The sequence below is a fragment of the Neobacillus niacini genome, from assembly GCF_036961885.1.
In the GTDB taxonomy this organism is placed as follows: domain Bacteria; phylum Bacillota; class Bacilli; order Bacillales; family Cytobacillaceae; genus Neobacillus; species Neobacillus niacini_H.
On record NZ_JBALNQ010000022.1, the window covers coordinates 1 to 56,975 of the forward strand.

At 39.8% G+C, this 56,975-nt stretch carries 72 protein-coding genes and 2 other annotated features (1 of these 74 running past the window's edge); all 72 genes read left to right on the plus strand.

Annotated features, from left to right (window positions below):
• The first annotated feature begins 331 nt into the window (after positions 1-331).
• A complete protein-coding gene (locus V7124_RS10280; protein ID WP_335415825.1) occupies positions 332-793 on the plus strand; it encodes a CtsR family transcriptional regulator in 462 nt (153 codons plus the stop codon).
• A 30-nt stretch (positions 794-823) separates the two neighbouring features.
• A complete protein-coding gene (locus V7124_RS10285) occupies positions 824-1,372 on the plus strand; it encodes a UvrB/UvrC motif-containing protein (protein ID WP_335415828.1) in 549 nt (182 codons plus the stop codon).
• 1 nt (position 1,373) lies between these two features.
• Positions 1,374-2,444 (plus strand): protein arginine kinase, encoded by a 1,071-nt coding sequence (locus V7124_RS10290; RefSeq protein ID WP_335415832.1) that lies wholly within the window; start codon positions 1,374-1,376, stop codon positions 2,442-2,444.
• Positions 2,445-2,460: 16 nt separating this feature from the next.
• Positions 2,461-4,902: an ATP-dependent protease ATP-binding subunit ClpC gene (gene clpC, locus V7124_RS10295; protein WP_335415835.1), complete on the plus strand. Its 2,442-nt coding sequence runs from the start codon at positions 2,461-2,463 to the stop codon at positions 4,900-4,902.
• A gap of 95 nt (positions 4,903-4,997) precedes the next feature.
• Positions 4,998-6,380 (plus strand): DNA repair protein RadA, encoded by a 1,383-nt coding sequence (radA, locus tag V7124_RS10300; protein ID WP_335415837.1) that lies wholly within the window; start codon positions 4,998-5,000, stop codon positions 6,378-6,380.
• A gap of 3 nt (positions 6,381-6,383) precedes the next feature.
• Entirely contained in the window at positions 6,384-7,457 is a 1,074-nt protein-coding gene (gene disA / locus V7124_RS10305) for a DNA integrity scanning diadenylate cyclase DisA (protein WP_335415841.1), read from the plus strand.
• A 176-nt stretch (positions 7,458-7,633) separates the two neighbouring features.
• Positions 7,634-8,719 (plus strand): PIN/TRAM domain-containing protein, encoded by a 1,086-nt coding sequence (locus tag V7124_RS10310; RefSeq protein WP_335415846.1) that lies wholly within the window; start codon positions 7,634-7,636, stop codon positions 8,717-8,719.
• 154 nt (positions 8,720-8,873) lie between these two features.
• Positions 8,874-9,563, plus strand: a complete 690-nt coding sequence (ispD, locus tag V7124_RS10315) for a 2-C-methyl-D-erythritol 4-phosphate cytidylyltransferase (RefSeq protein ID WP_335415850.1) — start codon at positions 8,874-8,876, stop codon at positions 9,561-9,563.
• 2 nt (positions 9,564-9,565) lie between these two features.
• Positions 9,566-10,042, plus strand: coding sequence for a 2-C-methyl-D-erythritol 2,4-cyclodiphosphate synthase (ispF, locus tag V7124_RS10320; RefSeq protein WP_335415853.1), 477 nt, complete (start codon positions 9,566-9,568; stop codon positions 10,040-10,042).
• Between the two features lie 80 nt (positions 10,043-10,122).
• Positions 10,123-11,580: a glutamate--tRNA ligase gene (gene gltX, locus V7124_RS10325; protein WP_335415857.1), complete on the plus strand. Its 1,458-nt coding sequence runs from the start codon at positions 10,123-10,125 to the stop codon at positions 11,578-11,580.
• A 47-nt stretch (positions 11,581-11,627) separates the two neighbouring features.
• Positions 11,628-11,870, plus strand: a binding site (T-box leader).
• A 93-nt stretch (positions 11,871-11,963) separates the two neighbouring features.
• Positions 11,964-12,632 (plus strand): serine O-acetyltransferase, encoded by a 669-nt coding sequence (gene cysE, locus V7124_RS10330; protein ID WP_335488767.1) that lies wholly within the window; start codon positions 11,964-11,966, stop codon positions 12,630-12,632.
• A complete protein-coding gene (gene cysS / locus V7124_RS10335; RefSeq protein ID WP_335488770.1) occupies positions 12,613-14,013 on the plus strand; it encodes a cysteine--tRNA ligase in 1,401 nt (466 codons plus the stop codon). The genes cysE and cysS overlap by 20 nt, the downstream gene beginning before the upstream one ends.
• A 3-nt stretch (positions 14,014-14,016) precedes the next feature.
• Complete coding sequence (locus V7124_RS10340; protein ID WP_335488773.1) at positions 14,017-14,442, plus strand: Mini-ribonuclease 3; 426 nt, start codon at positions 14,017-14,019, stop codon at positions 14,440-14,442.
• The gene (gene rlmB, locus V7124_RS10345) at positions 14,439-15,188 is read left to right on the plus strand and encodes a 23S rRNA (guanosine(2251)-2'-O)-methyltransferase RlmB (protein WP_335415868.1); all 750 of its coding nucleotides are present in this window, start codon (positions 14,439-14,441) and stop codon (positions 15,186-15,188) included. Before V7124_RS10340 ends, rlmB begins: the two co-directional genes overlap by 4 nt.
• A gap of 2 nt (positions 15,189-15,190) precedes the next feature.
• Positions 15,191-15,700, plus strand: a complete 510-nt coding sequence (locus V7124_RS10350; RefSeq protein WP_335415871.1) for an NYN domain-containing protein — start codon at positions 15,191-15,193, stop codon at positions 15,698-15,700.
• 70 nt (positions 15,701-15,770) lie between these two features.
• Complete coding sequence (gene sigH / locus V7124_RS10355; protein ID WP_335415874.1) at positions 15,771-16,421, plus strand: RNA polymerase sporulation sigma factor SigH; 651 nt, start codon at positions 15,771-15,773, stop codon at positions 16,419-16,421.
• Positions 16,422-16,532: 111 nt separating this feature from the next.
• Positions 16,533-16,679, plus strand: coding sequence for a 50S ribosomal protein L33 (gene rpmG / locus V7124_RS10360; protein WP_335415877.1), 147 nt, complete (start codon positions 16,533-16,535; stop codon positions 16,677-16,679).
• 45 nt (positions 16,680-16,724) lie between these two features.
• A complete protein-coding gene (gene secE, locus V7124_RS10365; protein WP_335415880.1) occupies positions 16,725-16,907 on the plus strand; it encodes a preprotein translocase subunit SecE in 183 nt (60 codons plus the stop codon).
• A 134-nt stretch (positions 16,908-17,041) separates the two neighbouring features.
• On the plus strand, positions 17,042-17,575 hold the full coding sequence (nusG, locus tag V7124_RS10370; RefSeq protein WP_335415884.1) for a transcription termination/antitermination protein NusG: 534 nt from the start codon (positions 17,042-17,044) through the stop codon (positions 17,573-17,575).
• Between the two features lie 192 nt (positions 17,576-17,767).
• On the plus strand, positions 17,768-18,193 hold the full coding sequence (gene rplK, locus V7124_RS10375; protein WP_007085303.1) for a 50S ribosomal protein L11: 426 nt from the start codon (positions 17,768-17,770) through the stop codon (positions 18,191-18,193).
• A 120-nt stretch (positions 18,194-18,313) separates the two neighbouring features.
• On the plus strand, positions 18,314-19,012 hold the full coding sequence (gene rplA, locus V7124_RS10380; RefSeq protein ID WP_335415889.1) for a 50S ribosomal protein L1: 699 nt from the start codon (positions 18,314-18,316) through the stop codon (positions 19,010-19,012).
• A 53-nt stretch (positions 19,013-19,065) separates the two neighbouring features.
• Positions 19,066-19,210, plus strand: a sequence feature (ribosomal protein L10 leader region).
• Between the two features lie 33 nt (positions 19,211-19,243).
• On the plus strand, positions 19,244-19,744 hold the full coding sequence (rplJ, locus tag V7124_RS10385) for a 50S ribosomal protein L10 (protein WP_335415892.1): 501 nt from the start codon (positions 19,244-19,246) through the stop codon (positions 19,742-19,744).
• A gap of 156 nt (positions 19,745-19,900) precedes the next feature.
• A complete protein-coding gene (gene rplL, locus V7124_RS10390) occupies positions 19,901-20,260 on the plus strand; it encodes a 50S ribosomal protein L7/L12 (RefSeq protein ID WP_335415895.1) in 360 nt (119 codons plus the stop codon).
• Between the two features lie 99 nt (positions 20,261-20,359).
• Complete coding sequence (locus V7124_RS10395) at positions 20,360-20,959, plus strand: class I SAM-dependent methyltransferase (protein ID WP_335488776.1); 600 nt, start codon at positions 20,360-20,362, stop codon at positions 20,957-20,959.
• Between the two features lie 261 nt (positions 20,960-21,220).
• Complete coding sequence (gene rpoB / locus V7124_RS10400) at positions 21,221-24,781, plus strand: DNA-directed RNA polymerase subunit beta (RefSeq protein ID WP_335415900.1); 3,561 nt, start codon at positions 21,221-21,223, stop codon at positions 24,779-24,781.
• 67 nt (positions 24,782-24,848) lie between these two features.
• Positions 24,849-28,448: a DNA-directed RNA polymerase subunit beta' gene (rpoC, locus tag V7124_RS10405; RefSeq protein ID WP_335415903.1), complete on the plus strand. Its 3,600-nt coding sequence runs from the start codon at positions 24,849-24,851 to the stop codon at positions 28,446-28,448.
• 137 nt (positions 28,449-28,585) lie between these two features.
• Positions 28,586-28,834, plus strand: a complete 249-nt coding sequence (locus tag V7124_RS10410; protein WP_335415906.1) for a 50S ribosomal protein L7ae-like protein — start codon at positions 28,586-28,588, stop codon at positions 28,832-28,834.
• Between the two features lie 103 nt (positions 28,835-28,937).
• On the plus strand, positions 28,938-29,360 hold the full coding sequence (rpsL, locus tag V7124_RS10415) for a 30S ribosomal protein S12 (RefSeq protein WP_335416036.1): 423 nt from the start codon (positions 28,938-28,940) through the stop codon (positions 29,358-29,360).
• Between the two features lie 41 nt (positions 29,361-29,401).
• A complete protein-coding gene (rpsG, locus tag V7124_RS10420) occupies positions 29,402-29,872 on the plus strand; it encodes a 30S ribosomal protein S7 (RefSeq protein WP_335415910.1) in 471 nt (156 codons plus the stop codon).
• A 47-nt stretch (positions 29,873-29,919) separates the two neighbouring features.
• On the plus strand, positions 29,920-32,001 hold the full coding sequence (gene fusA, locus V7124_RS10425) for an elongation factor G (RefSeq protein ID WP_335415913.1): 2,082 nt from the start codon (positions 29,920-29,922) through the stop codon (positions 31,999-32,001).
• 126 nt (positions 32,002-32,127) lie between these two features.
• Entirely contained in the window at positions 32,128-33,315 is a 1,188-nt protein-coding gene (gene tuf, locus V7124_RS10430) for an elongation factor Tu (protein WP_335415916.1), read from the plus strand.
• 381 nt (positions 33,316-33,696) lie between these two features.
• Positions 33,697-34,005 carry a 30S ribosomal protein S10 gene (gene rpsJ, locus V7124_RS10435; protein WP_289341755.1) on the plus strand — a complete coding sequence of 103 codons (309 nt, stop codon included), beginning with the start codon at positions 33,697-33,699 and terminating at the stop codon, positions 34,003-34,005.
• Between the two features lie 41 nt (positions 34,006-34,046).
• On the plus strand, positions 34,047-34,673 hold the full coding sequence (rplC, locus tag V7124_RS10440) for a 50S ribosomal protein L3 (RefSeq protein ID WP_335415922.1): 627 nt from the start codon (positions 34,047-34,049) through the stop codon (positions 34,671-34,673).
• Positions 34,674-34,702: 29 nt separating this feature from the next.
• Positions 34,703-35,326, plus strand: coding sequence for a 50S ribosomal protein L4 (gene rplD / locus V7124_RS10445; RefSeq protein WP_335415926.1), 624 nt, complete (start codon positions 34,703-34,705; stop codon positions 35,324-35,326).
• Positions 35,326-35,610, plus strand: a complete 285-nt coding sequence (gene rplW / locus V7124_RS10450) for a 50S ribosomal protein L23 (RefSeq protein ID WP_034676080.1) — start codon at positions 35,326-35,328, stop codon at positions 35,608-35,610. Before rplD ends, rplW begins: the two co-directional genes overlap by 1 nt.
• 28 nt (positions 35,611-35,638) lie before the next feature.
• On the plus strand, positions 35,639-36,469 hold the full coding sequence (gene rplB, locus V7124_RS10455; protein WP_335415930.1) for a 50S ribosomal protein L2: 831 nt from the start codon (positions 35,639-35,641) through the stop codon (positions 36,467-36,469).
• 60 nt (positions 36,470-36,529) lie between these two features.
• Positions 36,530-36,808, plus strand: coding sequence for a 30S ribosomal protein S19 (gene rpsS / locus V7124_RS10460; protein ID WP_090767623.1), 279 nt, complete (start codon positions 36,530-36,532; stop codon positions 36,806-36,808).
• Between the two features lie 17 nt (positions 36,809-36,825).
• Positions 36,826-37,167, plus strand: coding sequence for a 50S ribosomal protein L22 (rplV, locus tag V7124_RS10465; protein ID WP_090767626.1), 342 nt, complete (start codon positions 36,826-36,828; stop codon positions 37,165-37,167).
• Between the two features lie 3 nt (positions 37,168-37,170).
• Entirely contained in the window at positions 37,171-37,827 is a 657-nt protein-coding gene (gene rpsC / locus V7124_RS10470; RefSeq protein ID WP_335415939.1) for a 30S ribosomal protein S3, read from the plus strand.
• A 1-nt stretch (position 37,828) separates the two neighbouring features.
• The gene (rplP, locus tag V7124_RS10475; RefSeq protein WP_090767633.1) at positions 37,829-38,263 is read left to right on the plus strand and encodes a 50S ribosomal protein L16; all 435 of its coding nucleotides are present in this window, start codon (positions 37,829-37,831) and stop codon (positions 38,261-38,263) included.
• Positions 38,253-38,453, plus strand: coding sequence for a 50S ribosomal protein L29 (rpmC, locus tag V7124_RS10480; RefSeq protein WP_132096513.1), 201 nt, complete (start codon positions 38,253-38,255; stop codon positions 38,451-38,453). The genes rplP and rpmC overlap by 11 nt, the downstream gene beginning before the upstream one ends.
• A gap of 23 nt (positions 38,454-38,476) precedes the next feature.
• On the plus strand, positions 38,477-38,740 hold the full coding sequence (rpsQ, locus tag V7124_RS10485; RefSeq protein ID WP_335415950.1) for a 30S ribosomal protein S17: 264 nt from the start codon (positions 38,477-38,479) through the stop codon (positions 38,738-38,740).
• Between the two features lie 39 nt (positions 38,741-38,779).
• Positions 38,780-39,148, plus strand: a complete 369-nt coding sequence (rplN, locus tag V7124_RS10490; protein ID WP_335415953.1) for a 50S ribosomal protein L14 — start codon at positions 38,780-38,782, stop codon at positions 39,146-39,148.
• A gap of 35 nt (positions 39,149-39,183) precedes the next feature.
• Complete coding sequence (gene rplX, locus V7124_RS10495) at positions 39,184-39,492, plus strand: 50S ribosomal protein L24 (RefSeq protein WP_335415956.1); 309 nt, start codon at positions 39,184-39,186, stop codon at positions 39,490-39,492.
• 30 nt (positions 39,493-39,522) lie between these two features.
• On the plus strand, positions 39,523-40,062 hold the full coding sequence (gene rplE / locus V7124_RS10500; RefSeq protein WP_335415958.1) for a 50S ribosomal protein L5: 540 nt from the start codon (positions 39,523-39,525) through the stop codon (positions 40,060-40,062).
• Positions 40,063-40,086: 24 nt separating this feature from the next.
• On the plus strand, positions 40,087-40,272 hold the full coding sequence (locus V7124_RS10505) for a type Z 30S ribosomal protein S14 (RefSeq protein WP_009791316.1): 186 nt from the start codon (positions 40,087-40,089) through the stop codon (positions 40,270-40,272).
• 29 nt (positions 40,273-40,301) lie between these two features.
• On the plus strand, positions 40,302-40,700 hold the full coding sequence (gene rpsH, locus V7124_RS10510; RefSeq protein WP_034676109.1) for a 30S ribosomal protein S8: 399 nt from the start codon (positions 40,302-40,304) through the stop codon (positions 40,698-40,700).
• 31 nt (positions 40,701-40,731) lie between these two features.
• Entirely contained in the window at positions 40,732-41,268 is a 537-nt protein-coding gene (rplF, locus tag V7124_RS10515; RefSeq protein WP_335415965.1) for a 50S ribosomal protein L6, read from the plus strand.
• A gap of 32 nt (positions 41,269-41,300) precedes the next feature.
• Positions 41,301-41,663: a 50S ribosomal protein L18 gene (rplR, locus tag V7124_RS10520; protein ID WP_335415968.1), complete on the plus strand. Its 363-nt coding sequence runs from the start codon at positions 41,301-41,303 to the stop codon at positions 41,661-41,663.
• A gap of 26 nt (positions 41,664-41,689) precedes the next feature.
• A complete protein-coding gene (gene rpsE / locus V7124_RS10525) occupies positions 41,690-42,190 on the plus strand; it encodes a 30S ribosomal protein S5 (RefSeq protein WP_335416040.1) in 501 nt (166 codons plus the stop codon).
• Positions 42,191-42,203: 13 nt separating this feature from the next.
• A complete protein-coding gene (gene rpmD / locus V7124_RS10530) occupies positions 42,204-42,386 on the plus strand; it encodes a 50S ribosomal protein L30 (RefSeq protein ID WP_034676120.1) in 183 nt (60 codons plus the stop codon).
• A 32-nt stretch (positions 42,387-42,418) separates the two neighbouring features.
• Positions 42,419-42,859: a 50S ribosomal protein L15 gene (rplO, locus tag V7124_RS10535; RefSeq protein ID WP_335415972.1), complete on the plus strand. Its 441-nt coding sequence runs from the start codon at positions 42,419-42,421 to the stop codon at positions 42,857-42,859.
• On the plus strand, positions 42,859-44,157 hold the full coding sequence (gene secY / locus V7124_RS10540) for a preprotein translocase subunit SecY (RefSeq protein WP_335415975.1): 1,299 nt from the start codon (positions 42,859-42,861) through the stop codon (positions 44,155-44,157). Before rplO ends, secY begins: the two co-directional genes overlap by 1 nt.
• A 58-nt stretch (positions 44,158-44,215) precedes the next feature.
• Positions 44,216-44,866 (plus strand): adenylate kinase, encoded by a 651-nt coding sequence (locus V7124_RS10545; protein WP_335415978.1) that lies wholly within the window; start codon positions 44,216-44,218, stop codon positions 44,864-44,866.
• 274 nt (positions 44,867-45,140) lie between these two features.
• Positions 45,141-45,359, plus strand: coding sequence for a translation initiation factor IF-1 (infA, locus tag V7124_RS10550; protein ID WP_007085268.1), 219 nt, complete (start codon positions 45,141-45,143; stop codon positions 45,357-45,359).
• Positions 45,360-45,395: 36 nt separating this feature from the next.
• Positions 45,396-45,509, plus strand: coding sequence for a 50S ribosomal protein L36 (gene rpmJ / locus V7124_RS10555; protein WP_000868344.1), 114 nt, complete (start codon positions 45,396-45,398; stop codon positions 45,507-45,509).
• A 23-nt stretch (positions 45,510-45,532) separates the two neighbouring features.
• Positions 45,533-45,898: a 30S ribosomal protein S13 gene (gene rpsM / locus V7124_RS10560; RefSeq protein ID WP_090767670.1), complete on the plus strand. Its 366-nt coding sequence runs from the start codon at positions 45,533-45,535 to the stop codon at positions 45,896-45,898.
• Positions 45,899-45,919: 21 nt separating this feature from the next.
• Complete coding sequence (gene rpsK / locus V7124_RS10565; protein WP_335415987.1) at positions 45,920-46,309, plus strand: 30S ribosomal protein S11; 390 nt, start codon at positions 45,920-45,922, stop codon at positions 46,307-46,309.
• Positions 46,310-46,485: 176 nt separating this feature from the next.
• Positions 46,486-47,430 carry a DNA-directed RNA polymerase subunit alpha gene (locus tag V7124_RS10570; RefSeq protein WP_335415990.1) on the plus strand — a complete coding sequence of 315 codons (945 nt, stop codon included), beginning with the start codon at positions 46,486-46,488 and terminating at the stop codon, positions 47,428-47,430.
• 64 nt (positions 47,431-47,494) lie between these two features.
• Complete coding sequence (rplQ, locus tag V7124_RS10575; protein ID WP_335415994.1) at positions 47,495-47,857, plus strand: 50S ribosomal protein L17; 363 nt, start codon at positions 47,495-47,497, stop codon at positions 47,855-47,857.
• A 363-nt stretch (positions 47,858-48,220) separates the two neighbouring features.
• Entirely contained in the window at positions 48,221-49,060 is an 840-nt protein-coding gene (locus V7124_RS10580; protein ID WP_335415997.1) for an energy-coupling factor ABC transporter ATP-binding protein, read from the plus strand.
• The gene (locus V7124_RS10585; RefSeq protein WP_335488779.1) at positions 49,036-49,902 is read left to right on the plus strand and encodes an energy-coupling factor ABC transporter ATP-binding protein; all 867 of its coding nucleotides are present in this window, start codon (positions 49,036-49,038) and stop codon (positions 49,900-49,902) included. The genes V7124_RS10580 and V7124_RS10585 overlap by 25 nt, the downstream gene beginning before the upstream one ends.
• A complete protein-coding gene (locus V7124_RS10590; RefSeq protein ID WP_335416004.1) occupies positions 49,899-50,696 on the plus strand; it encodes an energy-coupling factor transporter transmembrane component T family protein in 798 nt (265 codons plus the stop codon). The genes V7124_RS10585 and V7124_RS10590 overlap by 4 nt, the downstream gene beginning before the upstream one ends.
• Positions 50,697-50,708: 12 nt before the next feature.
• A complete protein-coding gene (truA, locus tag V7124_RS10595) occupies positions 50,709-51,446 on the plus strand; it encodes a tRNA pseudouridine(38-40) synthase TruA (protein ID WP_335416008.1) in 738 nt (245 codons plus the stop codon).
• A gap of 256 nt (positions 51,447-51,702) precedes the next feature.
• Positions 51,703-52,140: a 50S ribosomal protein L13 gene (gene rplM, locus V7124_RS10600; RefSeq protein WP_045516499.1), complete on the plus strand. Its 438-nt coding sequence runs from the start codon at positions 51,703-51,705 to the stop codon at positions 52,138-52,140.
• 20 nt (positions 52,141-52,160) lie between these two features.
• A complete protein-coding gene (gene rpsI, locus V7124_RS10605; protein ID WP_132096546.1) occupies positions 52,161-52,553 on the plus strand; it encodes a 30S ribosomal protein S9 in 393 nt (130 codons plus the stop codon).
• Positions 52,554-52,601: 48 nt separating this feature from the next.
• Positions 52,602-52,859 (plus strand): hypothetical protein, encoded by a 258-nt coding sequence (locus V7124_RS10610; RefSeq protein ID WP_335488784.1) that lies wholly within the window; start codon positions 52,602-52,604, stop codon positions 52,857-52,859.
• Positions 52,860-52,895: 36 nt separating this feature from the next.
• The gene (locus V7124_RS10615) at positions 52,896-53,909 is read left to right on the plus strand and encodes a hypothetical protein (protein WP_335488787.1); all 1,014 of its coding nucleotides are present in this window, start codon (positions 52,896-52,898) and stop codon (positions 53,907-53,909) included.
• 82 nt (positions 53,910-53,991) lie between these two features.
• Entirely contained in the window at positions 53,992-54,678 is a 687-nt protein-coding gene (locus tag V7124_RS10620) for a response regulator transcription factor (RefSeq protein ID WP_335488790.1), read from the plus strand.
• Positions 54,668-56,098: a sensor histidine kinase gene (locus tag V7124_RS10625; RefSeq protein ID WP_335488793.1), complete on the plus strand. Its 1,431-nt coding sequence runs from the start codon at positions 54,668-54,670 to the stop codon at positions 56,096-56,098. The genes V7124_RS10620 and V7124_RS10625 overlap by 11 nt, the downstream gene beginning before the upstream one ends.
• A gap of 81 nt (positions 56,099-56,179) precedes the next feature.
• Positions 56,180-56,623 (plus strand): YbaK family protein, encoded by a 444-nt coding sequence (locus V7124_RS10630; RefSeq protein WP_335488796.1) that lies wholly within the window; start codon positions 56,180-56,182, stop codon positions 56,621-56,623.
• Positions 56,624-56,754: 131 nt separating this feature from the next.
• Positions 56,755-56,975, plus strand: partial view of an N-acetylmuramoyl-L-alanine amidase CwlD gene (cwlD, locus tag V7124_RS10635; protein WP_335488799.1) — the start only. 505 nt of this gene lie beyond the right edge of the window; only the first 221 of its 726 coding nucleotides appear in the window; it begins with the start codon at positions 56,755-56,757; the stop codon falls past the right edge of the window.

Below are 56,975 nucleotides of genomic sequence, written 5' to 3' on the forward strand. Positions count from 1 at the left end.
GGACGTTGCCAGGCAAAACGAAGCACAACCTGATAAGGGTTGTGCTTTTTTGCATTGTCCAGAAGGGCTAGAAAAAAATTTTGGTTCCCATGAGTTTGATTTTTTTACGATAGAGGGAACCAAAACCCCCTTTTGATTCCCTCTACCCTAATCTTTCTAGAACAAAGGGAATCAAAACCCCAAAACCCCCAACTAATTTCCTAAAAACAAATTAAACATGTTTCACACACGCAATAATTGGAAAAAATCATTAGTAGCAGTTGTTTGCAACTACATAAAATTTTCAGTATAATTAAAGTCAAATATAGTCAAAGTCAAAGGGGGTGGGAAGATGAGAAACATCTCCGATATAATCGAAAAGTATTTAAAGCAAGTGTTAGAAATGAGTGAACAGGAGCATGTTGAAATAAAACGGAGTGAAATTGCTGATAAATTTCATTGTGTTCCATCACAAATCAATTATGTTATAAATACGCGATTTACCATCGAGCGCGGGTATGTCGTAGAAAGTAAACGCGGGGGAGGCGGATATATTCGAATCATAAAGGTTCAGTCACATGATTTCGTTGATCTAATTGATCACTTATTATCTCTCATTGATAATCGAATCGCACAAACCACTGCTGAAGATGTTATTTATCGACTAGTCCATGAGGAGATAATCACAAAACGAGAAGCCAAAATTATGTTAAGTGTCATTGATCGTTCTGTCCTTTATATTGATCTTCCATTCCGAGATGAGTTAAGAGCAAGAATGTTGACTGCAATGTTAACATCATTAAAATATAAATAATATATACCAGCTTGAGAGGTGAAGTTAAAAATGATTTGCCAGGAATGTAATCAAAGGCCTGCAGCACTGCATTTTACAAAAATTATTAACGGTGAAAAAACCGAGGTAAATCTATGTGAAAAATGCGCCCAAGAAAAGGGTGAGATGTTTATGATCAATGGGGGTTCGGGTTTTACATTTAATAACCTTTTAGCAGGTCTATTAAATATCGATCCTTCTGTACAGAAACAAAATCAAAATACATTTCATCAAGAAGAAATCCTTCAATGCAATGGGTGTTCAATGACCTTTCCACAATTTATTAAAGTAGGGCGTTTTGGATGTGCTCATTGCTATGAAACATTTAAGGAACAGCTTCCGCCAGTTTTAAGAAGACTTCACAGCGGTAATTGGTCCCATAGCGGCAAAATTCCCAAGCGAATTGGCGGCGGGATTCACCTTAAAAAACAAATTGAAAGCCTTAAGAATGACCTTAAGGATTTAATACAACAAGAGGAATTTGAAAAAGCTGCTATGATACGAGATGAAATACGCACACTCGAAAAAGACTTACCAGGCAGCCATAAGGGAGGGGAATAACGTGTCGCTTGAACGCTTTATAAATCAAGCAGTCAGCTCGTGGATGAGCGAGGAGGGCCCTGATTCAGATATTGTCTTAAGTTCCCGAATCCGTTTAGCCCGAAACTTTGAGGACATTAAATTTCCAACATTATTTTCACATGAAGAAGCACAATCGATTATTTTAAAAATGGAAGAGATACTCCGTGATTCCAATTTCACTAAGTTTGGGCAAATGGAATTACTGAAAATTGATGAATTACAGCCGCTTCAAAAAAGGGTTTTAGTAGAAAAGCATTTGATTAGTCCAAATTTAGCAGAGGATTCACCATATGGTGCAGTTCTATTAACCGAAAATGAAGAAGTAAGTATTATGATAAATGAAGAGGACCACATTCGGATTCAGTGCTTATTTCCAGGGCTTCAATTAGCAGAAGCTTTAGAAGCAGCCAACGAAGCGGATGATTGGCTTGAGAGTTTTATCCACTTTGGCTTTGATGAGAAACATGGCTATTTAACAAGCTGCCCTACAAATGTAGGTACCGGTCTCCGGGCCTCGGTCATGATGCATTTGCCAGGGCTTATGTTAACCCAACAAATTAGTCGTATCATTCCTGCCATAAATCAGCTTGGATTGGTTGTCAGAGGAATCTACGGTGAGGGGAGTGAAGCGCTCGGAAATATTTTTCAGATCTCCAATCAAATTACATTAGGAAAATCCGAGGAAGATATTTGCCGAGACCTTAAAGGTGTAGTTAGTCAGTTAATTTCACAAGAAAGGTCTGCTCGAGAAGCATTACGCAAAACTTCAAACATACAATTAGAAGATAGAGTTTTCCGATCTTATGGCGTGTTATCCAATTGCAGAATTATTGAAACAAAAGAGGCTGCTAAATGCCTGTCTGATGTTCGCCTAGGAATTGATATGGGTTTTATTGATCATTTGCCTAAAAATATATTAAATGAATTAATGATTTTAACACAGCCCGGTTTTCTGCAGCAATATGCTGGAGGGCATTTACGACCGGATGAAAGAGATATAAGACGAGCAGCATTAATTCGAGAACGACTAAAAATGGAGCAAGAAAAATAGTGAGGAGGAATGGAATATGATGTTCGGCCGTTTTACTGAAAGAGCCCAAAAGGTTTTAGCTTTAGCACAAGAGGAAGCAATTAGACTTGGACACAATAATATAGGAACAGAGCATATTTTATTAGGTTTAGTCCGCGAGGGAGAAGGCATTGCTGCCAAGGCTCTTTATGGTCTTGGACTCGGATCTGAAAAAATTCAAAAGGAAGTTGAATCATTAATCGGCAAAGGCCAAGAGGCATCCCAAACAATTCACTATACACCAAGAGCGAAAAAGGTAATCGAATTATCGATGGATGAGGCCCGGAAATTAGGACATTCATATGTGGGAACTGAGCATATTCTCCTCGGGTTAATCCGTGAAGGAGAAGGTGTAGCTGCAAGAGTTCTTAATAACCTTGGAGTTAGTTTAAATAAGGCACGGCAGCAAGTACTGCAGTTATTAGGCAGTAATGAATCAGGCGGTCATCAGGGAGGAGCGTCTGTAAGTGCGAATACCCCTACCCTTGACAGTCTTGCTAGAGACCTTACAGCAATTGCTAGAGAAGGAAGTTTGGACCCTGTTATTGGAAGAAGCAAGGAAATCCAGCGGGTAATTGAAGTATTGAGCCGCCGTACAAAAAACAACCCTGTATTAATAGGTGAACCAGGTGTTGGTAAAACGGCAATCGCAGAAGGACTTGCTCAACAAATTGTAAATAATGAAGTTCCAGAAATTCTTCGTGATAAGCGGGTTATGACTCTTGATATGGGAACTGTAGTAGCCGGCACTAAATATCGTGGAGAATTTGAAGATCGCTTGAAAAAAGTAATGGATGAAATTCGCCAAGCGGGTAATATCATTCTCTTTATCGATGAATTACACACATTAATAGGAGCTGGGGGAGCAGAAGGGGCTATTGATGCTTCAAATATTTTAAAACCATCCCTTGCCCGTGGAGAGCTTCAATGTATCGGTGCAACCACGCTTGACGAATACCGTAAATATATCGAAAAAGATGCAGCCTTAGAACGACGCTTCCAGCCAATTCGCGTTGAAGAGCCAACAGCTGATGAGTCTGTCCGTATATTAGAGGGCCTTCGAGATCGTTATGAAGCCCACCACCGTGTATCGATTACTGATGAGGCGATTGAAGCTGCGGTTAAGCTATCTGATCGTTATATATCTGACCGATTCCTGCCAGATAAAGCGATCGACTTAATAGATGAAGCAGGTTCGAAGGTTCGCTTACGCTCTTATACAACACCGCCAAATTTAAAAGAATTAGAAGTTAAGCTTGATGAAGTCCGAAAAGAGAAGGATTCTGCTGTTCAGAGTCAAGAATTCGAAAAAGCAGCCTCACTAAGAGATACGGAACAACGACTTCGTGAACAGCTTGAAGAAACGAAGAAAACATGGAAAGAAAAACAAGGAAAAGAAAACAGCGAAGTTACTGTTGAAGATATTGCAAGTGTTGTATCAAGCTGGACGGGTATACCAGTCTCAAAACTTGCACAAACAGAGACGGCTAAATTGCTTAATTTAGAGGAAATCCTGCATTCTCGAGTGATTGGTCAGGAGGAAGCGGTTAAGGCTGTTTCCAAAGCGGTACGTCGTGCGAGAGCTGGCTTAAAGGATCCAAAACGCCCAATTGGCTCTTTTGTATTCCTTGGACCTACTGGGGTAGGGAAAACCGAATTGGCACGTGCCCTTGCTGAAGCAATGTTTGGTGATGAGGATGCTATGATTCGTATTGATATGTCCGAATACATGGAGAAGCATTCTACTTCCCGTTTGGTTGGATCACCTCCAGGATATGTAGGATACGAAGAAGGCGGTCAATTAACGGAAAAGGTAAGAAGAAAACCATATTCAGTTATTCTGCTTGATGAAATTGAAAAGGCACATCCAGATGTATTTAATATTCTATTGCAAGTCCTTGAGGATGGCCGGTTAACCGACTCTAAAGGCAGAACAGTTGATTTCCGTAATACTGTTCTAATCATGACTTCCAACGTCGGAGCGGAAGCATTAAAACGTAACAAATATGTTGGTTTTAATATTCAAGATGGCGAACAGAACTATAAGGATATGAAGGGCAAGGTAATGGAAGAATTGAAAAAAGTCTTCCGTCCAGAATTCTTAAACCGTATTGATGAAATAATTGTCTTCCATGCTTTAGAGAGAAAGCATCTAGATGAAATTGTTACCCTTCTATCTGACCAATTAGTGAAACGCCTAAAAGAGCAGCATATTTCTTTAGAATTAACGGAAGCAGCGAAGGGAAAAATCTCTATAGAAGGCTACGATCCAGAGTATGGTGCCCGTCCATTACGCAGGGCAATACAAAAGCATATTGAAGACCGTCTCTCTGAAGAACTGTTAAGAGGTACAGTTTTAACAGGCCAGCATGTTATAATTGATGTAGATAATGGTGAGTTCGTAGTTAGAACAGCAGAAAAAACGACACTAACTAAATAAACCAATTATTGATGTTTAAGAACAACTAAAAGGGGTACACGATAGTAGTTCGACCGTGTACTCCTTTTTGTATTTAGAGTCAGGGGTAGATAGATATGGCTAAACGAAAAACAAAGTTCATGTGTCAAGACTGTGGATATGAGTCTCCTAAATGGCTGGGAAAATGTCCTGGCTGCGGAGAATGGAACAAAATGGTGGAGGAAGTGGAGGTAACTGGAGGGAATAGAAGAGGAGCCTTCTCTCATTCCAATGGCGGCGGGGCAGTATTAGCCAAACCAACACCTATTACAGCCATTGAGTCACTATCTGAACCGAGGATACTTACCGATCTACATGAACTCAACCGTGTTTTAGGCGGTGGAGTGGTAAAGGGATCGCTCGTATTAATTGGCGGTGATCCGGGTATCGGAAAATCGACACTCCTCTTACAGGTATCATCGCAGCTTGCAAATAAGGGAAATCAGGTTTTATACATATCCGGTGAGGAATCGCTGAGACAGACAAAGCTTCGTGCTGAAAGACTTGGGGTAAAATCTGAAAATCTCCTCGTTTATGCTGAAACAAATTTAGAAGAAATAAATAGAAATATAGAAAGTACAAAACCAAGCTTTGTTATTATTGATTCTATTCAAACGGTATTCCATCCGGATATAACATCTGCCCCTGGGAGTGTCTCGCAGGTTCGTGAATGTACTTCAGAGTTAATGAGGATAGGGAAAACGAATGGAATTGCTATTTTTATTGTAGGTCATGTCACAAAAGAAGGTTCAATTGCCGGACCAAGGCTACTCGAGCATATGGTAGACACCGTTCTATACTTTGAAGGGGAAAGACACCATACGTATCGAATACTACGCGCCGTGAAGAACCGTTTTGGATCAACCAATGAAATGGGAATTTTTGAAATGAAAGAATTAGGACTTGAAGAAGTTGCGAATCCATCTGAAATCTTCCTAGAAGAGAGGTCACAAGGTGCAGCCGGATCAACAGTGGTAGCCTCAATGGAAGGGACCAGACCCGTACTAGTGGAAATCCAAGCGTTAATATCGCCAACAAGTTTTGGAAATCCAAGGAGAATGGCAACAGGGATTGACCATAATCGTGTACCATTGTTAATGGCAGTATTAGAAAAAAGAATGGGAATGCTGCTTCAGAATCAAGATGCGTATCTTAAAGTGGCAGGTGGCGTAAAATTAGATGAACCAGCCATTGATTTAGCCATTGCAGTAAGTATTGCCTCAAGCTTTCGAGATAAGCCTACGAGAGCAACAGATTGTATCATCGGCGAGGTTGGGTTAACAGGAGAGGTAAGAAGGGTCTCGAGGATTGAACAGCGCGTTCAGGAAGCGGCAAAATTAGGTTTTGAACGGGTCATCCTACCTGCCAATAATTTAGGAGGCTGGCAAAGCCCCAAAGGTGTAGAGTTAGTCGGTGTGTCAACTGTAGCTGAAGCGTTAAAAGCAGCGTTGGGAGTGTAGTTCATGGAAAATAAAAAACTGGGTGAACAAACCGTAAGTGAAGTATTACAGTTTATTGCCCCAGGTACACCGATACGTGAAGGAATCGATAATGTACTAAGGGCTAATACTGGTGGGTTAATCGTTGTCGGATACAATGATAAGGTTAAAAGTATCGTAGATGGAGGATTTCAAATTAATTGTCCATTTTCACCGAGTTATCTTTATGAGCTAGCAAAAATGGACGGTGCTATTATTCTAAATGAATTAGGTAATACCATTATTATTGCTAATGCCCAACTAGTGCCGGATTCGGATATTTCTGTGTCAGAAACAGGTATGAGGCACCGGACTGCTGAAAGAGTGGCTAGGCAGACAAAGGCACTTGTTATCGCTATTTCTCAAAGGAGAAATGTCATCACCTTATATCAAGGAAACTTTCGGTATGCCCTAAAAGATATTTCGGTGATTTTTACAAAGGCAAATCAAGCAATTCAAATGTTGGAAAAATATAAATCAGTCCTTGAGCGAAGTATTGCTAATTTGAGTATTTTAGAATTTGAAGAATCTGTTACATATAACGATTTCTTACTTGTTCTTCACCGATTTGAAATGGTGCTTAAAATAAAAAATGAACTTATCGCTTACCTAAACGAACTTGGTACGGAAGGCAGGCTTATTCGGCTGCAAATGAATGAAATCCTAACTGATTTAGAAGTGGAGACGTCCCTTATTATTAAAGATTATGCTATTGATCGGAATATTAAGGAGAAGGATGTTCTCAAGCGAATGCAGGTATTAACCAGTAACGGAGCATTAGAAGATCTAGCTATACTGAAACTAATGGGCTATCAAGGATATATTCCACTTGATGAAAATAAACATCCGCGTGGCTATCGGATTCTTAACAAAATCCCTCGCCTTCCTATGGTTATTATTGAAAATATTATTAGCAGTTTTGGTGAGTTTTCAAAGATTGTCTCCGCTACTGTTGAAAATCTCGATGATGTTGAGGGGATAGGAGAAATTCGTGCAAAAAAAATTAAAGAAGGCTTAAAACTAATAAAAGATCGCTTATATACAGAGAGGCAATTATAGATCTTGGAAACACAAATTTCCATTTGTTTGACAGAGATTTTTACCAATGCTACCCTTGAAGTGGAAAATTGACACAAAAACTGGATCAATTAAATTTGCCATTTTATAAAAATAATCAATAAACAAAGGTTTCATTTTTGGGAATATGTTTATAATGAAATAGAGGAGGTGAAGGAATGTTAAAACGTATTGTGCAAGCATGTTTTCTCATTACCGGCGGGACGCTGGGAATATTATTGATCCCACTATTGCTAAAATTAATTAATTTTGACGACATTCCAATAATCAGTAACTCGTATGCTGCGGCTATTCTAGGTGCAATTATTTTTTATCTTATAACTTTTTGGGCAGTTGATTATGTACTTGAGTTTATTAAATGGGCAGAAGATTCACTGGTGAAAATCCCGGTAACAGATGTGATTTTCGGCAGTTTAGGTTTAATCTTTGGCTTGTTAGTAGCCTTTTTAATCGGATTTGCTCTAAATGCAATTCAAGAACCTATACTAAATGCGGTCGCTCCTCTTTTACTGACTTTATTATTTGGTTACTTAGGCTTTCAGGTCGGATTTAAGAAAAGGGATGAGCTTTTAAATCTCTTTGGCAGCAAAGGTAAGAAAAAGTCTGGCGATGAAGATGCCGAGAAGGCTGAAGGTCAATCGCTTAAAATCCTAGATACGAGTGTAATTATTGATGGTCGTGTAGCAGATATTTGCCAAACAGGATTTTTAGAGGGAACGATTGTTATTCCCCGGTTTGTGCTTGAGGAATTACAACATATTGCGGATTCATCGGATGTCCTTAAGCGAAATAGAGGCAGGCGGGGCTTGGATATATTAAATCGAATTCAAAAAGAACTTGCGATTAAAGTAGAAATATATGAAGGCGATTTTGATGAAATTCAAGAAGTAGACAGCAAGCTGGTGAAACTAGCCAAGATTACGAACGGTATGCTTGTTACGAATGATTTTAATCTTAATAAGGTATGTGAATTACAGAACGTTTCTGTATTGAATATTAATGATTTAGCCAATGCTGTTAAACCAGTTGTTTTGCCTGGGGAAGAATTAGCCGTGCAGGTAATCAAGGATGGTAAGGAATATCACCAAGGTGTTGCTTATCTTGATGATGGAACGATGATTGTTGTCGAGGAAGGTAGAGAATACATCGGAAAAAGAATTGAAGTTCTAGTTACGAGTGTTCTTCAAACTTCAGCAGGAAGAATGATTTTTGCAAAACCAAAATTATTGGAAAAAGCCCTTTAGCTCGAAAAGCGGAAGCGCCTTGCCCAGGGGCGACAGGCATAAGACGAGCCGGCGGGAAGGTTGTTCTTTAACCTTCTTGACGGATTGGCTTATGACCCCGAGCCCCTAGGCGCTGTAGCTAGACAAGACAGAACGTATAGATTGGAGTTTTAACATGGCTTATCAAGTCATTATCCCAGCAGCAGGTCAAGGGAAGAGGATGAGAGCAGGGAAAAATAAGCTCCTGTTAGAATTAAATAACATTCCTATTTTCATCCACTCCCTCAAGGTTTTTGATGAAGATGAATTATGTGAGGGTATTATTTTAGCGATTAGCCCACAGGATGAAGGGGAAATTAAATTATTATTAAAAAAGCATAAGGTGAAGAAGGTGCTGGATTTAGTTCCAGGTGGGAAAGAACGTCAAGATAGCATCTATAATGCATTGAAAACAGTGAAAACTGACGGGATTATTCTGGTTCATGATGCAGCTCGTCCTTTTATTCTCAAGGAACATATTCACCGATTACTAGATACAGCACAGGAAACAGGTGCGGCCATCATTGGAGTGCCAGCCAAAGATACCATGAAAACAGTACATGATCAATCGGTATTGGCAACTGTCGAAAGATCTAGCTTGTGGGCTGTCCAGACCCCACAAGCTTTTCGTTTTTCTGTATTATATAAGGCGTATGAACAGGCAGAAAAGGATTGCTTTGTTGGTACCGATGATTCGAGTTTGGTCGAGCGAACCTCTCATCCAGTCACCATCATTGAGGGGGATTATGATAATATCAAGCTTACTACCCAAGAGGATTTATTTTTTGCCGAAGCGATAATAAAGAAAAGACAAGGGAGTTTTTAAAAATGTTTCGAATTGGTCAGGGCTTTGATGTACACCAACTAACGGAGGGCCGTCCTCTCATTATCGGCGGCATAACCATCCCATATGAAAAAGGGCTGCTAGGTCACTCAGATGCGGATGTTTTATTACATACGGTCTCAGATGCTTGTCTTGGTGCTATTGGGGAAGGGGATATTGGCAGGCACTTTCCAGATACAGATCCAGAGTTTAAAGATGCGGATTCGGCAAAGCTAATGTCACATGTATGGCAGCTGGTGAAAGATAAAGGATATGAGTTGGTTAATGCCGATTGTACCATTATTGCACAGAAGCCAAAAATGGCACCTTACATCCAGCAAATGAAAGAACGAATTGCAGAGTTACTAGAAGCTGATCCAGAACAAATCAACGTGAAGGCAACAACAACAGAAAAGTTAGGTTTTACGGGTCGTGGTGAAGGGATTGCCTCACAAGTTGCAGTTTTACTAAAAAAGATTTAATTATCTTTATTGCTGAAATACTCAATGGTAAAATAAATCAGGATGAAGAAAATGGGTTATTACAGGAGGCACTGAAAAATATGTCAAAGGAAGTTCGTGTAAGGTATGCTCCAAGTCCAACTGGACATTTACATATTGGAAATGCCCGTACAGCATTATTTAATTATTTGTTTGCACGGAGTAAGCAAGGGAAATTTATAATCCGTATTGAAGATACAGATAAAAAGCGAAATATTGCTGGCGGTGAAGAAAGTCAATTAAAATACCTGAAATGGCTAGGAATGGATTGGGACGAAAGCGTGGATGTCGGCGGCGAATATGGTCCGTACCGGCAATCAGAAAGAAATGATATTTACCAAACCTACTATAATCAATTACTCGACAATGGCCATGCCTATAAATGTTTTTGTACAGAAGCAGAAATTGAAGCCGAGCGGGAAGAGCAAATGGAAAGAGGAGAAACTCCTCATTATTCAGGAAAATGCCGCCATCTTACAGCTGAAGAACGTGCAAAATTAGAAAGCGAAGGCCGTGAGCCAAGTATTCGAATCGTTGTACCTGAAGGAAAGACCTATACATTTGATGATATGGTAAAAGGAATGGTTTCTTTTGAGTCTGAAGGAATGGGCGATTGGGTAATCATCAAAAAGGATGGGACCCCAACGTATAATTTTGCGGTAACCATTGATGATTACTTAATGAAAATCTCTCATGTGCTTCGCGGCGATGACCATATTTCTAATACTCCTAAGCAACTAATGGTATACGAAGCATTAGGCTGGGAGCCGCCGATATTTGGCCATATGACATTGATTGTGAACGAAAGCAGAAAGAAGTTAAGTAAGCGTGATGAATCAATCATCCAATTCATCGAGCAATACGAAGAATTAGGATATTTGCCTGAAGCTTTATTTAACTTTATAACACTATTAGGCTGGTCACCGGCAGGAGAAGAAGAGCTTTACTCGAAAGAGGAGATTATTGAGATTTTCGATGCAAACCGCTTATCGAAGTCGCCTGCTTTGTTTGATACGAACAAGCTTACTTGGATGAACAATCAATATATGAAAAAAATAGAGGTCGATAGGCTATTGGAATTATCCTTGCCACATCTAGTTAAAGCTGGCAGAATTGGTGAAAACGTAACGGATGAGGAACTAGAGTGGACAAAATCCTTAGTTTCCCTTTTACAAGAAAAAATGAGCTTTGGTGCGGAAATCGTTGAGCTATCGGATATGTTCTTTAAAGATGAAGCAGACTACGAAGAGGATACCAAGGAAGTGTTAGCTGGCGAGACAGTACCGGAAGTATTAAAAGCATTTTCTGAAGAGCTTGAGAAACTAGAACACTTTAAAGCTGATGAAATAAAGGCAGCAATGAAGGCCGTGCAAAAATCAACAGGCCAAAAAGGAAAAAATCTGTTTATGCCCATCCGTGCAGCCGTTTCTGGCCAAACACACGGTCCTGATTTACCTCAAGCCATTGAACTTTTAGGAAAAGAAAAAGTTTTAAAGAGAATTGAAAAATTAATTGGTTAACATTAAGCTGAAAATGTAATATAGTAAAGGAAATAAACTTTCTATATGAAAAAGTGTAGATGAGGAAAAGTAGAATATGATGCTTTAAAGAGATGACCATCACCGGCTGAAAGTGGTCAAAGCCTCTCATGTTTGAAAATGCACCTCTGAGTCCCATTTTGAAAAGATGAAAATCTGAGTAGATTTGGGCGGAACCTTTCCGTTAACAGGTAGAGTGAGACCAGGATAGGCTTTATCAAAGATAAGCTTAAGGTCTAATCAGAGTGGAACCGCGCAATTGCGTCTCTGTCGTTATGACAGAGGCGTTTTTTATTTGAAAAAAACAAGGGGATCATTATCAAATATGACGCTTGGCTACATTTACTTAAGGGGGAAATGAGAAAATGTTCAAAATGTTGAAGGAGGATATTGCGGTTGTCTTTGAACAAGATCCTGCAGCAAGAAGCTACCTAGAAGTGATTCTAACGTATTCTGGTTTACATGCGATTTGGGGGCACCGAGTTGCCCATGCATTTTTCAAACGGAAGTTTTACTTTCTTGCTCGCGTGATTTCTCAAATTAGTCGCTTTTTCACAGGTATTGAAATCCACCCTGGTGCCAAAATAGGCAGGAGATTATTTATTGACCATGGAATGGGAGTAGTCATTGGAGAAACTTGTGAAATTGGCGATAACGTAACGATTTTTCAAGGTGTAACACTGGGAGGAACAGGTAAAGAGAAAGGGAAGCGTCATCCCACTATAAAAGATAATGTATTAATTGCTACTGGTGCAAAGGTACTTGGCTCAATAACCATTTGGGAAAATTCGAAAATTGGCGCAGGCTCCGTTGTTTTGAAGGAAGTACCGCCTAATTCAACCGTTGTAGGTGTTCCAGGCAGGGTAGTTATCCAAGACGGTAAACGAATTGGCAAGGACCTAGACCATTGTAATCTTCCTGATCCGATAGCAGATCGTATTAAAGATTTACAATTTGAAATAAATGAGTTGAAAGAAGAGTTAATCGAATTGAAGAGAGAAAGGAATAAGATGAATGACCATTCAGCTGTATAATACACTAACCCGTAAAAAAGAAGAATTTGTTCCGCTTGAAGAAGGCAAAGTAAAAATGTATGTTTGTGGTCCTACTGTCTATAATTTTATTCACATCGGCAATGCCCGCCCGCCGATTGTTTTTGATACCGTTCGCCGCTATCTAGAGTACCGGGGATACGATGTCCACTATGTATCCAACTTTACAGATGTAGATGATAAATTAATCCGTGCCGCTAACCAGCTTGGGGAAGATGTCCCAACGATTGCCAATCGTTTTATTCAAGCTTATTTTGAAGACGTAACAGCATTAGGCTGCAAAAAGGCGGATATTCATCCACGTGTAATGGAAAACATGGATACTATTATTGATTTTATTGATCAGCTTATTAAAAAAGGCTTTGCTTATGAATCAGAAGGTGATGTCTATTTCCGGACTAGAAATTTCGATGAATATGGTAAGCTTTCTCATCAATCAATAGATGACCTGCAAATTGGTGCGAGAATTGAGGTTGGTGAGAAGAAACAGGATGATTTAGACTTTGCACTATGGAAGGCAGCAAAAGAAGGGGAAATTTATTGGGAAAGTCCTTGGGGAATTGGGCGCCCTGGCTGGCATATTGAGTGCTCAGCAATGGCAAAAAAATATTTAGGTGAAACGATTGATATTCATGCAGGTGGTCAAGATTTAACGTTCCCTCATCATGAAAATGAAATTGCCCAATCTGAGGCGCTTTCTGGAAAAACTTTTGCCCGCTATTGGATGCACAACGGATATATTAATATTGACAATGAAAAAATGTCAAAATCGCTTGGGAACTTTGTGTTAGTGCATGACATTATCAAAAGACATAATCCACAAGTGCTGCGGTTTTTCATGCTATCCGTACATTACCGCAATCCGATCAACTATAGTGATGAGTTATTGGAAAGTACAAAGGCGGCTTTTGAACGATTAACAACTTCTTACCAAAATTTAAAGCATCGTAAGGAGTCTAGCACAGAGTTAACCAATAATAATCAAGAATGGTTAAAGAAAATAGAAGCACTAGAGGTTGAGTTTATAAAAGCAATGGATGATGATTTCAACACAGCAAAAGCCATTTCTGTTCTATTTGATCTTTCGAAGCTGGCAAATTATTATCTATTAGAAAAAAACACAGCAGTAGAAGTGATTGATACATTCACCCATCAATTTGATGAGTTATTTAAGGTCCTAGGGCTGACACTTGAAACGGCTTCGGAAATGCTGGATGATGAAATTGATGCCTTAATTGAAAAAAGAATCCAAGCCCGTAAAGAACGTAATTTCCAGCTATCAGACCAAATTAGAGATCAATTAAAGGAAATGAATATTATTTTAGAAGATACTCCGCAGGGTACAAGATGGAAAAGAGGCTAATTCATGCTTGATTATCAAGAAAAAGTAAATGCCAATCAATTGAATAGTCTTGCTCTTGCATATATGGGTGATGCTGTGTATGAAACCTATGTCAGACGTCACCTTCTGCAAAGCGGGAAAGTAAGACCCAATCATCTTCACCGTAAAGGAACAACATATGTTTCGGCAAAAGCGCAAAGCCAAGTGCTTTTTCGAATGATGGATGAAAAACTCCTTACGGAGGAAGAGTTTGCGGTAGTGATGCGCGGACGCAATGCAAAATCAGGGACAGTCCCTAAAAACACGGATGTCCAAACATATCATTACAGCACAGCTTTTGAAGCCTTAATAGGATTTTTATATTTAACCGAGGCAACAGAACGATTAGAAGAACTAATTGTAAAGTCCTTTGAATTTGTTGAAGAAAAGAAAGGAGGAACAAGCGAATGAATGAGAACAAGGATTACATCATTGGAAAAAATCCAGTAATGGAGGCACTTAGGTCAGAAAGAGATATCAATAAAATACTGATCGCAGAATCCTCACAGCGAGGTCAAATGCAGCCGTTAATTCAATTAGCCAAAGAAGCAAATGTTATCGTCCAATTTGTCCCAAAGAAAAAAATTGATCAACTATCTGATGAAAATCATCAAGGTGTTCTTGCATATGTGGCTGCGTATCAATATGCGGAAATTGATGATTTATTTGCAGCGGCAGAAAAGAAAAACGAAACTCCATTCTTTTTGTTATTGGATGAAATTGAGGATCCACATAACCTTGGATCTATCATGCGAACAGCAGATGCGGTGGGGGCGCATGGAATTATTATTCCTAAAAGAAGAGCAGTTGGATTAACAGCTACTGTGGCGAAAGCGTCAACAGGTGCAATTGAGCATATTCCTGTAGTACGAGTTACCAATATGGCAAGAACAATAGACGAATTAAAAGAACGAGGTATTTGGATTGCAGGTACCGATGCTAGTGGTAAACAGGATTATCGGCAATTTGATGGGACGATGCCACTTGGCCTTGTGATTGGCAGTGAAGGAAAAGGCATGGGGCGGCTAGTCAGAGATAAATGTGATTTTCTGATCAATCTTCCGATGGCTGGAAAGGTTACATCATTAAATGCGTCTGTTGCAGCAGCGATACTAATGTACGAGGTATACCGCAGGCGGCATCCTCTTGAGGAATAGAAATGGACATTTTGCTTGTCGATGGATATAACATCATTGGTGCATGGCCAGAATTAAGGGAACTAAAGGATCATGATTTACCCGCAGCCCGTGACCGCTTGGTTGAAAGAATGGCCGAATATCAGGCTTACTCTGGCTATCGTGTAATTGTAGTATTTGATGCCTACTATGTTCAAGGAATAGAGAAAAAGTATAAAAATCACAAGGTTGATGTCATTTTTACAAAAGAAAATGAAACAGCAGATGAGCGGATTGAAAAGATGGCCATTTCCCTAAATAACAGAAGAACACAAATCCATGTGGCTACTTCTGATTTTACTGAGCAATGGGCCATTTTTGGACAAGGTGCGCTAAGGAAATCCGCTCGGGAACTGCTTATAGAGATGTCCTCTATAGAAAAAGGGATAGAAAAAAAGGTTAAGAAAATACAAGAGAAAAGACCATTCTCCAAGATACCGATTAGTAACGAAGTGGCAGAAATTTTCGAAAAATGGCGCAGAGGTAAAAAGTAAGCGTTGACGTTCAAAAGTTTTCGACCGTATAATAATACTATCTATGCTTGTTCGGTGGAGGGGATCTTAATTGGGTACAGACTTCGGGGAAAAAGGCAACGAACTTTTTTTTTCATTGGATGACGAGGAAATTGTTGATCAAGTGCACCAAGGTAATACTGAGGCGTTGGACTACTTAATTCACAAGTATCGTAATTTTGTACGTGCAAAAGCAAGATCCTACTTCTTAATCGGAGCAGATAAGGAAGATATTGTTCAAGAGGGAATGATTGGCCTTTATAAGGCAATTCGAGACTTTCGTGAGGACAAGCTTACATCATTCAAGGCATTCGCTGAATTATGTATCACCCGGCAAATAATCACGGCCATTAAAACAGCAACAAGGCAAAAACATATTCCGTTAAATTCCTATGTATCATTGGACAAGCCTATTTATGATGAAGAATCGGACCGTACCTTAATGGATGTCCTTTCCGGTGCAAAGGTACTCGATCCAGAAGAATTAATTATTAATCAAGAAGAATTTGATCACATAGAACTGAAAATGACTGAATTATTAAGCGATTTAGAACGCAAGGTTTTAGCACTGTACCTTGATGGTCAATCTTACCAAGAGATTTCAGAAGAGCTAAATCGTCATGTTAAATCTATTGATAACGCCCTGCAGCGTGTAAAAAGAAAACTAGAACGCTATTTAGAAATTAGGGAATTTAGTTTGTAGACACTATTTCATGACAATTATTTGAAACCGCTCTTATGCGTGGTTGACAATAATTAGGTGTCATGTTACATTTTTAAAGATATAAAAGATGGATAATGAAGGTGTCGAATTATGAGTAAAAAAATTATTCTGGCATGTGCCGAATGTGGTTCACGAAACTATTCTACCAATGGGAACCAGGGACAGTCAGAACGATTAGAATTAAAAAAGTACTGCAAAACATGCGCCTCCCATACAATCCACCGAGAAACAAAATAAGTTTATTACTGGCAATGTTATTCCGATAGTTGGAGGGTTATAGATATGCAGCGTTTAAAGAAATTCTTCAGTGATATTTTCCGTGAAATGCGAAAAGTTAGTTGGCCAAAACGCAAGGAACTGACACGCTATACCATTACGGTTTTTTCAACAGTTGCCTTTTTTGCAATATTCTTTGGTGTCTTAGATTTAGGAATTTCTAAATTGATTCGTCTTATTCTTGAATAATAAAAGGTATTTCATGGTATAATGGTGAATAATAAAGAAGTTTTCACGTGAAGCCCGTTTAACGGGTTTTTTCATTTGTCTTATAAAGTTTTTTATAAAAGGTACGGGGAGGGATGGACGTTTAGTCCTCTTGAATGGAAAAGAATTGGTATGTTTTACATACTTACTCAGGTTATGAGAATAAAGTTAAAGCGAATCTAGAAAAACGTGTTGAATCAATGGGTATGACGGATAAGATTTTTAGGGTAATTGTACCAGAAGAAGAAGAAACCGAGATTAAAAATGGTAAAAAGAAAGTTGTGAAACGAAAGGTTTTTCCTGGGTATGTGCTTGTTGAAATCGTAATGACAGATGATTCTTGGTATGTAGTCCGTAATACACCAGGGGTAACTGGATTTGTCGGCTCTGCCGGTGCTGGGTCAAAACCAACTCCGCTCCTGCCTGAAGAAGTCGTCACGATTCTTAAACGTATGGGTGTTGAGGAAAAACGGATTGATGTAAATTATGAAATTGGCGAAACGGTACGGGTGAAAGAAGGACCATTTACAAACTTTACAGGTAGTGTTGAAGAGATGGACAAGGATAAAGCTAAACTTAAAGTTCTTGTAAATATGTTTGGTCGTGACACCCCGGTAGAACTAGAATTTACACAGATTGAAAAGCTTTAAAATAAGGAAAATAAATAGTAATTTGAAAAAAACTTGAAATCATTTTTAAAAAGTGGTAATATTTCATAGGTCAGTATGTCTCTTGTGAGACTAGACTTTTAATAAAATCTTTATCTTTATATAAAGACAGATACCTGAGTGGGAGGGCAAAAGCCCTATTACCACATCACGGACTTTAAGGAGGTGTGTCTCGTGGCTAAAAAAGTAATTAAAGTTGTTAAATTACAAATCCCTGCTGGGAAAGCAAACCCTGCACCACCAGTTGGTCCTGCACTAGGTCAAGCCGGTGTTAATATCATGGGATTCTGTAAGGAATTTAACGCTCGTACAGCTGATCAAGCTGGTTTAATCATTCCTGTTGAAATCACGGTTTTTGAAGACCGTTCATTTACATTTATTACGAAAACTCCTCCTGCTGCCGTTCTTTTAAAAGTAGCAGCTGGAATCCAGTCTGGTTCTGGTGAACCAAACCGTAATAAAGTAGCAACAGTTAAGCGTGATACAGTACGCGAGATTGCGGAACAGAAAATGCCAGACCTAAACGCTGCAAGCGTTGAAGCAGCAATGCGTATGGTTGAAGGTACTGCTCGCAGCATGGGAATCGTAATCGAAGACTAATCCATGTAAACTGTTTTGTTGTAATGAAGGGGGTTGCGTTACTTTGCGCAACCTTTATTCGTGGGAGGTAATTCCGCTAAAGGTTATTCCGTTAAAACCACAATCTAGGAGGAAATTAAAATGGCTAAAAAAGGTAAGAAGTATTTAGAAGCTGCTAAGCTAGTTGATAACACTAAAGCTTACCCAGTTGCAGAAGCAATTGAACTTGCGAAGCAAACAAACTATGCAAAATTTGATGCAACACTTGAAGTGGCTTTCCGTTTAGGCGTTGACCCTAAGAAAGCTGACCAGCAAATCCGTGGTGCAGTTGTACTTCCAAACGGAACTGGTAAAACTCAACGCGTTTTAGTATTCGCGAAGGGTGAAAAAGTGAAAGAAGCAGAAGCTGCTGGTGCAGATTATGTTGGCGATGCAGAATACATCAACAAAATCCAACAAGGTTGGTTTGATTTTGATGTAATCGTAGCTACTCCTGATATGATGGGTGAAGTTGGTAAGCTTGGTCGTACATTAGGACCTAAAGGCTTAATGCCAAACCCTAAAACAGGAACTGTAACATTTGATGTAACTAGAGCAATTAATGAAATTAAAGCAGGTAAAGTTGAGTACCGTGTAGACAAAGCTGGAAATATCCACGTGCCTATCGGAAAATCTTCTTTCGAAAACGAAAAACTTGTTGAGAACTTCAAAACTGTATTCGAAACAATGGTAAAAGTTAAACCTGCAGCTGCAAAAGGAACATACATGAAGAACGTTACAGTTACTTCAACAATGGGACCTGGCGTGAAGGTTGATCCTTCATCTGTAACAGTTAAGTAATTTCTTACCAATTGACAAATATAGATATATTTTATATAATCTATTTTGTTGTTTAAATAAAAACATTTGTACTGAAGACAGCAGGTGCTATTTATAGCTTAATTTCCTGCCGAGGTAATGCGATAATTGGCTGAAATCTTCGGCTATTGTATGCACCTCCATGTCTGACTATTGATATGGAGGTTTTACTTTGCCTGGTATAAATGTAGAGATTCTACAGGAGGTGTAAAGATGAGCAGCGTAATCGATCAAAAGATTCAAATTGTTGATGAAATCACAGCTAAGTTAAAAGCTAGTGTTTCAACAATCGTAGTTGACTACCGTGGACTAACTGTTGCTGAAGTAACTGAACTTCGTAAACAGCTTCGTGAAGCAGGTGTCGAATTCAAAGTTTATAAAAATTCTATGACTCGCCGTGCAGCTGATGCAGCTGAACTTTCAGAGTTAAACGCAGCATTAACTGGCCCGAACGCAATTGCGTTCAGTGCAGAAGATGTTGTAGCACCTGCGAAAATTCTTAACGACTTTGCTAAAAAGCATGATGCACTTGAAATTAAAGCTGGTGTAATCGAAGGCAATGTAGCAACAGTTGAAGAGGTTCAAGCACTTGCAGAACTACCTTCACGCGAAGGCTTGCTTTCTATGCTACTCAGCGTACTACAAGCTCCAATCCGCAACCTTGCTCTTGTTACAAAAGCAGTTGCAGAACAAAAAGAAGAACAAGGCGCGTAAGTTGATCGAAAAGTGGACGCGCCTTGCCCAGGAGCGACCGGCATAAGACGAGCCTTCTTGACGGATTGGCTTATGACCCGAGCTCCTAGGCGCGGGAACTGGACATCGAAAACGCAAACTAAAATACCGGAATGAAAACTAAGGAGGAAAATTAAAATGACTAAAGAACAAATCATTGAAGCAGTTAAATCCATGACTGTTTTAGAACTTAACGACCTAGTAAAAGCAATCGAAGAAGAATTTGGCGTAACTGCAGCTGCACCAGTAGCAGCAGGCGGAGCAGCTGTTGCGGCTGTTGAAGAGCAAACTGAATTTGATGTAATCCTAGCTAGCGCTGGAGATCAAAAAATCAAAGTTATCAAAGCAGTACGTGAAATCACTGGTCTTGGTCTTAAAGAAGCAAAAGATCTTGTTGACAACACACCTAAGGCTGTTAAAGAAGGCGTTTCTAAAGAAGAAGCTGAAGAAGTTAAAGCTAAGCTTGCTGAAGTTGGAGCTAACGTTGAAGTTAAGTAATAACCTGATAGAAAAGCTCGCTATATAAGCGGGCTTTTTTTCGCTGTTTAATTTCCCCGAGTACCTCAATATAAAACTCCTCAAGGAGGTGACAGCTAATTGTCTGAACATTACTATTCTCGTACCCAAAATGTTGAAAGTAATCCAAAATATTGGGATTTTACCTTAAGGAATCAAAAGATCCGTTTTAAAACGGATAATGGTGTTTTTTCGAAAAAGGAAGTAGATTTTGGTTCGCGATTATTAATAGAAGCTTTTGAAATACCTGAGGTAGAAGGGCATGTTTTGGACGTAGGCTGTGGTTACGGTCCAATTGGGTTATCAATTGCTAAGGATTTTCCAAATCGTCTCGTACATATGATTGATGTAAATGAACGGGCTATTCAATTAGCGAAAGAAAACGCTGAGCAAAATCATATTAACAATGTTCATATTTATGAAAGTGATCGTTTGTTAAGTGTAAAGGATAGAGAATTTGCTGCGATCTTAACAAACCCTCCAATCAGGGCAGGTAAAAAGACGGTCCATGATATTTTTGAACAAAGTCATATGCATTTAGTTTCTGGTGGTCAGATTTGGGTTGTGATTCAAAAGAAGCAAGGTGCACCTTCTGCTATAGAGAAATTAAAAGAACTATTTACAACAGTAGAGACTATTGACAAGTCTAAAGGTTATTTTATTATAAAGGCTGAAAAATAGTTGACTTGAAATTGTCAAATATGTTAGCATTATAAAATGCCATCATAATATTTTCCGAATTATTCCTGAAAATACTTTTTTTATTAGTATAAAACAAGTTTCAGACGGAAATGATGACAAAATAATAGTCAAAATGTGAAAATGTGGTTTTTTAGGGATAAAAACCCTTTTTTCTTTTTTGTCTGATGGAGGATGCTTTAAAATCCTTACATAGACCAAAATATATGTTTTTAAAAACGCTTGATTTGAGGGGTGAATCAGTTGACAGGTCAACTAGTTCAGTATGGACGACACCGCCAACGGAGAAGTTACGCACGAATCAGTGAAGTGTTAGAATTACCAAATCTAATTGAAATCCAAACCTCTTCCTATCAATGGTTTCTTGATGAGGGTTTGCGTGAAATGTTTCATGATATTTCACCAATTGAAGACTTTACTGGTAACCTATCACTTGATTTTATTGATTACAGCCTTGGCGAACCAAAGTATTCTGTTGCGGAATCGAAAGAGCGGGACGTTACATATTCAGCACCATTGCGTGTAAAAGTACGTCTTGTAAACAAAGAAACAGGCGAAGTAAAAGATCAAGATGTTTTTATGGGTGACTTTCCACTCATGACTGAAACGGGTACGTTTGTCATCAATGGGGCAGAACGTGTTATTGTTTCTCAGTTAGTACGTTCACCAAGCGTATACTTTAGTGGAAAACTTGATAAAAATGGAAAAAGAGGATTTACAGCTACGGTAATTCCGAACCGCGGCGCTTGGCTTGAATATGAAACAGACGCCAAAGATGTCGTCTATGTCAGAATAGATCGTACTCGGAAACTGCCCGTTACGGTTCTTTTGCGTGCACTTGGTTTCGGATCTGATCAAGAAATCATTGAATTGATCGGTGATAATGAGTACATTCGGAATACTCTTGAAAAGGACAACACTGAGGGAGTAGAAAAAGCGCTATTAGAAATCTACGAGCGTCTGCGTCCAGGTGAGCCTCCAACCGTTGAAAACGCCAAGAGTTTATTGGTATCAAGATTCTTTGATCCAAAGCGTTATGACCTTGCAAATGTCGGTCGATATAAAATAAACAAAAAACTTCACATTAAAAATCGCTTATTCAATCAACGTTTAGCTGAATCACTTGTTGATCCTGAAACGGGCGAAATTATTGCGGAAAAAGGGACTCTGCTTGACCGTAGAAATCTCGATCGAATCATACCTGCACTTGAAAAGGATATTAATTTCAAAGGCTTTAATCCAGTTGGCGGTGTAGTAGAAGAAGAAATTATTCTTCAAGGAATCAAAATCTATGCACCAAATGACGATGGTGAAAAAGTTATCAATGTGCTAGGAAATGCCTATGTTGCAGAGCCAATTAAGAATATCACGCCTGCAGATATTATTGCATCTATCAGTTATTTCTTTAACTTACTGCATGGTGTTGGCGACACGGATGATATCGATCATTTAGGAAACAGACGTCTCCGTTCAGTTGGCGAATTGCTTCAAAATCAGTTCCGTATTGGTTTATCTCGTATGGAACGTGTGGTTCGTGAGAGAATGTCTATTCAAGATACGGCAACGATCACACCGCAGCAATTAATCAATATTCGTCCTGTTATTGCTTCAACTAAAGAGTTCTTCGGAAGCTCGCAGTTATCGCAATTCATGGATCAAACGAATCCGCTTGCTGAATTAACCCATAAGCGACGTTTATCAGCATTAGGACCTGGTGGATTAACACGTGAACGTGCAGGATTTGAAGTTCGAGACGTTCACTACTCTCACTATGGCCGTATGTGTCCAATTGAAACGCCAGAGGGACCAAACATTGGACTAATTAACTCACTATCATCTTTTGCAAAGGTAAACCGTTTTGGCTTTATCGAAACTCCATATCGTAGGATTGATCCTGATACTGGAAAGGTTACAAGTCGAATCGATTACTTAACAGCAGATGAAGAGGATAACTATGTTGTAGCACAGGCAAACTCCCGTCTTAGTGATGACGGTTCATTCATTGATGAAGATGTTGTTGCTCGTTTCCGTGGTGAAAACACTGTTGTAAAACGCGAGCGTATCGATTATATGGATGTATCTCCTAAACAGGTTGTTTCTGCGGCAACAGCATGTATTCCGTTCCTAGAAAACGATGACTCTAACCGTGCGCTAATGGGTGCGAACATGCAACGTCAAGCAGTGCCGCTTTTACAGCCAGAAGCCCCACGAGTTGGAACTGGAATGGAATATGTTTCTGGTAAAGACTCAGGAGCAGCGGTTATCTGTAAGCATGAGGGTATCGTTGAACATGTTGAGGCCCGTGAAGTTTGGGTACGTCGAATTAATATAGTCGATGGTCAAAATGTAAAAGGTGACCTTGATAAATATAAAATGTTGAAATTCATCCGTTCTAATCAAGGAACATGCTATAATCAACGCCCAATTGTTGCTGTGGGTGACCACGTAACAAAAGGTGAAATTCTTGCTGATGGTCCGTCAATGGAATTAGGGGAACTAGCTCTAGGACGTAATGTTTTAGTTGGTTTCGTTAACTGGGATGGCTACAACTATGAAGATGCGATTATTATGAGCGAACGCCTTGTGAAAGATGATGTTTATACATCTATTCATATTGAAGAATATGAATCAGAATCTCGTGATACAAAGCTTGGACCAGAAGAAATTACCCGTGACATTCCAAATGTAGGGGAAGATGCCCTTCGTAATTTGGATGAGCGTGGAATTATCCGTACTGGTGCTGAAGTAAAAGATGGTGACTTGCTAGTTGGTAAAGTAACTCCGAAGGGTGTTACAGAACTTACTGCTGAAGAGCGCCTATTGCATGCAATCTTCGGTGAAAAGGCACGTGAAGTTCGTGATACTTCCTTAAGAGTTCCGCATGGCGGCGGCGGTATTGTCCTCGATGTTAAAGTATTTAACCGCGAAGATGGCGATGAACTGCCACCAGGTGTAAATCAACTTGTACGTGTTTATATCGTTCAAAAGCGTAAAATTCATGAAGGCGATAAAATGGCAGGGCGTCACGGTAATAAAGGGGTTATCTCTCGGATATTACCGGAAGAGGATATGCCGTATTTACCAGATGGTACCCCGATTGATATTATGTTGAATCCTCTAGGGGTTCCTTCACGTATGAACATCGGTCAGGTGCTTGAGCTTCATTTAGGTATGGCTGCTAGAGCGCTTGGAATCCATGTTGCATCACCTGTATTTGACGGTGCAACGGAAGATGATGTTTGGGAAACGATTGAAGAAGCTGGAATGGCTGGAGATGCAAAAACGGTCCTATATGATGGACGTACCGGTGAACCATTTGATAACCGTGTTTCTGTTGGTGTCATGTATATGATTAAACTTGCCCACATGGTTGATGATAAATTACATGCTCGTTCAACTGGACCATACTCACTTGTAACCCAGCAGCCGCTTGGTGGTAAAGCACAATTTGGCGGACAGCGTTTTGGTGAGATGGAGGTTTGGGCGCTAGAAGCATACGGTGCCGCATACACTCTTCAAGAAATTCTGACAGTAAAATCAGATGACGTTGTAGGTCGTGTGAAAACGTATGAAGCGATTGTTAAAGGTGAAAATGTACCGGAACCAGGAGTTCCTGAATCGTTCAAAGTATTAATAAAAGAACTTCAGAGTCTGGGTATGGATGTTAAAATCCTATCAGGTGATGAAAAAGAAATTGAAATGCGTGATACGGAAGATGATGATGACTTACAGCAAGTCGATGCATTAAACGTCGTTCCTGAAACAAGAGCATTTGAATCTGAAAAGGTTGGTTCAAAGGAATAAGATTTAGCTGAAGCTCCTATGCGTGCTTCAGCTAATGATTTTCTAGATAGAAAGGGAGGTAGGCCCCTTGCTTGATGTTAATAATTTTGAGTATATGAAGATTGGTTTGGCATCACCTGATAAAATTCGTTCTTGGTCTTTTGGAGAAGTCAAAAAACCAGAAACGATTAACTATCGTACATTGAAGCCTGAAAAGGATGGTTTATTCTGTGAAAGAATTTTCGGTCCGACGAAGGACTGGGAATGTCATTGTGGAAAATATAAACGTGTCCGCTATAAAGGTGTTGTCTGTGACCGATGTGGTGTTGAAGTAACACGTGCAAAGGTTCGTCGTGAACGTATGGGGCATATTGAGCTTGCAGCTCCTGTCTCTCATATTTGGTATTTTAAAGGCATTCCTAGCCGAATGGGACTAGTTTTAGATATGTCACCGAGGGCTTTAGAGGAAATCATTTATTTTGCTTCCTATGTTGTAACTGAATCAGGAGATACAGCTCTTGATAGGAAACAACTACTATCAGAAAAAGAATATCGTGCATATCGTGAAAAGTATGGGAATAAATTCCAAGCAGCGATGGGTGCAGAAGCAATTAAAAAACTTCTTTCTGATATCGATTTAAACAAAGAGGTTGACGCGTTAAAAGAAGAATTAAAGTCAGCTCAAGGTCAGCGTCGTACACGTGCGATTAAGCGTCTTGAGGTGTTGGAAGCATTCCGTAATTCTGGTAATGAGCCATCATGGATGATCCTTGATGTCCTTCCTGTTATTCCACCAGAACTTCGTCCGATGGTACAGTTGGATGGAGGAAGATTTGCTACATCTGACTTAAACGATCTTTATCGCCGTGTAATCAATCGGAACAATCGATTAAAGCGTTTGTTGGATCTTGGTGCACCAAGCATTATCGTTCAAAACGAAAAACGCATGCTTCAAGAAGCAGTAGATGCATTAATTGATAATGGCCGTCGAGGCCGTCCGGTAACAGGTCCAGGTAACCGTCCGTTAAAATCACTTTCCCATATGTTAAAAGGAAAGCAAGGTCGTTTCCGTCAGAACTTACTTGGAAAACGTGTAGACTATTCTGGACGTTCTGTTATTGTTGTTGGTCCGAACTTAAAAATGTATCAATGTGGTCTTCCTAAAGAAATGGCTCTTGAGTTATTTAAGCCATTCGTAATGAAGGAACTAGTAGAAAAAGGTTTAGCTCATAATATTAAATCTGCTAAACGTAAAATCGAAAGAGTATCTCCAGATGTATGGGATGTACTTGAAGATGTTATTCGTGAGCACCCAGTTTTATTAAACCGTGCCCCAACTCTTCACAGGCTGGGAATTCAGGCATTTGAACCAACGCTTGTTGAAGGAAGAGCAATTCGCCTTCACCCGCTCGTATGTACAGCGTACAATGCGGACTTCGATGGTGACCAAATGGCTGTTCACGTACCACTTTCATCTGAGGCGCAGGCAGAAGCAAGATTACTGATGCTCGCAGCCCAAAACATTTTGAACCCTAAAGATGGTAAGCCGGTTGTTACACCTTCTCAGGATATGGTACTAGGTAACTACTACTTAACTCTTGAAAGAGACGGCGTTGTTGGAGAGGGTATGATTTTTAAAGATACAAACGAAGCGTTAATCGCTTATCAAAATGGCTATGTTCATCTGCACACTCGTGTTGCTGTACATGCAGGTTCATTAGGAAATGAAACATTGACAGAAGAACAGAATAATAAGTTACTGATTACTACTGTAGGTAAACTTATATTTAATGAAATTCTTCCAAAATCATTCCCATATATCAATGAACCAACTAGACATAACCTAGAGGTTGAGACACCTGCAAAGTATTTTGTTGAAAAAGGTGAAGATGTTACAGCTAGAATTAAAGAAATGCCATTAGTAGATCCATTCAAGAAGAAAATTCTTGGTAATATCATTGCTGAAGTATTTAAGCGATTTAAAATTACCGAAACGTCCAAAATGCTTGACCGTATGAAGGACTTAGGATTTAAATATTCTACAAAAGCAGGTATTACAGTTGGCGTTGCTGATATCGTGGTTTTACCTGAAAAGCAAGAAATTCTTCACGATGCCCAAAGTAAAGTGGATAATGTTATGAAGCAGTTCCGTCGTGGATTAATTACTGAAGACGAACGTTATGATCGTGTTATTGCTATTTGGAGTGCAGCGAAGGATACCATTCAAGGAAAATTGATGAAATCGTTGAACAAAACGAACCCAATTTTCATGATGAGTGACTCCGGTGCCCGTGGTAACGCGTCAAACTTTACACAGCTTGCTGGTATGCGAGGATTGATGGCCAACCCGGCTGGACGAATCATCGAGTTACCAATCAAGTCAAGTTTCCGTGAAGGTCTGACCGTATTAGAGTACTTTATCTCTACTCACGGTGCACGTAAAGGTCTTGCCGATACTGCACTAAAAACAGCTGACTCTGGTTACTTAACACGTCGTTTGGTTGACGTTGCACAAGATGTAATAGTCCGTGAAGATGATTGTGGAACCGACCGTGGTTTGTTAATCCGTTCATTAAAAGACGGTACCGAAGTAATCGAAGGTCTTGATGAGCGCTTAATTGGCCGTTACGCTCGTAACCCAATCAGGCATCCTGAAACAAAAGAAGTGTTAGTTCCTGAAAATGGACTAATCACTGAGGACCTAGCAGAAACAATCGTTGGGGCTGGAATCGAAGAAGTGAAAATTCGCTCTGCTTTTACATGTAATACTCGTCATGGTGTATGTAAGAAGTGTTATGGACGTAACTTGGCAACAGGTCAAGAGGTTGAAGTTGGGGAAGCAGTTGGTATTATTGCAGCCCAATCAATCGGTGAACCTGGTACACAGTTAACCATGCGTACTTTCCATACAGGCGGGGTAGCAGGAGACGATATCACTCAAGGTTTACCGCGTATTCAAGAAATTTTTGAAGCACGTAACCCTAAGGGTGTTGCGGTTATTTCTGAAATTGATGGTGTGGTTGTTGGAATTAATGAAGGCCGTGACCGCCAGCATGAGATCGTGGTTCAAGGTGATATAGAATCACGAACGTATAACGCTCCATATACAGCGCGCTTAAAAGTGGCTGTGAATGACCAGGTTGAACGCGGTCAGGAGTTAACGGAAGGTTCTATTGACCCTAAAGAGTTAATCAAGGTCAAAGATGTAAATGCTGTACAAGAGTATCTGCTGCGTGAGGTTCAAAAGGTATACCGTATGCAGGGTGTTGAAATTGGCGATAAACACGTAGAGGTAATGGTTCGTCAAATGATGCGTAAGGTTCGTGTTAGTGATGCAGGTGAAACAGATGTGCTTCCTGGTACACTGCTTGATATCCACCAATTCACAGATGCGAATGAAAAGGCATTATTAGCAGGAAAATTACCTGCTACAGGACGACCTGTACTACTTGGTATTACAAAAGCGTCACTTGAAACAGATTCATTCTTGTCTGCTGCTTCATTCCAAGAAACAACTCGAGTTCTTACGGATGCAGCGATTAAAGGCAAACGCGATGAATTACTAGGCCTAAAAGAAAATGTTATTATTGGTAAACTAGTTCCAGCAGGAACTGGAATGCAACGTTACCGTAAGGCTGAACCTATTTTAAGAGATACAACTTCTGAAGAAACAGTAACGATTGATTAAAAATTAGGCGCGGTACTTGTTTAAAGGCAAGTACCGCCTTTTAAAGAAAAACCGAAAGTGTTGTTGACATTTTTTTTAGAAGATGGTAATATATCAAAGGTGCTCCTATTAACCTGTTACTTTGGAGGATATGATAAATGTCTTATGAAAAAGTACTACAGGCAACTAAGATTTTTATAGGAACGAAACAAACAGTAAAAGCACTAAAGGATGGAACAGCTGATGAGCTGATCATTGCAAGTGATGCTGAAGCGAAAGTTACAGCAGCGGTAGTGAAACTAGCTCAAGAAATGAACATCCCTATTGTCTATGTTGACTCGATGAAAAAACTTGGGAAAGCATGTGGAATAGAAGTTGGTGCTTCAACTGTAGCAATTAACCGTTAAAAACTGTTTTTGTAGATAGATGATCTGCAAAAACTTTGTTTTTGCACAAAAATGAACCACCTGGATGTGTGGGCTTACAAATAATGAAGGGAGGAAAATTTACATGCCAACTATTAACCAATTAGTACGCAAACCTCGTCAATCTGTTGAGGAAAAATCAAAATCACCTGCGCTAAATAAAGGTTACAACAGCTTCAAGAAATCACAAACAAATGTATCTTCACCACAAAAACGTGGAGTATGTACTCGTGTTGGTACAATGACTCCAAAGAAACCGAACTCAGCGTTACGTAAATATGCTCGTGTACGCTTGACAAACGGTATCGAGGTGACAGCATACATTCCTGGAATCGGACACAATCTTCAAGAACACAGTGTTGTTCTTATTCGTGGAGGACGTGTAAAAGACTTACCAGGGGTACGTTATCACATCGTTCGTGGTGCTCTTGATACGGCTGGTGTTAACAACCGTATGCAAAGTCGTTCTAAATATGGTACTAAGAGACCAAAAGCAGCTAAGAAGTAAAAAACAGATAAATAGAAGCTTGTTTGAAAGGAGGAAATTAAATGCCACGTAAAGGTCCTGTAGCAAAAAGAGACGTGTTACCAGATCCACTTTACAATTCAAAGTTAGTTACTCGTCTAATCAATAAAATGATGGTTGACGGCAAAAGAGGTAAATCGCAAGAAATTCTATATTCTGCATTTGAAACAATCCGTGAGCGTTCTGGTAAAGAACCAATGGAGATTTTTGATGCAGCAATGAAGAACATTATGCCAGTACTTGAGGTAAAAGCACGCCGTGTAGGTGGAGCAAACTACCAAGTACCAATCGAGGTGCGTCCAGATCGCCGCACAACTCTTGGTCTTCGCTGGTTAGTTAACTATGCGCGTCTTCGCGGAGAAAAAACGATGGAAGAGCGTTTAGCTAACGAAATTATGGATGCAGCTAACAACACTGGAGCATCTGTTAAAAAGCGTGAAGATACACACAAAATGGCAGAAGCAAACAAAGCGTTTGCTCACTATCGTTGGTAGAATTACCTTTATCATAAAAACTTTCACACTAGAAAGGAGAAAGACCCATGGCAAGAGAGTTCTCCTTAGCAAACACTCGTAATATCGGTATCATGGCACACATCGATGCCGGTAAAACGACGACCACTGAGCGTGTCCTTTATTACACTGGTAAGATTCATAAAATCGGTGAAACACATGAAGGTGCTTCTCAGATGGACTGGATGGAGCAAGAACAAGAACGCGGAATCACTATTACTTCCGCGGCAACAACTGCATCGTGGAAAGGTCACCGCGTAAACATCATCGACACTCCGGGACACGTAGACTTCACAGTTGAAGTTGAACGTTCCCTTCGTGTACTTGATGGAGCGGTAGCTGTACTTGATGCACAGTCTGGTGTTGAGCCTCAAACTGAAACAGTTTGGCGTCAAGCAACAACTTACGGTGTACCACGTGTAGTGTTTGTCAATAAAATGGACAAAATTGGTGCAGACTTCTTGTATTCTGTAGGAACAATCCATGATCGTTTGCAAGCAAATGCACACCCAATTCAGTTACCAATCGGTGCTGAAGATCAATTCTCAGGTATCATTGACCTAGTAGAAATGAATGCTGTATTCTACAGCAACGACTTAGGCACAGATATCGTTGTTGGTGAAATTCCTGAAGAATACAAAGCACAAGCTGATGAATATCGTGAAAAACTAGTTGAAGCTGTAGCAGAATTAGATGAAGAATTAATGGAAAAATACCTTGGCGGAGAGGAAATCTCCAAAGAAGAGTTGAAGGCTGCCATCCGTAAAGGTACTGTTAATGTTGAATTCTATCCTGTTATTTGTGGATCAGCATTCAAAAACAAAGGTGTTCAACTTATGTTGGATGCGGTTATCGACTACCTTCCATCACCATTAGATGTTCCTGCAATCAAAGGACACGATGTAGATGATGAAGAAGTACTAGTTGAACGTCATTCTGATGATGACGAGCCGTTTTCTGCTCTAGCATTTAAAGTTATGACAGACCCTTATGTTGGTAAATTAACGTTCTTCCGTGTGTACTCTGGTACATTGGATGCTGGATCATATGTCCAAAACTCTACTAAGCGTAAGCGCGAACGTATTGGACGTATCCTGCAAATGCATGCAAATAGCCGTCAAGAAATCTCTAAGGTTTTTGCTGGTGACATTGCGGCTGCTGTAGGTCTGAAAGATACAACAACTGGTGATACTCTATGTGACGAGAAAAACCTTGTTATCCTAGAGTCAATGGTATTCCCAGAACCAGTAATTCAACTTTCAGTAGAACCAAAATCAAAAGCTGACCAAGATAAAATGACAACTGCATTACAAAAACTTCAAGAAGAAGATCCTACTTTCCGCGCGCACACTGACGTGGAAACTGGACAGGTTATCATTGCTGGTATGGGTGAACTTCACCTTGATATTCTTGTTGACCGTATGCGTCGTGAGTTTAAGGTGGAAGCTAATGTTGGTGCGCCTCAGGTTGCATATCGCGAAACTTTCCGTGCTTCTGCACAAGTTGAAGGTAAATTCGCGCGTCAATCTGGTGGTCGTGGTCAATACGGACACGTTTGGATTGAATTCTCTCCTAATGATGAAGGTAAAGGATTTGAATTCATTAACGGAATCGTTGGTGGGGTAGTTCCTCGTGAATACATCGCTCCAGTTCAAGCTGGACTTGAAGATGCCCTAAAACGTGGTGTTCTTGCTGGATATCCATTAGTTGATATTAAAGCAAGATTATTCGACGGATCTTACCACGATGTTGACTCCTCTGAAATGGCGTTTAAGATTGCTGCTTCAATGGCCCTTAAAAATGCTGCTTCTAAGTGTCAGCCTGTAATCCTTGAGCCTATGATGAGGGTTGAAGTAGTAATGCCTGAAGAGTATCTAGGAGACATTATGGGTCAAATCACTGCACGCCGTGGTCGTGTAGAGGGTATGGAAGCACGTGGTAATGCACAAGTAGTTCGTGCTCAAGTTCCACTATCAGAAATGTTCGGATATGCAACATCACTTCGTTCAAGTACACAAGGTCGTGGAGTATTCTCTATGCACTTTGATCACTATGAAGAAGTTCCAAAATCAGTTTCTGAAGAAATTATCAAAAAAAATAAAGGTGAATAATTGATTTTCACCTGTTAATAAAGTATAACTACTTATGTAACCATGGAAACTGTGAAATTGGGACAACCAATTTACAGTTTCCATAAAATATACTTAACTTTTATATATTAAAGGAGGATTTTCCTAATGGGTAAAGCTAAATTCGACCGTTCAAAGCCACACGTAAATATTGGTACAATTGGTCACGTTGACCACGGTAAAACAACTTTAACTGCTGCTATCACATCTGTTCTTGCTAAAGTGGGTGGAGCAGAAGCTCGCGGATACGATCAAATTGATGGTGCTCCAGAAGAAAAAGAACGTGGAATCACAATCTCTACTTCACACGTTGAGTATGAAACTGCTTCACGTCACTATGCACACGTTGACTGCCCTGGACACGCTGACTATGTTAAAAACATGATCACTGGTGCAGCTCAAATGGACGGCGGTATCCTAGTTGTTTCTGCAACTGATGGTCCAATGCCACAAACTCGTGAGCACATCCTTCTTTCTCGTCAGGTAGGCGTACCTTACCTTGTTGTATTCATGAACAAGTGTGATATGGTTGATGATGAAGAACTTCTTGAATTAGTAGAAATGGAAATTCGTGATCTATTATCAGAATACGACTTCCCAGGTGATGACACTCCAGTTATCAAAGGTTCTGCTCTTAAAGCTTTAGAAGGCGAAGCTGCTTGGGAAGAAAAAATCAACGAACTTATGACTGCGGTTGATGAGTGGATTCCAACACCAACTCGTGACACTGACAAACCTTTCATGATGCCAGTTGAGGATGTATTCTCAATCACTGGTCGTGGAACAGTTGCTACTGGCCGTGTTGAGCGTGGAGTAGTTAAAGTTGGGGATGTAGTTGAAATCGTAGGTTTCACTGAAGAACCAAAATCTACTACTGTAACAGGTGTAGAAATGTTCCGTAAGCTTCTTGACTTTGCTGAAGCTGGAGACAACATCGGTGCACTTCTTCGTGGTGTAGCGCGTGAAGAAATCGAGCGTGGACAAGTTTTGGCTAAGCCAAAATCAATCACTCCACACACAAAGTTTAAAGCGCAAGTTTACGTTTTATCAAAAGAAGAAGGTGGACGTCACACTCCATTCTTCACTAACTACCGTCCACAGTTCTATTTCCGTACTTCTGATATTACTGGTATTTGTAATCTTCCAGAAGGCGTAGAAATGGTTATGCCTGGCGACCATATCGAAATGATCGTTGAGCTTATCGCTCCAGTTGCTATCGAAGAAGGAACTAAGTTCTCAATTCGTGAAGGCGGACGTACTGTAGGTTCAGGTTCAATCACTACAATCACTGAGTAATATTTAAATAAAAGGCAGATGGGTGACGATCCATCTGCTTTTTTTTGTGCAGAAATGTGAGTTTCTACTATATAAATTTATCATTGAATATTCAATCAAAAATGCGTTTCAAAAGGTTATTTCTGGAGAATGACATTTACTATTGATTATGTATAATCAGGTCGCTATAATAATAAAAGTGTGCTAAACGTAACCAATAGAAAATATAAAAAAAAAGTTGCGTTTGCCTATACATTTATGTATAATAGACAATGTTGGTCTTTGACTGCGATGAAGTGAAAGGTTGCTGACACACCCGGCCGCTTTGCCATGGCATTGTGTGTGGGAAATTTTCACTGAGTATGTCTATTTTTAAAATAGGCGAATAAAGGAGGGAAAATAATGGCAAAACAAAAGATTCGTATTCGTTTAAAAGCTTATGATCACAGAATTCTTGATCAATCTGCAGAAAAAATCGTAGAAACAGCAAAGCGTTCAGGTGCAGCCGTTTCTGGTCCGATTCCACTTCCGACTGAGAAGTCAATCTACACGATCCTTCGTGCGGTTCATAAGTACAAAGATTCTCGTGAACAATTTGAACAGCGGACTCATAAGCGTCTAATCGACATCGTTAACCCAACTCCACAAACAGTTGATGCGTTAATGCGTTTAGATTTACCATCCGGTGTTGATATCGAAATTAAACTTTAAGAAAAAATAAATAAACAAATTCTATAGGAGGTGTGACTTAAATGACCAAAGGAATCTTAGGAAGAAAGATTGGTATGACTCAAGTATTTGCAGAAAACGGCAACTTAATTCCGGTTACTGTTGTAGAAGCTGCTCAGAACGTTGTACTTCAAAAGAAATCAGTTGAAAGCGACGGATATGAAGCTGTTCAAGTTGGTTTTGAAGACAAACGTGATAAGTTAGCAAACAAACCAGAAAAAGGACATGTTGCTAAGGCAAACACTACTCCTAAGCGCTTCATTCGCGAATTTCGCGGAGTTGACGTGACAGGATATGAAGTTGGTCAAGAAGTCAAAGTTGATATTTTCGCTGCTGGCGATATTGTAGATGTAACAGGAATCTCAAAGGGTAAAGGTTTCCAAGGTGTAATTAAACGCCACGGACAATCACGCGGCCCAATGGCTCACGGTTCACGTTACCACCGTCGTCCAGGTTCAATGGGACCTGTTGCTCCAAACCGTGTTTTCAAAGGTAAATTATTACCTGGTCGCATGGGCGGAGAACAAATTACTGTTCAAAATCTTGAAATCATTAAGGTTGATGTTGAACGTAACATACTGCTAATCAAAGGTAATGTTCCAGGACCTAAAAAAGCATTATTAAAGATTAAAGCTGCGGTAAAAGCGTAATATCTTCATAAGAAAGGAGGAGCAAAAGAATGGCTAAAGTTTCATTATTTAACCAAAACGGATCACAAGTCGGTGATATCGAACTTAATGATTCAGTATTTGGTATCGAACCTAACCAACACGTGTTATTTGAAGCGATTGTTATGCAAAGAGCTTCATTACGTCAAGGAACTCATAAAGTAAAAGTTCGTTCTGAAGTACGCGGCGGTGGACGTAAACCATGGCGTCAAAAAGGTACAGGTCGTGCCCGTCAAGGATCAATCCGTTCTCCACAATGGCGCGGAGGTGGTATTGTATTCGGACCAACACCACGCAGCTACAGCTACAAATTACCTAAAAAGGTACGTCGCTTAGCGATTAAATCTGCACTTTCATCTAAAGTATTAGAAGAAAATGTATTAGTATTAGAAAGCCTTGCTTTCGATGCTCCAAAAACAAAGGATTTCAAAACAGTACTAGGTGGACTTTCTGTAGAGAAAAAAGCACTTATCGTTACTGCTGACCTTGATGAAAATGTAGCACTTTCTGCTCGTAACATTCCTGGTATAACAGTTGTAACAGCTGATGGAATCAATGTGTTGGACGTAGTAAATCATGATAAATTAATCATGACGAAAGCTGCAGTTGAAAAAGTAGAGGAGGTGCTTGCATAATGGATGCACGCGATATCATTAAGCGCCCCGTTATCACTGAACGTTCTACTGACCTTATGGCTGAAAAGAAATATACGTTTGAAGTTGATGTGAGAGCTAACAAAACTCAAGTTAAAGATGCGATTGTTGAAATCTTTGGCGTTGAAGTTGAAAAAGTTAACATCATGAACTATAAAGGTAAATTCAAGCGCATGGGTAAATTCGGTGGTTACACAAATAAACGTCGTAAAGCAATTGTAAAATTAACTGCTGATAGCAAAGAAATCGAATTCTTCGAAGCATAAATTCTATTAAGAAGAGGAGGGAATAAACATGGCGATTAAAAAGTACAAACCTACCTCCAATGGTCGTCGCGGTATGACAGTTTCTGATTTCGCAGAAATCACAACTAGCACACCAGAAAAATCTCTAATGGCTCCAATAAAGAGAAAAGGCGGCCGTAATAACCAAGGTAAGTTAACTGTTCGTCATCAAGGTGGCGGCCATAAGCGTTCATATCGTATTATTGACTTTAAACGTAACAAAGATGGCATTCCAGGACGCGTTGCCACTATCGAGTATGATCCAAACCGTTCTGCAAATATTGCACTAATCAATTATGTAGATGGTGAAAAGCGTTATATCCTAGCTCCAAAAAACCTAGTAGTAGGTTTGGAAGTAATGTCAGGCCCAGAGGCTGATATTAAAGTAGGTAACGCACTTCCGCTTTCAAACATTCCAGTTGGTACAGTGGTACACAACATTGAATTAAAACCTGGTAAGGGTGGACAATTAGTTCGTTCTGCTGGTACTTCTGCACAGGTTCTTGGTAAAGAAGGAAAATACGTATTAGTACGTTTAAATTCCGGTGAAGTTCGTATGATTCTTGCTGAATGCCGTGCAACAGTTGGTCAAGTAGGTAATGAGCAACACGAACTTATCAACATCGGTAAAGCTGGACGCTCACGCTGGTTAGGCAAACGCCCAACTGTTCGTGGATCTGTAATGAACCCTAACGATCACCCACACGGTGGTGGTGAAGGACGTTCACCAATCGGACGTAAATCACCAATGTCTCCATGGGGTAAACCAACTCTTGGATACAAAACTCGTAAGAAAACGAATAAATCCGACAAGTTTATTGTACGTCGTCGTAAAAAATAACGGGGTTGTACTACGGTTCAAGCGATTGGCCGTAGACCAATCACGAAGGGAGGTTCATCCATGGGTCGCAGCCTTAAAAAAGGACCATTTGTTGATGATCATTTAATAGTTAAGATCGAAAAGTTAAATGAAACTGAAAGTAAACAAGTTGTTAAAACTTGGTCACGTCGTTCTACGATCTTCCCACAATTTATCGGTCACACTATAGCTGTATATGATGGTCGCAAACATGTGCCTGTTTATGTTACTGAAGACATGGTAGGACACAAGCTTGGAGAATTTGCTCCAACTCGTGCTTACAAAGGTCACGGTAATGATGATAAGAAAACCAGACGTTAAGAGAGGAGGGCATCTAAATGCAAGCTAAAGCTGTTGCAAGAACAGTTCGTATTGCTCCTCGTAAAGCACGTTTAGTCGTAGATTTAATTCGAGGAAAGCAAGTTGGTGAAGCGGTGGCGATTTTAAATCATACACCAAAGTTTGCTTCTCCAATCGTAGAGAAAGTATTAAAATCAGCTATGGCAAATGCCGAGCATAATTATGAAATGGACGTTAATAGCTTGGTAGTTACTCAAGCTTTTGTAGATGAAGGACCAACGTTGAAACGTTTCCGTCCGCGCGCAATGGGTCGTGCAAGTCAAATCAACAAGCGCACTAGCCACATCACAATCGTTCTATCAGAAAAGAAGGAGGGATAATCTGTGGGTCAAAAAGTAAATCCAGTCGGTTTGCGTATCGGGATCATTAAAGATTGGGAATCTAAATGGTACGCTGGCAAAGACTTCGCTGAACTTTTACACGAAGACCTTAAAGTTCGTGAATACATCACGAAACGTTTGAAGGATGCTTCTGTATCTAAAGTTGAAATCGAACGTGCAGCAAACCGTGTGAATGTAACAGTTCATACTGCTAAGCCTGGTATGGTTATCGGTAAAGGCGGTACTGAAGTTGAAGCACTTCGTAAAGCTTTAAATCAATTAACTGGCAAACGAGTTCACATCAACATTCTTGAAATCAAGAGAGCTGATCTTGATGCGAAATTAGTTGCTGAAAATGTTGCTCGTCAATTAGAAAATCGTGTATCATTCCGTCGTGCACAAAAGCAAGTTATCCAACGTGCTATGCGTGCTGGAGCTAAAGGAATTAAAACAATGGTATCAGGTCGTCTAGGCGGTGCAGATATTGCTCGTTCAGAACACTATAGCGAAGGAACTGTTCCACTTCATACTCTTCGTGCTGATATCGACTATGCTCATGCTGAAGCTGATACTACTTTTGGTAAGCTTGGTGTAAAAGTATGGATCTATAAGGGAGAAGTCCTTCCTACTAAGAAGAAATCTGCGGAAGGAGGCAAATAATATGTTATTGCCAAAACGCGTAAAATATCGCCGTCAACACCGTGGAAAAATGCGTGGTATCGCAAAAGGTGGCACTGAAGTAACATTCGGTGAATTCGGCCTACAAGCAACTGAAGCTTCTTGGATTACTAACCGCCAAATTGAAGCTGCCCGTATTGCAATGACTCGTTACATGAAACGTGGCGGTAAAGTTTGGATTAAAATCTTCCCACATAAGCCATATACGGCTAAACCTCTTGAGGTGCGGATGGGATCTGGTAAAGGAGCACCTGAAGGTTGGGTGGCTGTTGTTAAACCAGGAAAAGTAATGTTTGAAATCGCTGGTGTTTCTGAAGAAGTAGCACGTGAAGCGTTACGTCTTGCTATGCACAAACTTCCAATCAAATGTAAGTTTGTAAAACGTGAAGAAATTGGTGGTGAATCAAATGAGAGCTAATGAAATTAAAGACCTTACCACTGCCGAAATTGAACAAAAAGTTAAATCTTTAAAAGAAGAGCTTTTCAACCTTCGCTTCCAATTAGCGACTGGTCAACTTGAAAATACAGCTCGCATTCGTGAAGTGCGCAAAGCGATTGCTCGCATGAAAACTGTGATTCGTGAGAGAGAAATAAGCTTTAACAAGTAAAAACCCGAGAGGAGGTTCACAAAATGAGTGAACGTAATCAACGCAAAGTTTACACTGGGCGTGTCGTTTCTGACAAAATGGATAAAACGATTACCGTTTTAGTCGAAACTTACAAAAAGCACCCATTATACGGTAAACGCGTTAAATACTCTAAAAAGTTTAAGGCTCATGATGAGCAAAATGAAGCAAAGATTGGCGATATCGTCCGTATCATGGAAACTCGTCCACTTTCAGCTACAAAACGTTTCCGTTTAGTTGAAATTACAGAAACAGCAGTTATTATTTAATTGTTCGGATAAGTATCATTCCGAAGGGAGGTTACACACATGATTCAACAAGAATCACGTTTAAAAGTTGCTGATAACTCAGGTGCTCGTGAGGTACTTACCATTAAAGTTCTTGGTGGTTCTGGCCGTAAAACTGCGGGTATTGGTGATGTTATCGTTTGTACAGTGAAACAAGCAACACCAGGTGGCGTTGTTAAAAAGGGTGACGTTGTTAAAGCTGTTATCGTTCGTACGAAAAGCGGTGCTCGTCGACCTGATGGATCATACATTCGTTTTGATGAAAACGCATGTGTAATTATCAAGGATGATAAGAGCCCACGTGGAACACGTATCTTTGGACCTGTTGCTCGTGAACTACGCGACAGCAACTTTATGAAAATCGTTTCCTTGGCTCCAGAAGTACTATAATTTAAATTCAAATGCCTTTAAGGAGGTGCTTACGAATGCATGTTAAAAAGGGTGACAAAGTAAGAGTTATCTCCGGTAAGGATAAAGGCAAAACAGGAGTAATCCTAGCAGCCTATCCTAAAGATAGCCGTGTACTAGTAGAAGGTGTTAACATCGTAAAAAAACACGCTAAACCTTCTCAAGTGAATCCACAAGGCGGAATTTTGAGCTTTGAGGCACCAATTCATGTATCAAACGTTATGCCTATCGACCCTAAGTCTGGTAACCCAACTCGTGTAGGTTATACAAATGTTGATGGCAAAAAAGTACGCGTGGCCAAATCCGGTGAAGTACTAGATAAATAAATAGTTTAAATAAGAAGGGAGGTACTATGTATGAACCGCCTAAAAGAAAAATTTGTTAAAGAAGTTACTCCTGCTCTAATGAGCAAGTTCAACTATAAATCTGTAATGCAGGTACCACAACTTAATAAAATTGTAATTAATATGGGTGTTGGTGACGCAGTTGCAAACGCAAAATCATTAGATAATGCTGTTGAAGAACTAGCTACCATTACTGGTCAAAAACCTGTTGTAACTCGTGCGAAGAAATCCATCGCTGGTTTCCGTCTTCGTGAAGGTATGCCAATCGGTGCAAAAGTTACACTTCGCGGTGAGCGCATGTACGAATTCTTGGATAAATTAGTTTCAGTTTCTTTACCTCGTGTTCGTGACTTCCGTGGTGTTTCTAAAAAATCATTCGATGGTCGCGGTAATTATACTTTGGGTGTTAAAGAACAATTAATCTTCCCTGAAATTGATTACGATAAAGTAACGAAGGTTCGTGGAATGGATATCGTTATCGTAACGACTGCTAACACTGATGAAGAAGCACGTGAACTGTTAACACAATTTGGAATGCCATTCCAAAAGTAATCGCTAAATAAGGGAGGCGAAAACGTGGCTAAAAAGTCAATGATAGCGAAACAAAAACGCACGCCTAAATATCCGGTTCAAGAGTACACTCGCTGTGAACGTTGCGGCCGTCCGCACTCTGTATACCGTAAATTTAAGCTTTGCCGTATTTGTTTCCGTGAATTAGCATACAAAGGACAAATTCCTGGTGTCAAAAAAGCTAGCTGGTAAACCCCAAGTCTGGGAAGGAGGTAAAAATAATGGTCATGACAGATCCGATTGCTGATATGCTTACTCGCATTCGTAATGCGAATATGGTGCGTCACGAAAAGTTAGAAGTGCCTGCTTCTAATATTAAAAAAGAAATCGCTGAAATCTTAAAGCGTGAAGGCTTCGTTCGTGATGTAGAATTTATCGAAGACAACAAGCAAGGTATTATCCGTATCTTCTTAAAGTACGGTTCTAATAATGAACGTGTTATCACAGGTCTTAAGCGCATAAGCAAGCCTGGACTTCGTGTTTATGCAAAATCTACTGAGGTACCACGTGTCCTTAATGGTCTTGGTATCGCACTAGTATCAACTTCAAATGGTGTTATAACAGATAAAGAAGCTCGTGCTAAACAAGTTGGCGGAGAAGTATTAGCTTACGTTTGGTAAAATAGTTTCTGAATGAATGGAGGTGCACTAAATGTCTCGCGTAGGAAAAAAACCTATTGAAATCCCTGCAGGAGTAACAGTTACTTTAAATAATGAGACTGTTACAGTTAAAGGACCTAAAGGCGAACTTACTCGCTCTTTTAGTCCCGATATGGCAATTAACATTGAAGAGAACCTAGTTACAATTACTCGTCCATCTGATATGAAAGAACACCGCGCATTGCACGGTACTACACGTGCGGTACTCGCGAACATGGTCGAAGGTGTTTCCAAGGGCTTCGAAAAGAAATTAGAACTTATCGGGGTTGGATACCGTGTTCAAAAGCAAGGCAATAAGCTTGTATTGAACGTTGGGTATTCACATCCAGTTGAGTTTGAACCAGAAGCTGGTCTTGAAATTGAAGTACCTGCTAATACAAAGATTACCATCAAAGGTACTGATAAAGAACGTGTTGGCGCGTTAGCTGCCAATATTCGTCAAGTTCGTCCTCCAGAACCGTATAAGGGTAAAGGAATTCGTTACGAAGGCGAATTTGTTCGTCGTAAAGAAGGTAAAACTGGTAAGTAATGCCGCTTAGGTAAACGAAAGGAGTGACGTAAATGATTACGAAGCTTGATAAAAATGCTAGTCGGAAAAAAAGACATGCTCGTGTTCGTTCGAAGCTTAGCGGTACTGCAGCTCGTCCGCGTTTAAATGTGTTTCGTTCCAACAAGCATTTATATGCTCAATTAATCGATGACATGAGTGGAGTAACACTAGCAAGTGCTTCTACTATGGAAAAAGATCTTAACCTAGAATCTACAAGCAACGTTGATGCTGCGAAGTTGGTCGGTGAATTAGTCGCTAAACGTGCGGTAGAAAAAGGTATCACTGCAGTTGTTTTTGACCGTGGAGGATACCTTTACCATGGACGTATTCAAGCATTAGCTGATGCTGCTCGTGAAAACGGCCTACAATTTTAATAGATAAAGGAGGGACACATATAATGATACGTCGTATTGATCCAAACAAACTTGAACTAGAAGAACGCGTTGTAACGGTAAACCGTGTAGCCAAAGTTGTTAAGGGTGGCCGTCGTTTTCGCTTCTCTGCTCTAGTAGTAGTTGGTGATAAAAACGGTCATGTAGGTTTCGGTACTGGTAAGGCTCAAGAAGTACCAGATGCGATTCGTAAAGCAATTGAGGATGCGAAGAAGAACTTAATCGAAGTACCAATGGTCGGAACTACTGTTCCTCACCAAGTAATTGGACGATTTGGTGCTGGTGAAATTCTTCTAAAGCCTGCTTCTGAAGGTACAGGAGTTATTGCTGGTGGTCCAGTCCGTGCTGTTCTTGAATTAGGCGGGGTACAAGACATCCTTTCTAAATCATTAGGAACTAACACTCCAATTAATATGGTACGTGCAACAATTGATGGTTTAAAACAATTAAAACGTGCTGAAGACGTAGCAAAATTACGTGGTAAATCAGTAGAAGAACTGCTAGGATAAGGAGGGAAATCAAATGGCAAACAAACTATTAATTACCCTCAACCGCAGTGTAATTGGTCGTCCTGAAGACCAACGCGCGACAGTTACTGCTCTAGGTTTACGTAAATTAAATCAAACAGTTGAGCACCAAGATAATGCTGCAATTCGCGGTATGATTACGAAAGTCGCTCACCTTGTAACAGTAAAAGAACAATAATTGATTGTTTTCTTTCATAAGGAGGTGCCAATATGAAACTTCATGAATTAAAGCCTGCTGAGGGTTCTCGTAAAGAACGTAAACGTCTAGGACGTGGTATCGGTTCTGGTCAAGGAAAAACTGCTGGTAAAGGTCATAAAGGTCAAAATGCTCGTTCCGGCGGTGGTGTCCGTCTAGGTTTCGAGGGTGGTCAAACACCTTTATTCCGTCGTTTACCAAAACGTGGATTTACAAATATCAGCCGTAAAGAATTTGCAATTGTAAACCTTGACGTTCTTAACCAGTTTGAAGAGGGTACAGAAGTTACTCCAGAACTTCTAATTGAAACTGGTATTGTGAAGAACGAAAAAGCAGGAATTAAAATTCTTGCAAAAGGGAACGTAGAGAAAAAACTTACTGTTAAAGCTCATAAATTCTCCTCTACCGCCAAAGAAGCAATTGAAGCTGTAGGTGGAACTACTGAGGTGATCTAATGTTCCAGACAATCTCCAATTTTATGCGCGTGGCTGAAATTAGAAGAAAAATTATTTTCACTCTTTTAATGTTAATCGTTTTTCGATTAGGCAGTTTTATCCCTGTCCCAAATGTAAATGCTGAAATATTGGCAGCACAAGATAAATTAAGTGTATTTGGTATTTTAAATACCTTTGGCGGTGGAGCGTTACAAAACTTCTCCATCCTTGCTATGGGAATTATGCCTTATATTACTGCTTCCATTATTATTCAGCTTTTACAAATGGATGTAGTTCCGAAATTTACGGAATGGTCAAAGCAGGGTGACGCTGGACGTCGGAAATTAGCACAGTTTACTCGATATTTCACGATTGTTCTTGGCTTTATTCAAGCTATCGGCATGTCTTATGGCTTCAATACTATGTCAAGTGGTCAGTTGATCCAAAATCCTGGAATTGGTACTTACTTATTAATCGCAGTTGTTTTAACTGCCGGTACTGCCTTTTTGATGTGGTTAGGTGAGCAAATAACTGAAAAGGGTGTAGGAAATGGTATTTCCATCATTATCTTTGCAGGGATCGTTGCAAGTATTCCTAACACAGTCAATCAGATCTATGTACAGCAGTTTGAGAATGCTGGTGAGCAATTATTCCTCCGTATTGTTACGGTTCTTTTAATTCTCCTAGCAGTTATCGCAATTGTTGTTGGTACCATTTTCATTCAACAAGCAACAAGAAAAATTCCAATTCAGTATGCAAAACAGAAATCAATCAACGGTCGCAATGCAGGTGGACAACAATCCACGCATATGCCGTTAAAGGTTAATGCTGCTGGAGTTATCCCTGTAATCTTTGCAGTTTCTTTTATTGTAACCCCAAGAACCGTTGCATCCTTTTTTCCAACGAATGATGTAACTGTATGGATTATAAGAGTATTTGATTATTCCCACCCAATTGGGATGACGCTATACGCTGCTCTGATTATTGCGTTTACGTATTTTTATGCTTTCATTCAGGTTAATCCTGAACAGGCAGCAGAAAACTTACAAAAGCAAAGTGGTTATATCCCTGGTATTAGACCAGGCAGGAGTACACAGGAATACTTAACTCGCGTATTGTATCGTTTAACCTTTGTTGGTGCACTTTTCTTAACAGTTATTGCGGTTCTTCCTATTATCTTTATTTCAGTAGCGAACCTTCCGCAATCAGCTCAAATTGGGGGAACAAGTCTTTTGATCGTTGTGGGTGTAGCGCTTGATACGATGAAACAGCTTGAAGCACAGCTAGTTAAACGTCATTATAAAGGTTTTATTAAATAATAAGGTTTAGGGGACATCGTTCCCTCTAAACCCATAAATAGCACGAGGGGGAACACGTGTGAATTTAGTATTAATGGGGCTACCGGGTGCTGGAAAAGGTACTCAAGCCGAACAAATCGTCGAACAATACGGCATCCCTCATATCTCTACTGGAGATATGTTCCGTGCAGCGATGAAAGAAGGAACAGAACTAGGGTTAGAAGCTAAGTCTTTCATGGACAAAGGCGAACTTGTTCCTGATGCAGTAACAATCGGCATTGTTCGTGAACGTTTAAGTAAAGAAGATTGTAAAAGTGGCTTTTTACTTGATGGCTTTCCTAGAACGGTACCTCAAGCAGAAGCATTGGAAAATCTTTTATCTGACTTAGATAAAAAGATTGATTACGTAATCAATATTAATGTTGATAAAAGTATCTTAATGGATCGTTTGACTGGTCGTCGTATCTGTAAAGAATGTGGTTCAACCTATCATTTAGTATTTAACCCTCCTGCAAAAGAGGGCACTTGCGACAAATGTGGTGGAGAACTCTACCAACGAGCAGATGATAATGCAGAAACCGTTCAAAACAGATTAGACGTCAATATCAAACAACAAGAACCATTGCTTACTTTTTACGAAACAAAAGGTTACTTGCGTACAATTGATGGTCAACAGGACATTAAAAAAGTATTTGCAGATATCCAGCAATTGGTCGGGGACTTACGTTAATGACCACACATTTAAAGGTAAGATCGACTCTCGAGCATCTCTTCAATAAGTTTCAAAAGTATGTAGATGTAAATGGCTTTTCTATTGTACAGAGTATGTAGGACCGAGAGTTGGGCAAGACTTACATGTGGAAAATGAAATTCCACTAATATACTTGCGGACAGAAGTCGAACATTATGTTAATATTAAAAGGTTGCTATTGTTTTGTACCTAAGAAAAGTATTTGCTATACATTTGCGAACCTAATAATTGAATTGAGAAGGGAGACGAGTTAATGGCCAAAGATGATGTAATTGAAATTGAAGGTAAAGTCATTGAAACTTTGCCAAATGCAATGTTTAAGGTAGAATTAGAAAATGGTCATACCGTGCTAGCTCATGTTTCTGGTAAAATCCGAATGCACTTCATTCGCATCCTTCCGGGTGACAAAGTTACTGTCGAGCTTTCTCCATATGACTTAACACGCGGAAGAATTACTTACCGCTTTAAATAATTGCTTGCACTCCGTATTACTAAGGAGGTTAGGATAATGAAAGTAAGACCATCTGTTAAACCGATCTGCGAAAAGTGCAAAGTTATCCGTAGACGCGGTAAAGTCATGGTTATCTGTGAAAACCCTAAACATAAACAAAAACAAGGTTAATCTTGAAGGAGGTGCGCTCATTTATGGCACGTATTGCTGGTGTAGATATTCCACGTGAAAAACGTGTAGTTATCTCTTTAACTTACATTTATGGTATTGGTAAAAATACTGCACAAAAAGTATTAGCAGATGCTGGTGTTTCTGAAGATACTCGAGTGCGTGATTTAACTGAAGACGAACTAAACAAAATCCGTGATATCATCGACAAATTAAAAGTTGAAGGTGACCTTCGCCGTGAAATTTCTCTTAACATTAAGCGTTTAATGGAGATTGGTTGCTACCGCGGATTACGTCATCGTCGTGGGTTACCGGTTCGTGGACAAAACACGAAAAACAACGCTCGTACACGCAAAGGTCCTCGTAAGACTGTTGCGAACAAGAAGAAGTAATCGGCAAAGGAGGTTATTTAAATGGCACGTAAAACTAATACACGTAAACGTCGTGTTAAAAAGAATATTGAACAAGGTATTGCACATATCCGTTCAACATTTAACAATACAATCGTAACTATTACTGATGTCCATGGTAATGCAATTTCTTGGTCTAGTGCTGGTGCGCTTGGATTTAAAGGTTCTCGTAAATCTACTCCATTCGCAGCACAAATGGCAGCTGAAACTGCAGCTAAGACATCTATTGAACACGGTATGAAAACTCTAGAAGTTACAGTTAAAGGACCTGGTGCAGGTCGTGAGGCTGCTATTCGTGCTTTACAAGCTGCAGGTCTTGAAGTAACTGCTATTAAAGACGTTACTCCAGTACCTCATAACGGATGCCGTCCACCAAAACGCCGTCGTGTTTAATTTTTCTGTATAGACATTGAAATCCCTGTCTATAATGGGATATGATACTGAAGTTTTGTAGGTCATACAGAAGAATTATTCCAGTTGTTGTGCACAAAACGGGAACGTATACATGGGGGAATTTCGATTAGAAATAAACTAATCGAGGTTTCGACGTTTTGAAGGAGGGTTATTTGATGATCGAAATAGAAAAACCAAAAATCGAAACGGTTGAGATCAACGATGATGCCAAGTACGGGAAGTTCGTCGTAGAGCCACTTGAGCGTGGATATGGTACCACTTTGGGTAACTCCTTACGTCGTATCCTATTATCTTCACTTCCTGGTGCCGCTGTTACATCGATTCAGGTCGATGGGGTACTTCATGAGTTCTCAACAATAGAAGGCGTCGTAGAGGATGTAACATCCATTATCTTAAACATTAAAAAATTAGCTTTAAAAATCTATTCTGATGAAGAAAAAACTCTTGAAATTGATGTTCAGGGTGAAGGACCGGTTAAAGCAGGAAATATTACTCATGATAGTGATGTTGAAATTTTAAACCCAGATCTTCATATTGCTACATTATCTTCAAGTGGTCATCTTCGTATGCGTTTAACGGCTAAGCGTGGTCGTGGTTATACACCTGCTGAGCAAAATAAGCGTGAAGATCAACCAATTGGCGTTATTCCAATTGATTCTATTTTCACTCCTGTTTCTCGTGTATCCTATCAGATAGAAAATACTCGAGTTGGTCAAATGACTAACTATGATAAGTTAACGCTTGATGTTTGGACAGATGGCAGCACTGGGCCAAAAGAGGCAATTGCTCTTGGTTCGAAAATTCTAACCGAGCATTTAAATATCTTCGTTGGGCTAACTGATGAAGCGCAAAATGCTGAGATTATGATCGAAAAAGAAGAGGATCAGAAAGAAAAAGTCCTTGAAATGACGATCGAAGAACTTGATTTATCCGTTCGTTCATATAACTGCTTAAAGCGTGCTGGAATCAACACTGTTCAGGAATTAGCGAATAAGACTGAAGAAGATATGATGAAAGTTCGTAACTTAGGCCGTAAATCACTTGAAGAAGTGAAGGCTAAACTAGAAGAGCTTGGATTAGGCTTACGTAAGGATGACTGATTAAGTCTTTCTATACACTATAACTAATTCGTTTTAATGACTTCAACAAAGGAGGGAACCCTTCATGGCATACAGAAAGTTAGGACGCACAAGCGCACAGCGTAAAGCTATGCTTCGTGATTTAACTACAGATTTAATCATCAATGAGCGCATTGAAACAACAGAAACTCGTGCGAAGGAAATTCGCGGTACTGTTGAGAAAATGATTACTTTAGGTAAACGTGGTGACTTGCATGCTCGCCGTCAAGCTGCTTCTTACGTTCGTAATGAAGTTGCTGATGCTGAAACAGGTACTGATGCACTACAAAAACTTTTCACTGACATCGCTCCTCGTTATCAAGAGCGCCAAGGTGGATATACTCGTATTATGAAAATTGGACCACGCCGCGGCGATGGTGCACCAATGGTAATCATCGAGTTAGTTTAATACCTTTAACAGACAACAAGGGCGCTGGACAGTTTTCGTTACAAACTTGTTCTTGAGCCCTTTTTCTGTATAATAATTTTATAAATTACGAACCAAGCCAAAAAGAGCGTTATGATGAGCGTGACCCTTATGACTAAGGGCACTTGAGGATTTTTTTCTTCTCCTTGGAGAGATGAATGTAAGTCTTTTACTTATCTTTTTCACGTCTCGTCTAGCTCATGCACCTCCTCCTTTTTCTATTTTAGAAATCCCGTTTAAATGGCAGATTTACTCTTCAGCTGCCCGGGGTGAGGTGCAGGCTTTTTTTGTATTCCTAGAGCTTAGCACAGATAGAATAGCAGAGATGAGAGGAGAAATACTTTTATGCGAAAGACCATTATTTCCTTAAATGAAGTGTCTTTTCATTATGAAGGTCAAGAGCGAAATGCGCTTCATAAAGTAAGTTTTGATATTTATGAAGGTGAATGGTTAGCCATTGTCGGTCATAATGGATCCGGAAAATCAACCATGGCAAAGCTGTTAAATGGACTGCAATTTCCCCAACAGGGCGAGATTACAGTTTGTGGAATTCGTTTAAATGATGAATCCATTTGGGAGATACGAAAGAAATTAGGAATGGTCTTTCAAAATCCTGATAATCAGTTTGTTGGTACAACTGTACAGGACGATGTGGCTTTTGGTTTAGAAAATCATGGAATTCCTAGGGATGATATGATCTTAAGGGTAGGGGACTCTTTAAAAAAAGTTAAAATGGATCAATTTCTTAACCAAGAGCCTCACCATCTTTCTGGCGGACAAAAGCAGCGAGTTGCAATTGCAGGCGTACTTGCATTAAAACCGTCTATCATTATTTTAGATGAGGCAACATCAATGCTCGACCCAAAAGGTAGAGGAGAAGTATTGGAAACAGTTAGAGCTTTAAAGGAAGAGAAAGCCCTTACTGTTATTTCGATTACACATGATTTGGAAGAAGCTGCGAAGGCTGATAGAATTATTGTAATGAACAAAGGCGAGGTCTATCGCAAGGGTAATCCTGAAGAGATTTTCTCATTAGATGAAGAATTGGTTCACTTAGGGCTTGATATCCCCTTTTCTATAAAAATGAGTAATGCATTCCGCCGAAAAGGAATTAATTTATCAAAGCACTATTTATCAGAAGAAGAGTTGGTGAATGAGCTATGGACATTTCGCTCCAAAATATAGAGTACCGGTACCAAGCAAATACCCCATTTGAGCGTTTGGCGATTAAAGATGTGTCCATTGACATTCCAACTGGAACTTATATGGCATTAATTGGCCATACGGGTTCGGGAAAGTCCACTGTTTTGCAGCATTTAAATGCCTTGTTAATGCCGACTGAGGGAATGGTTGTCATTGGTAAACATGAGGTCAAAGCGAAACAAAAAAATAAGAATCTAAGAGAGATTAGGCAAAAAGTCGGCATCGTTTTTCAATTTCCTGAGCATCAGCTATTCGAGGAAACGGTTGAAAAGGATATCATTTTCGGGCCAATGAATTTTGGTGTCTCAGAAGGTGAAGCAAAAAAGAGAGCACGACTTGCTTTAAAACAAGTTGGTCTACATGAGGAGATATTAGAAAAGTCTCCATTTGATTTGTCAGGAGGACAAATGCGCCGTGTTGCAATTGCGGGTGTTCTTGCAATGGATCCGGATTGCCTGGTGCTGGATGAGCCAACAGCTGGTTTGGATCCCCGTGGTCGTAAAGAAATTATGGATATGTTCTATACTCTCCACAAGGAGAGAAATCTGACTACTATCCTTGTAACCCATAGCATGGAAGATGCTGCCAAGTATGCCGATCAAATCGTCATTATGCAGGAAGGACATGTCGTAAAACAAGGTACACCTGTTGAAATCTTTTCCTCTATAACGGACCTTGTAGAAATGGGGCTCGATGTACCAGAAGTAGTTCGCTTTCAAAGGAAACTAGAAGATAAATTGGGGATTCAGCTAGGGAAAACCTTTCTTTCAATAGAAGAATTAACTACTGCTGTTGCAGAACTGTTAAGAGGTGCACCAGTATGATGGAAAAAATGATAATTGGAAGATACGTTCCTGCAGATAGTTCAATCCACCGAATGGATCCTAGGTCAAAGCTTATCATCATTTTCTTATTCGTTTGTATTATATTTTTGGCGAACAATTTTTTTACCTATGCACTTATTGGTATTTATACCTTTTTAATGCTTGGCTTATCCAGAATTCCCTTCCGCTTTTTATATGCTGGGTTAAAACCTGTGCTTTGGTTAGTTTTATTCACTTTGCTATTACAGGTTTTCTTTACCAAAGAGGGAAGTTTATTATATCAGCTTGGTCCAATAAAGATTTATGAAGAAGGTGTCAGACAAGGTATCTTTATCTCAATGAGATTCTTTTTCTTAATCTTGATGACGAGTCTGCTTACATTAACAACCACTCCGATAGAAATAACAGATGGGTTGGAAACACTATTACATCCTTTGAAAAAAATCCGATTCCCTGTACATGAAATGGCTTTAATGATGTCTATTTCTTTAAGGTTTATTCCAACACTTATGCAAGAAACGGATAAAATTATGAAAGCACAAATAGCTCGTGGTGTGGAATTTTCCAGTGGTCCTGTAAAGGAGAGAATAAAGGCTGTCATCCCATTACTCATCCCGCTATTTATAAGTTCGTTTAAGCGCGCTGAGGAACTTGCTATTGCTATGGAAGCAAGAGGATACCGCGGTGGTGAAGGAAGAACTAAATACCGGTTGTTGAGTTGGAAACTTTCTGACACGTTTCAACTTTTGATTCTTGCCATTTTAACACTATTATTAATCCTATTACGTTCATGATGGAGTTAAAACATGATTCGCTATAAATGTATTATTTCCTATGATGGATCTGGTTTCTCTGGTTATCAGGTCCAGCCAAATAAACGTACTGTTCAAAGCCAGATTGAGGCCACTTTAGCCAAGATGCATAAGGGCAGGAATGTAAAAATAACGGCTTCTGGAAGAACGGATGCCGGGGTCCATGCAAAAGGACAGGTCATTCATTTTGATTCCCCATTGTCTCTTCTTGAGGAAAAGTGGGTGGCAGCCTTAAATTCAATGCTTCCTGAGGATATCTCTGTGCTATCCGTGGTAAAAGTAGACACGAACTTCCATGCTCGTTTCGATGCTAGTGGAAAGGAATACCGTTATTTTCTTTATCAATCTTCGAAAAGGGATCCATTTCAACGCAATTATGCTGTACATTATCCGTATCCTTTGAATCTTAAAGATATGAAAGAGGCATGCCAATATTTACTTGGTACCCACGATTTTTCTAGTTTTTGTTCTGCAAGAACGGATGTAGAAGATAAGGTTAGAACAATCGAGGAAATTGAGATTTTACAGGATGGCGAACAAATTAGCTTCCGTTTTGTCGGGGATGGATTTTTATATAATATGGTCAGAATTTTAGTCGGAACTTTACTAGAGGTTGGCTCAGGAAAACGAAAACCGCCAGAAATCGTGGAGATCCTTGAAAAAAAGGATCGTAGCTATGCAGGCAAAACCGTACCTGGACAAGGTTTATATCTTTGGAATGTTTATTATTAAACGTTTCTCATATAACAACTGAACCTAGTGTAACATTTTCTTGACATTTTGCACGAAAGAATTTATTATATTATATGGTTGTGTTTTTAATCCCACGATTAAGCCCCGGAAAGTCTTCATCGTGATTGAAAATATATGATACTAAAAATTGACCGCACAATGGCCTTGTCGTTTATTCCCGGAACAGAACGAACGATAACCGCTTATGATGGTGCGAAAAATAATCTTTAATGGAGTTAAATTAGGAGGGAAATTCATGCGTACAACGTTTATGGCTAACGCCAACAATATCGAGCGTAAATGGTACGTGATTGATGCTGAAGGCAAAACTCTTGGACGTCTTGCTTCTGAAGTAGCAGCAATCCTACGCGGTAAAAATAAACCAACTTTTACACCACATGTTGACACTGGTGATCATGTCATCATTCTTAACGCTTCTAAAGTTGAATTAACTGGTAAGAAATTAACTGACAAGATCTACTACCGTCACACTATGCACCCAGGTGGTTTAAAAACTAGAACTGCTCTTGAAATGCGTACGAACTATGCTGAGAAAATGATCGAGCTTGCTGTTAAAGGTATGCTTCCAAAGAATTCTCTTGGCCGTCAAACATTCAAAAAATTACACGTATATGCTGGCAGCGAACATCCGCACCAAGCACAACAACCTGAAGTTTACGAACTTCGCGGTTAATAAAGAGGGAGGGAATTAACTTGGCACAAGTTCAATATATTGGTACTGGTCGTCGTAAGAGCTCTGTCGCACGCGTGCGCTTAGTTCCAGGTACAGGTAAAATCCTAATTAACGGTCGTGACATCGAAGAGTATATCCCATTTGCAGCTTTACGTATGGTTGTAAACCAACCATTAGTTGCTACTGAAACAACAGGTAGCTACGATGTTCTTGTAAACGTAAGCGGTGGTGGATACACTGGTCAAGCTGGCGCAATCCGTCATGGTATTGCTCGCGCATTACTTACAGTTGATCCTGAATATCGTCCAACATTAAAGCGTGCAGGTCTATTAACTCGTGACCCACGTATGAAAGAACGTAAGAAATACGGACTTAAAGGCGCTCGTCGTGCACCTCAGTTCTCTAAACGTTAATCTTCAACACTTCAAAGGCTCTCAACCAATACGGTTGGGGGTCTTTTTTTGCGTTTGCCCGATTTACTGGCACAATCAGTTCAGGATAGTTACCTTAATTTAAGATTGCTCGATTTACCGGCACAATCAGGTCCGGATAGTTACCGTAATTTAGGATTGGCAGATTTACGGGCACAATTAGGTCCGGATTGTTACAGTAATTTACCCCAGAGGTGGGCTGGGATTATTTTTAAAAAAATGTATTATGACATCTTCCTGACATTTATGGGCGTTATAGTAATGGTACAAGGTTCAGCTAGTACATGAGCCTAGAAGTTTTAAATAACAAGGAGGCAATTATAAATGAAAAGGTCAGTAGTAGGTTTAACAGTAGCTGGTGTACTATTGCTAGGTGGATACGCATCCACCACGTTTGCAAACGATGAAGGGACGAACAGCATAAATACAAAGGTTGAAAGTTTTATGAAGGGCTTTAAGGGTATGAAGGGATTCGGACATAAAGGGATGAATTCAGAGGATTTACTAGACAAGGCGAAGGGTTTAGGAATTGAAACAAGCGGCAAGGATGCGGAAACCTTGATGCCTGAAATCCAAGAGGCGTTAATTAAGCAACAAGCAGAAGAATTAGGAATCAAAACGGCTGACAAAGACCTAGATACTCTTGCACAGGAAGTTCAATTAGCACACCTACAAAAAAAGGCAAAGGCATTAGATATTAAAACGGATGGAAAAGATGCACAGATCTTAAAGCAAGAAATACGTTTAGCGGAGCTTAAGAAGAAAGCGGAACAGCTGGGTGTTACAACGGTTGATAAAGATGTAGAAACATTAAGACAGGATATCAGACAAGCTGAAATCAATAAGAAAGCCAAGGAACTTGGTATAACTACTGAAGGGAAGGACCTAACCACCCTTACTCAGGAAGTATATACAGCCACAATTAAGAAAGAGGCTGGCGACCTAGGCATAAGTATAGAAGGAAAGGAAATCAATGAAGTTGCCCAAGAGGTTTATAAGGCAAAGGTAAAAGCAGATGCAAAGGAATATAATATCACGATTGATGGGAAAACCATACAACAACTAGCACAAGAAGTGATGGAGAAGAAGTTAGTGAAATTAGCGAAAGATCTAGGAATTTCAGCCACTGATAAAACAACACAAGAACTAATAATGGAAATAAACGAAAAGGATTCTGCAAAGTTAGAAGCGCTTCTTGGCGATAATAACTTCGGAATGCATGGCATGGGTAAAGGCGGGCGTGGAATGGGCGGCTTTGGACATAGAGGCGGCGGTCACGGCGGCGATATGCACCAAGGTGGTAGTGAAATGGGTACCATGAGCATGATGGGTCTTTAAAAAATGGTACTTCAAAATCCTCGGTATATTCCATCGAGGATTTTTTTAGTATAGTTAAATAGATCGGATTGGGGAGATACAAGTGAAAACCATTTTGGTTGTGGAAGATGAACAAACAATTTCCAGAGTATTGGCTGTTTATTTACAACATGCAGGTTATATAGTGGTACAAGCCTATGATGGTGAAGAAGCATTGCGATTATTCAATGATCATACTCCAAACCTTGTTTTACTCGATGTTATGCTGCCGGGGAAGGATGGCTGGGGCATTTTAGAGGAGATTCGAAAAATCAGTGCCTGCCCGGTCATTATGCTTACAGCACTAGGGGATATCGACTATCGCCTAAAAGGCTTAAATCAAGGAGCAGATGATTATATCACTAAGCCATTTGTTGGTGAGGAAGTGATAGCTCGTGTTCATGCTGTACTTCGACGTTCAGCAAATGTTCTTGATACGGAAAATAGTAAGCAGTTTGGCTGCCTCAAAATAAATCTTGATTCACGTGTGGTGACAATTAATGGGGAAGAAGTCATTTTAACACCAAAGGATCTTAGTTTGCTTATTTTCTTAACAGAGAGGCCCAATCGAACTTTTACAAGAGATGATTTAATTGAAAGTGTATGGGGAATGGATTATGAAGGTAGCGATCGGGCTGTTGATTTAGCAATTAAAAGGATACGGCATGCGCTTGGTGAATGGCCGGTCACACAAGGCGAAATCCGTACCCATCGAGGATTGGGGTATCAATTCTGTGTTTATGAAAAATAAAAAAAGAACAACCTTATTAAAATATTGGACAACTAGGTATCTTTTTACACTAATTGTCGGCTTAATCATCTTAGGTGCCGGTTCCTTATGGTGGATACAGAAAACAACCTTAGAAAACCGTTTGAACCTAATGGAATATTTAGCTGTTGAGACGGCTAATCGGGTAATTCAGTCGAATGGAATGATGGAAGTAGCCCCATTTTTCAATCGCATGCTCGAAGAACGGTCTAGAGTCCTTCAAATAGATAAGGAGCCAGAACTTTTTATTACCGATTTGAAGGGCGAAGAGATTTTTTCAAGATCAAGGCATATGGGTCCTGGACGGATGGGGCAAAAAAATCAAAACAAACTCGATGTTCCAAGCGAAGTATTCGAAAATAATGACACCATTCAAAAGTTGGATGTAGAGAGTTTGGGTGTGGTGTATGCCGTCAAATCGCCAATAATGGAAAGTGATAATCAAATTGGCTGGGTTGTCTTAATGCAAAGCGCTGATGAACTTTCAGAAGTAAAACAAGAATACAGACTATTAGTTATTTTATTGGTTGGATTAGGCTTATTAGGGTGGATAGTGATTTACCTTCTCTCAAAGAAAGTTTTAAAGCCTATCCAAGAAGTTGCCCATGCAGCAGCACAGATTAAAGATGGCAATTATGATCTTAACTTAAATACAGAATCAAACGAACTGGAAATAGTTGAACTCGTCAGTTCATTTACTGAAATGACAAATCGGTTAATGCAGCTTGAAAAACTTCGGGCTGAGTTATTAGCAGGGGTGACGCATGATTTAAAAACACCTTTAACTTCGATAAGTGGTCTTGTCCAGGCTGTTCGTGACGGAGTGGTTACGGGTGAGGAACGGGAGGAATTTCTCGGCATAACGCTAAAGGAAGTCAATCGCCTTCAAACCATGATTGCGGATTTATTGGATTTTAATTCTTTAGCAGCAGGGGCTTTTTCAATAAGACCTGATTATTGCAATATGAATGAAATTGTTCAGGAGATTGTACGTGAATGGTCTTTAACACAGCCCCATTCATTACGATATCAAGTAGTTGTTCCTGAAGAGATGCTATATCGCACCATTGATCCGTTACGGTTACAGCAAATAATGATTAACCTTCTAAACAACGCTTCACAATCACTTAATGGAGAGGGGTTAATAACCGTAATCCTCTCCGAGAATTCAATTGATATTAAGGATACTGGTCCAGGAATACCAGAAGCCGAACAGCCCTATGTGTTTGAACGATTTTTTAGAGGTGAAAAAAAGAAATTAAAGGTAAGAGGACTTGGTTTAGGGCTGCCTTTCAGTAAAATGCTCGCAAAAGCATTACAAGGCGATTTAATCTTAAAGGAGAGCAGTAGTAAAGGAAGTACGTTTTCAATCCTATGGAATAAGGAAAACATAATACGATAAAAATTGGCAATTGAAAACGTTCTGCATTTTGCATTTCTTAGTACCGAGGGATGAAGAATAGTCCTAAGAGGTGAAAATGGAGTGACTGTAATAACTACCTTTAAAGAAAAGCGTCGCGATAAACAATTAAAATACGAGCGGTCCGTACTAAAGGACTTATCGGTTAAAACGTTAAAAGAACGAGTGCAGCAATACTTTGGCTCCTCAAGAATTTCACAGAGTTTTGTTATGAATACAGGAATAGAAGAGGCTTGCTATGATGTAGCGTTAGAAGCCTATTTATTGGGAGCTAAATTCAGCAAATTTGGATATTATGGCGAAACTATAGATGATGTGCGAAAACGTTGTTATAAAGAAGAAAAACACCTGACTGATACCCTTTACAACTTTCTGCTTTATTGGGGAAATGGTGAAGAAGGAGTAATGAGTGAAACATTGTATTACTCCTGTGAGGGCTATATCGATGTTTGGTGGAAAGATGGTTACGAAAAAGCTCAAAGACGCCGTAAGCTGCGGTTACATTAGTAATTTTTCAAATAAAGCACCAAGGATTAAGCCTAAAACGCTTACCCCTTGGTGCTTTATTTTTGTTCTAAACACCTTCCTTGTCCCATATAGTTTAGTGAATAGGGACGAGCGGGAAGGGATGATTTGGGGTGTCAAAAAAAAAGTTAAAGGTCATTGGGTTTTCTGTGGGTTTACTACTGCTATTTCTGATCTTACAATATGATTTTGTTAAAGAAAATACATGGGGCGATTCATGGAGTCTTCCGTTATCAGGGAAAATCATCCTACTTGACCCAGGCCATGGTGGACCGGATGGAGGAGCAGGTACTTCCAAAACATTAGAGAAAGACATTGCCTTGGATATTTCCTT

Bases quoted from the DNA above. Each gene is read 5' to 3' on its own strand.
- V7124_RS10280 (WP_335415825.1), top strand. From the start codon at position 332: ATGAGAAACATCTCCGATATAATCGAAAAGTATTTAAAGCAAGTGTTA.
- V7124_RS10285 (WP_335415828.1), top strand. From the start codon at position 824: ATGATTTGCCAGGAATGTAATCAAAGGCCTGCAGCACTGCATTTTACA.
- clpC (WP_335415835.1), top strand. From the start codon at position 2,461: ATGATGTTCGGCCGTTTTACTGAAAGAGCCCAAAAGGTTTTAGCTTTA.
- radA (WP_335415837.1), top strand. From the start codon at position 4,998: ATGGCTAAACGAAAAACAAAGTTCATGTGTCAAGACTGTGGATATGAG.
- disA (WP_335415841.1), top strand. From the start codon at position 6,384: ATGGAAAATAAAAAACTGGGTGAACAAACCGTAAGTGAAGTATTACAG.
- V7124_RS10310 (WP_335415846.1), top strand. From the start codon at position 7,634: ATGTTAAAACGTATTGTGCAAGCATGTTTTCTCATTACCGGCGGGACG.
- ispD (WP_335415850.1), top strand. From the start codon at position 8,874: ATGGCTTATCAAGTCATTATCCCAGCAGCAGGTCAAGGGAAGAGGATG.
- ispF (WP_335415853.1), top strand. From the start codon at position 9,566: ATGTTTCGAATTGGTCAGGGCTTTGATGTACACCAACTAACGGAGGGC.
- gltX (WP_335415857.1), top strand. From the start codon at position 10,123: ATGTCAAAGGAAGTTCGTGTAAGGTATGCTCCAAGTCCAACTGGACAT.
- cysE (WP_335488767.1), top strand. From the start codon at position 11,964: ATGTTCAAAATGTTGAAGGAGGATATTGCGGTTGTCTTTGAACAAGAT.
- cysS (WP_335488770.1), top strand. From the start codon at position 12,613: ATGACCATTCAGCTGTATAATACACTAACCCGTAAAAAAGAAGAATTT.
- V7124_RS10340 (WP_335488773.1), top strand. From the start codon at position 14,017: ATGCTTGATTATCAAGAAAAAGTAAATGCCAATCAATTGAATAGTCTT.
- rlmB (WP_335415868.1), top strand. From the start codon at position 14,439: ATGAATGAGAACAAGGATTACATCATTGGAAAAAATCCAGTAATGGAG.
- V7124_RS10350 (WP_335415871.1), top strand. From the start codon at position 15,191: ATGGACATTTTGCTTGTCGATGGATATAACATCATTGGTGCATGGCCA.
- rpmG (WP_335415877.1), top strand. From the start codon at position 16,533: ATGAGTAAAAAAATTATTCTGGCATGTGCCGAATGTGGTTCACGAAAC.
- secE (WP_335415880.1), top strand. From the start codon at position 16,725: ATGCAGCGTTTAAAGAAATTCTTCAGTGATATTTTCCGTGAAATGCGA.
- nusG (WP_335415884.1), top strand. From the start codon at position 17,042: ATGGAAAAGAATTGGTATGTTTTACATACTTACTCAGGTTATGAGAAT.
- rplA (WP_335415889.1), top strand. From the start codon at position 18,314: ATGGCTAAAAAAGGTAAGAAGTATTTAGAAGCTGCTAAGCTAGTTGAT.
- rplJ (WP_335415892.1), top strand. From the start codon at position 19,244: ATGAGCAGCGTAATCGATCAAAAGATTCAAATTGTTGATGAAATCACA.
- rplL (WP_335415895.1), top strand. From the start codon at position 19,901: ATGACTAAAGAACAAATCATTGAAGCAGTTAAATCCATGACTGTTTTA.
- V7124_RS10410 (WP_335415906.1), top strand. From the start codon at position 28,586: ATGTCTTATGAAAAAGTACTACAGGCAACTAAGATTTTTATAGGAACG.
- rpsL (WP_335416036.1), top strand. From the start codon at position 28,938: ATGCCAACTATTAACCAATTAGTACGCAAACCTCGTCAATCTGTTGAG.
- rpsG (WP_335415910.1), top strand. From the start codon at position 29,402: ATGCCACGTAAAGGTCCTGTAGCAAAAAGAGACGTGTTACCAGATCCA.
- fusA (WP_335415913.1), top strand. From the start codon at position 29,920: ATGGCAAGAGAGTTCTCCTTAGCAAACACTCGTAATATCGGTATCATG.
- tuf (WP_335415916.1), top strand. From the start codon at position 32,128: ATGGGTAAAGCTAAATTCGACCGTTCAAAGCCACACGTAAATATTGGT.
- rpsJ (WP_289341755.1), top strand. From the start codon at position 33,697: ATGGCAAAACAAAAGATTCGTATTCGTTTAAAAGCTTATGATCACAGA.
- rplC (WP_335415922.1), top strand. From the start codon at position 34,047: ATGACCAAAGGAATCTTAGGAAGAAAGATTGGTATGACTCAAGTATTT.
- rplD (WP_335415926.1), top strand. From the start codon at position 34,703: ATGGCTAAAGTTTCATTATTTAACCAAAACGGATCACAAGTCGGTGAT.
- rplW (WP_034676080.1), top strand. From the start codon at position 35,326: ATGGATGCACGCGATATCATTAAGCGCCCCGTTATCACTGAACGTTCT.
- rplB (WP_335415930.1), top strand. From the start codon at position 35,639: ATGGCGATTAAAAAGTACAAACCTACCTCCAATGGTCGTCGCGGTATG.
- rpsS (WP_090767623.1), top strand. From the start codon at position 36,530: ATGGGTCGCAGCCTTAAAAAAGGACCATTTGTTGATGATCATTTAATA.
- rplV (WP_090767626.1), top strand. From the start codon at position 36,826: ATGCAAGCTAAAGCTGTTGCAAGAACAGTTCGTATTGCTCCTCGTAAA.
- rplP (WP_090767633.1), top strand. From the start codon at position 37,829: ATGTTATTGCCAAAACGCGTAAAATATCGCCGTCAACACCGTGGAAAA.
- rpmC (WP_132096513.1), top strand. From the start codon at position 38,253: ATGAGAGCTAATGAAATTAAAGACCTTACCACTGCCGAAATTGAACAA.
- rpsQ (WP_335415950.1), top strand. From the start codon at position 38,477: ATGAGTGAACGTAATCAACGCAAAGTTTACACTGGGCGTGTCGTTTCT.
- rplN (WP_335415953.1), top strand. From the start codon at position 38,780: ATGATTCAACAAGAATCACGTTTAAAAGTTGCTGATAACTCAGGTGCT.
- rplX (WP_335415956.1), top strand. From the start codon at position 39,184: ATGCATGTTAAAAAGGGTGACAAAGTAAGAGTTATCTCCGGTAAGGAT.
- rplE (WP_335415958.1), top strand. From the start codon at position 39,523: ATGAACCGCCTAAAAGAAAAATTTGTTAAAGAAGTTACTCCTGCTCTA.
- rpsH (WP_034676109.1), top strand. From the start codon at position 40,302: ATGGTCATGACAGATCCGATTGCTGATATGCTTACTCGCATTCGTAAT.
- rplF (WP_335415965.1), top strand. From the start codon at position 40,732: ATGTCTCGCGTAGGAAAAAAACCTATTGAAATCCCTGCAGGAGTAACA.
- rplR (WP_335415968.1), top strand. From the start codon at position 41,301: ATGATTACGAAGCTTGATAAAAATGCTAGTCGGAAAAAAAGACATGCT.
- rpmD (WP_034676120.1), top strand. From the start codon at position 42,204: ATGGCAAACAAACTATTAATTACCCTCAACCGCAGTGTAATTGGTCGT.
- rplO (WP_335415972.1), top strand. From the start codon at position 42,419: ATGAAACTTCATGAATTAAAGCCTGCTGAGGGTTCTCGTAAAGAACGT.
- secY (WP_335415975.1), top strand. From the start codon at position 42,859: ATGTTCCAGACAATCTCCAATTTTATGCGCGTGGCTGAAATTAGAAGA.
- infA (WP_007085268.1), top strand. From the start codon at position 45,141: ATGGCCAAAGATGATGTAATTGAAATTGAAGGTAAAGTCATTGAAACT.
- rpmJ (WP_000868344.1), top strand. From the start codon at position 45,396: ATGAAAGTAAGACCATCTGTTAAACCGATCTGCGAAAAGTGCAAAGTT.
- rpsM (WP_090767670.1), top strand. From the start codon at position 45,533: ATGGCACGTATTGCTGGTGTAGATATTCCACGTGAAAAACGTGTAGTT.
- rpsK (WP_335415987.1), top strand. From the start codon at position 45,920: ATGGCACGTAAAACTAATACACGTAAACGTCGTGTTAAAAAGAATATT.
- V7124_RS10570 (WP_335415990.1), top strand. From the start codon at position 46,486: ATGATCGAAATAGAAAAACCAAAAATCGAAACGGTTGAGATCAACGAT.
- rplQ (WP_335415994.1), top strand. From the start codon at position 47,495: ATGGCATACAGAAAGTTAGGACGCACAAGCGCACAGCGTAAAGCTATG.
- V7124_RS10580 (WP_335415997.1), top strand. From the start codon at position 48,221: ATGCGAAAGACCATTATTTCCTTAAATGAAGTGTCTTTTCATTATGAA.
- V7124_RS10585 (WP_335488779.1), top strand. From the start codon at position 49,036: ATGGACATTTCGCTCCAAAATATAGAGTACCGGTACCAAGCAAATACC.
- V7124_RS10590 (WP_335416004.1), top strand. From the start codon at position 49,899: ATGATGGAAAAAATGATAATTGGAAGATACGTTCCTGCAGATAGTTCA.
- truA (WP_335416008.1), top strand. From the start codon at position 50,709: ATGATTCGCTATAAATGTATTATTTCCTATGATGGATCTGGTTTCTCT.
- rplM (WP_045516499.1), top strand. From the start codon at position 51,703: ATGCGTACAACGTTTATGGCTAACGCCAACAATATCGAGCGTAAATGG.
- V7124_RS10615 (WP_335488787.1), top strand. From the start codon at position 52,896: ATGAAAAGGTCAGTAGTAGGTTTAACAGTAGCTGGTGTACTATTGCTA.
- V7124_RS10625 (WP_335488793.1), top strand. From the start codon at position 54,668: ATGAAAAATAAAAAAAGAACAACCTTATTAAAATATTGGACAACTAGG.